55 protein-coding genes (2 of these 55 running past the window's edge) are annotated in these 55,832 nt (G+C 69.7%); 41 read left to right on the top strand and 14 right to left on the bottom strand.

Features of this window, described 5'->3' with window-relative positions:
* Nucleotides 1-225, top strand: the 3' portion of a protein-coding gene (locus BLV63_RS18065; protein ID WP_066216040.1) for a hypothetical protein. Its footprint begins 324 nt before the window's first position; 225 of the gene's 549 nt are visible here — the last part of the coding sequence; the start codon falls outside the window, past its left edge; it ends in the stop codon at nt 223-225.
* Between the two features lie 79 nt (nt 226-304).
* On the opposite strand, the gene BLV63_RS04285 is transcribed toward BLV63_RS18065, so the two are convergent.
* Nucleotides 305-493, bottom strand: a complete 189-nt coding sequence (locus BLV63_RS04285; RefSeq protein ID WP_066216042.1) for a KOW motif-containing protein — start codon at nt 491-493, stop codon at nt 305-307.
* Nucleotides 494-550: 57 nt separating this feature from the next.
* Between BLV63_RS04285 and BLV63_RS04280 the strand changes: the two genes are divergently transcribed.
* A complete protein-coding gene (locus tag BLV63_RS04280) occupies nt 551-1,198 on the top strand; it encodes a P-loop NTPase family protein (RefSeq protein WP_074784009.1) in 648 nt (215 codons plus the stop codon).
* A 67-nt stretch (nt 1,199-1,265) separates the two neighbouring features.
* On the top strand, nt 1,266-1,748 hold the full coding sequence (locus BLV63_RS04275) for a GNAT family N-acetyltransferase (RefSeq protein ID WP_066216043.1): 483 nt from the start codon (nt 1,266-1,268) through the stop codon (nt 1,746-1,748).
* A 43-nt stretch (nt 1,749-1,791) separates the two neighbouring features.
* On the opposite strand, the gene BLV63_RS04270 is transcribed toward BLV63_RS04275, so the two are convergent.
* From BLV63_RS04270 to BLV63_RS04260, 3 genes are read right to left on the bottom strand one after another with little or no spacing between them, the layout of a single operon-like run.
* Nucleotides 1,792-2,400 (bottom strand): DnaJ family domain-containing protein, encoded by a 609-nt coding sequence (locus BLV63_RS04270; protein WP_066216044.1) that lies wholly within the window; start codon nt 2,398-2,400, stop codon nt 1,792-1,794.
* A gap of 4 nt (nt 2,401-2,404) precedes the next feature.
* Entirely contained in the window at nt 2,405-2,797 is a 393-nt protein-coding gene (locus BLV63_RS04265) for an OsmC family protein (RefSeq protein WP_066216047.1), read from the bottom strand.
* Between the two features lie 28 nt (nt 2,798-2,825).
* The gene (locus BLV63_RS04260) at nt 2,826-4,262 is read right to left on the bottom strand and encodes an APC family permease (RefSeq protein ID WP_074784005.1); all 1,437 of its coding nucleotides are present in this window, start codon (nt 4,260-4,262) and stop codon (nt 2,826-2,828) included.
* A gap of 172 nt (nt 4,263-4,434) precedes the next feature.
* Between BLV63_RS04260 and BLV63_RS04255 the strand changes: the two genes are divergently transcribed.
* Nucleotides 4,435-4,866, top strand: a complete 432-nt coding sequence (locus tag BLV63_RS04255; protein ID WP_066216049.1) for a MepB family protein — start codon at nt 4,435-4,437, stop codon at nt 4,864-4,866.
* A 54-nt stretch (nt 4,867-4,920) separates the two neighbouring features.
* Here the strand turns inward: BLV63_RS04255 and BLV63_RS04250 are convergent, their stop codons facing one another.
* Nucleotides 4,921-5,322: a hypothetical protein gene (locus BLV63_RS04250; RefSeq protein ID WP_066216051.1), complete on the bottom strand. Its 402-nt coding sequence runs from the start codon at nt 5,320-5,322 to the stop codon at nt 4,921-4,923.
* A gap of 364 nt (nt 5,323-5,686) precedes the next feature.
* Between BLV63_RS04250 and BLV63_RS04245 the strand changes: the two genes are divergently transcribed.
* From BLV63_RS04245 to BLV63_RS04235, 3 genes are all read left to right on the top strand, one after another.
* On the top strand, nt 5,687-6,940 hold the full coding sequence (locus BLV63_RS04245; RefSeq protein WP_139244643.1) for a hypothetical protein: 1,254 nt from the start codon (nt 5,687-5,689) through the stop codon (nt 6,938-6,940).
* A gap of 89 nt (nt 6,941-7,029) precedes the next feature.
* The gene (locus tag BLV63_RS18615) at nt 7,030-11,079 is read left to right on the top strand and encodes a hypothetical protein (RefSeq protein ID WP_074784002.1); all 4,050 of its coding nucleotides are present in this window, start codon (nt 7,030-7,032) and stop codon (nt 11,077-11,079) included.
* 301 nt (nt 11,080-11,380) lie between these two features.
* On the top strand, nt 11,381-12,100 hold the full coding sequence (locus BLV63_RS04235) for an AAA family ATPase (protein ID WP_066216421.1): 720 nt from the start codon (nt 11,381-11,383) through the stop codon (nt 12,098-12,100).
* Between the two features lie 105 nt (nt 12,101-12,205).
* Here BLV63_RS04235 and BLV63_RS04230 read toward each other — a convergent pair whose 3' ends face one another.
* Complete coding sequence (locus BLV63_RS04230) at nt 12,206-12,691, bottom strand: SRPBCC family protein (protein ID WP_066216418.1); 486 nt, start codon at nt 12,689-12,691, stop codon at nt 12,206-12,208.
* Between the two features lie 18 nt (nt 12,692-12,709).
* Nucleotides 12,710-13,081: an ArsR/SmtB family transcription factor gene (locus BLV63_RS04225; RefSeq protein ID WP_066216415.1), complete on the bottom strand. Its 372-nt coding sequence runs from the start codon at nt 13,079-13,081 to the stop codon at nt 12,710-12,712.
* 230 nt (nt 13,082-13,311) lie between these two features.
* Between BLV63_RS04225 and ggt the strand changes: the two genes are divergently transcribed.
* The gene (ggt, locus tag BLV63_RS04220; protein ID WP_066216412.1) at nt 13,312-15,141 is read left to right on the top strand and encodes a gamma-glutamyltransferase; all 1,830 of its coding nucleotides are present in this window, start codon (nt 13,312-13,314) and stop codon (nt 15,139-15,141) included.
* A gap of 120 nt (nt 15,142-15,261) precedes the next feature.
* Here ggt and BLV63_RS04215 read toward each other — a convergent pair whose 3' ends face one another.
* Nucleotides 15,262-16,179 (bottom strand): hypothetical protein, encoded by a 918-nt coding sequence (locus tag BLV63_RS04215; protein WP_066216408.1) that lies wholly within the window; start codon nt 16,177-16,179, stop codon nt 15,262-15,264.
* Nucleotides 16,180-16,332: 153 nt separating this feature from the next.
* Here BLV63_RS04215 and BLV63_RS04210 point away from each other — a divergent pair, with 153 nt between their 5' ends.
* The 12 genes from BLV63_RS04210 (at nt 16,333) to BLV63_RS04155 (ending at nt 28,713) form a co-directional block, all read left to right on the top strand.
* Nucleotides 16,333-16,728, top strand: coding sequence for a VOC family protein (locus tag BLV63_RS04210; RefSeq protein WP_066216405.1), 396 nt, complete (start codon nt 16,333-16,335; stop codon nt 16,726-16,728).
* Nucleotides 16,718-17,176, top strand: a complete 459-nt coding sequence (locus tag BLV63_RS04205; protein WP_302846644.1) for a GNAT family N-acetyltransferase — start codon at nt 16,718-16,720, stop codon at nt 17,174-17,176. The genes BLV63_RS04210 and BLV63_RS04205 overlap by 11 nt, the downstream gene beginning before the upstream one ends.
* A 324-nt stretch (nt 17,177-17,500) precedes the next feature.
* Nucleotides 17,501-18,283, top strand: coding sequence for a hydroxypyruvate isomerase family protein (locus BLV63_RS04200; protein WP_066216402.1), 783 nt, complete (start codon nt 17,501-17,503; stop codon nt 18,281-18,283).
* A 71-nt stretch (nt 18,284-18,354) separates the two neighbouring features.
* Nucleotides 18,355-19,233, top strand: a complete 879-nt coding sequence (locus BLV63_RS04195; RefSeq protein ID WP_066216400.1) for a 2-hydroxy-3-oxopropionate reductase — start codon at nt 18,355-18,357, stop codon at nt 19,231-19,233.
* A 256-nt stretch (nt 19,234-19,489) separates the two neighbouring features.
* Complete coding sequence (gcl, locus tag BLV63_RS04190) at nt 19,490-21,268, top strand: glyoxylate carboligase (protein WP_066216398.1); 1,779 nt, start codon at nt 19,490-19,492, stop codon at nt 21,266-21,268.
* Nucleotides 21,269-21,410: 142 nt separating this feature from the next.
* Nucleotides 21,411-22,547 (top strand): glycerate kinase, encoded by a 1,137-nt coding sequence (locus BLV63_RS04185; RefSeq protein WP_066216396.1) that lies wholly within the window; start codon nt 21,411-21,413, stop codon nt 22,545-22,547.
* A gap of 12 nt (nt 22,548-22,559) precedes the next feature.
* Complete coding sequence (allB, locus tag BLV63_RS04180) at nt 22,560-23,918, top strand: allantoinase AllB (RefSeq protein WP_066216393.1); 1,359 nt, start codon at nt 22,560-22,562, stop codon at nt 23,916-23,918.
* A gap of 9 nt (nt 23,919-23,927) precedes the next feature.
* On the top strand, nt 23,928-24,608 hold the full coding sequence (locus BLV63_RS04175; protein WP_082724278.1) for a winged helix-turn-helix domain-containing protein: 681 nt from the start codon (nt 23,928-23,930) through the stop codon (nt 24,606-24,608).
* 230 nt (nt 24,609-24,838) lie between these two features.
* Nucleotides 24,839-25,318 (top strand): thioredoxin-dependent thiol peroxidase, encoded by a 480-nt coding sequence (gene bcp / locus BLV63_RS04170; protein ID WP_066216386.1) that lies wholly within the window; start codon nt 24,839-24,841, stop codon nt 25,316-25,318.
* Between the two features lie 183 nt (nt 25,319-25,501).
* Nucleotides 25,502-26,695: a GAF domain-containing protein gene (locus BLV63_RS04165; RefSeq protein ID WP_254780455.1), complete on the top strand. Its 1,194-nt coding sequence runs from the start codon at nt 25,502-25,504 to the stop codon at nt 26,693-26,695.
* Nucleotides 26,696-26,818: 123 nt separating this feature from the next.
* Nucleotides 26,819-28,342 (top strand): acetaldehyde dehydrogenase ExaC, encoded by a 1,524-nt coding sequence (gene exaC, locus BLV63_RS04160; RefSeq protein WP_066216381.1) that lies wholly within the window; start codon nt 26,819-26,821, stop codon nt 28,340-28,342.
* Nucleotides 28,342-28,713 carry a DUF779 domain-containing protein gene (locus BLV63_RS04155; protein ID WP_066216377.1) on the top strand — a complete coding sequence of 124 codons (372 nt, stop codon included), beginning with the start codon at nt 28,342-28,344 and terminating at the stop codon, nt 28,711-28,713. The genes exaC and BLV63_RS04155 overlap by 1 nt, the downstream gene beginning before the upstream one ends.
* 123 nt (nt 28,714-28,836) lie before the next feature.
* On the opposite strand, the gene BLV63_RS04150 is transcribed toward BLV63_RS04155, so the two are convergent.
* The 4 genes from BLV63_RS04150 to BLV63_RS04135 form a co-directional block, all read right to left on the bottom strand.
* On the bottom strand, nt 28,837-29,637 hold the full coding sequence (locus BLV63_RS04150; RefSeq protein ID WP_066216375.1) for an ABC transporter permease: 801 nt from the start codon (nt 29,635-29,637) through the stop codon (nt 28,837-28,839).
* Nucleotides 29,638-29,648: 11 nt separating this feature from the next.
* On the bottom strand, nt 29,649-30,584 hold the full coding sequence (locus BLV63_RS04145) for an ABC transporter permease (protein ID WP_082724277.1): 936 nt from the start codon (nt 30,582-30,584) through the stop codon (nt 29,649-29,651).
* Nucleotides 30,585-30,586: 2 nt separating this feature from the next.
* On the bottom strand, nt 30,587-31,774 hold the full coding sequence (locus tag BLV63_RS04140; protein ID WP_243874653.1) for an ABC transporter substrate-binding protein: 1,188 nt from the start codon (nt 31,772-31,774) through the stop codon (nt 30,587-30,589).
* Nucleotides 31,775-31,903: 129 nt separating this feature from the next.
* A complete protein-coding gene (locus BLV63_RS04135; RefSeq protein WP_254780453.1) occupies nt 31,904-32,992 on the bottom strand; it encodes an ABC transporter ATP-binding protein in 1,089 nt (362 codons plus the stop codon).
* A 227-nt stretch (nt 32,993-33,219) separates the two neighbouring features.
* Between BLV63_RS04135 and BLV63_RS04130 the strand changes: the two genes are divergently transcribed.
* The 7 genes from BLV63_RS04130 (at nt 33,220) to purM (ending at nt 39,327) form a co-directional block, all read left to right on the top strand.
* On the top strand, nt 33,220-34,002 hold the full coding sequence (locus BLV63_RS04130; RefSeq protein WP_066216368.1) for a FadR/GntR family transcriptional regulator: 783 nt from the start codon (nt 33,220-33,222) through the stop codon (nt 34,000-34,002).
* A complete protein-coding gene (locus tag BLV63_RS04125) occupies nt 33,989-34,708 on the top strand; it encodes a cache domain-containing protein (protein WP_066216365.1) in 720 nt (239 codons plus the stop codon). Before BLV63_RS04130 ends, BLV63_RS04125 begins: the two co-directional genes overlap by 14 nt.
* 288 nt (nt 34,709-34,996) lie before the next feature.
* Nucleotides 34,997-35,494, top strand: a complete 498-nt coding sequence (gene uraD, locus BLV63_RS04120; RefSeq protein ID WP_066216363.1) for a 2-oxo-4-hydroxy-4-carboxy-5-ureidoimidazoline decarboxylase — start codon at nt 34,997-34,999, stop codon at nt 35,492-35,494.
* Nucleotides 35,491-35,832, top strand: a complete 342-nt coding sequence (uraH, locus tag BLV63_RS04115; protein ID WP_066216358.1) for a hydroxyisourate hydrolase — start codon at nt 35,491-35,493, stop codon at nt 35,830-35,832. Before uraD ends, uraH begins: the two co-directional genes overlap by 4 nt.
* Nucleotides 35,833-36,001: 169 nt before the next feature.
* Nucleotides 36,002-36,370, top strand: coding sequence for an ABC transporter permease family protein (locus BLV63_RS04110; protein WP_066216353.1), 369 nt, complete (start codon nt 36,002-36,004; stop codon nt 36,368-36,370).
* Between the two features lie 164 nt (nt 36,371-36,534).
* Complete coding sequence (gene purF / locus BLV63_RS04105; protein ID WP_066216350.1) at nt 36,535-38,169, top strand: amidophosphoribosyltransferase; 1,635 nt, start codon at nt 36,535-36,537, stop codon at nt 38,167-38,169.
* Nucleotides 38,170-38,193: 24 nt separating this feature from the next.
* Nucleotides 38,194-39,327, top strand: coding sequence for a phosphoribosylformylglycinamidine cyclo-ligase (gene purM / locus BLV63_RS04100; protein WP_066216348.1), 1,134 nt, complete (start codon nt 38,194-38,196; stop codon nt 39,325-39,327).
* A 98-nt stretch (nt 39,328-39,425) separates the two neighbouring features.
* On the opposite strand, the gene BLV63_RS04095 is transcribed toward purM, so the two are convergent.
* Nucleotides 39,426-40,751, bottom strand: a complete 1,326-nt coding sequence (locus tag BLV63_RS04095) for an MFS transporter (RefSeq protein WP_066216345.1) — start codon at nt 40,749-40,751, stop codon at nt 39,426-39,428.
* A gap of 234 nt (nt 40,752-40,985) precedes the next feature.
* Between BLV63_RS04095 and BLV63_RS04090 the strand changes: the two genes are divergently transcribed.
* From BLV63_RS04090 to BLV63_RS04075, 4 genes are all read left to right on the top strand, one after another.
* A complete protein-coding gene (locus BLV63_RS04090; RefSeq protein ID WP_066216342.1) occupies nt 40,986-41,756 on the top strand; it encodes an IclR family transcriptional regulator in 771 nt (256 codons plus the stop codon).
* A gap of 160 nt (nt 41,757-41,916) precedes the next feature.
* Nucleotides 41,917-42,813, top strand: coding sequence for a shikimate dehydrogenase (locus BLV63_RS04085; protein ID WP_066216340.1), 897 nt, complete (start codon nt 41,917-41,919; stop codon nt 42,811-42,813).
* A complete protein-coding gene (locus BLV63_RS04080; RefSeq protein WP_066216337.1) occupies nt 42,813-44,699 on the top strand; it encodes a bifunctional sugar phosphate isomerase/epimerase/4-hydroxyphenylpyruvate dioxygenase family protein in 1,887 nt (628 codons plus the stop codon). The genes BLV63_RS04085 and BLV63_RS04080 overlap by 1 nt, the downstream gene beginning before the upstream one ends.
* 30 nt (nt 44,700-44,729) lie before the next feature.
* A complete protein-coding gene (locus tag BLV63_RS04075) occupies nt 44,730-45,479 on the top strand; it encodes an IclR family transcriptional regulator (protein ID WP_066216334.1) in 750 nt (249 codons plus the stop codon).
* Here BLV63_RS04075 and BLV63_RS04070 read toward each other — a convergent pair.
* Nucleotides 45,476-46,666 (bottom strand): MFS transporter, encoded by a 1,191-nt coding sequence (locus tag BLV63_RS04070; RefSeq protein ID WP_066216459.1) that lies wholly within the window; start codon nt 46,664-46,666, stop codon nt 45,476-45,478. The two genes, BLV63_RS04075 and BLV63_RS04070, sit on opposite strands and share 4 nt — an antisense overlap.
* A gap of 273 nt (nt 46,667-46,939) precedes the next feature.
* Between BLV63_RS04070 and BLV63_RS04065 the strand changes: the two genes are divergently transcribed.
* The 10 genes from BLV63_RS04065 to BLV63_RS04020 form a co-directional block, all read left to right on the top strand.
* Entirely contained in the window at nt 46,940-48,130 is a 1,191-nt protein-coding gene (locus tag BLV63_RS04065; RefSeq protein ID WP_066216331.1) for a 4-hydroxybenzoate 3-monooxygenase, read from the top strand.
* Nucleotides 48,131-48,304: 174 nt separating this feature from the next.
* The gene (pcaH, locus tag BLV63_RS04060; RefSeq protein WP_066216328.1) at nt 48,305-49,132 is read left to right on the top strand and encodes a protocatechuate 3,4-dioxygenase subunit beta; all 828 of its coding nucleotides are present in this window, start codon (nt 48,305-48,307) and stop codon (nt 49,130-49,132) included.
* Between the two features lie 6 nt (nt 49,133-49,138).
* Nucleotides 49,139-49,738, top strand: a complete 600-nt coding sequence (gene pcaG, locus BLV63_RS04055; RefSeq protein ID WP_066216325.1) for a protocatechuate 3,4-dioxygenase subunit alpha — start codon at nt 49,139-49,141, stop codon at nt 49,736-49,738.
* On the top strand, nt 49,735-51,159 hold the full coding sequence (locus BLV63_RS04050; protein WP_066216323.1) for a lyase family protein: 1,425 nt from the start codon (nt 49,735-49,737) through the stop codon (nt 51,157-51,159). Before pcaG ends, BLV63_RS04050 begins: the two co-directional genes overlap by 4 nt.
* Nucleotides 51,160-51,163: 4 nt before the next feature.
* Nucleotides 51,164-51,973: an alpha/beta fold hydrolase gene (locus BLV63_RS04045; RefSeq protein ID WP_066216456.1), complete on the top strand. Its 810-nt coding sequence runs from the start codon at nt 51,164-51,166 to the stop codon at nt 51,971-51,973.
* Entirely contained in the window at nt 51,970-52,407 is a 438-nt protein-coding gene (gene pcaC, locus BLV63_RS04040) for a 4-carboxymuconolactone decarboxylase (RefSeq protein WP_066216320.1), read from the top strand. Before BLV63_RS04045 ends, pcaC begins: the two co-directional genes overlap by 4 nt.
* Nucleotides 52,404-53,630, top strand: a complete 1,227-nt coding sequence (locus BLV63_RS04035; protein ID WP_066216317.1) for a thiolase family protein — start codon at nt 52,404-52,406, stop codon at nt 53,628-53,630. The genes pcaC and BLV63_RS04035 overlap by 4 nt, the downstream gene beginning before the upstream one ends.
* Nucleotides 53,630-54,292 (top strand): 3-oxoacid CoA-transferase subunit A, encoded by a 663-nt coding sequence (locus tag BLV63_RS04030; protein WP_066216314.1) that lies wholly within the window; start codon nt 53,630-53,632, stop codon nt 54,290-54,292. Before BLV63_RS04035 ends, BLV63_RS04030 begins: the two co-directional genes overlap by 1 nt.
* On the top strand, nt 54,289-54,960 hold the full coding sequence (locus tag BLV63_RS04025; RefSeq protein ID WP_066216311.1) for a 3-oxoacid CoA-transferase subunit B: 672 nt from the start codon (nt 54,289-54,291) through the stop codon (nt 54,958-54,960). Before BLV63_RS04030 ends, BLV63_RS04025 begins: the two co-directional genes overlap by 4 nt.
* 71 nt (nt 54,961-55,031) lie before the next feature.
* Nucleotides 55,032-55,832: the 5' portion of an IclR family transcriptional regulator domain-containing protein gene (locus BLV63_RS04020; protein ID WP_066216452.1), read on the top strand. 3 nt of this gene lie beyond the right edge of the window; only the first 801 of its 804 coding nucleotides appear in the window; it begins with the start codon at nt 55,032-55,034; its stop codon lies beyond the right edge, outside the window.

Here is a 55,832-nt window from a genome sequence, read left to right as displayed (position 1 = left end):
TTCCGCACCACCCTGAACGTGCCCGGGAATCTACCGCCCGGCGACTACACCGTCGCCGCCACCCCGTACGGCATCGACACCTGCTTCGACACTCCGCGCCACGCGGGATCGACCCAGGGCCACGACGGTATGGCTGACGCCGCGTTCTACGGCGACGCAAGCGTCGGCGCTCCCCTCGCCAGCTGCGCCTTGCCGCAGCGACCTCTGGCCGTCGTCGCGCGCTGAACGCAGACAGGTCCGCCTGAGCAGGACGGACTCACCGCCCCGTCGCCCACGGGCGGGAACACGGGAAGCCGGGCCGCGGTCAGCCGGTGATCCGGACGTTTTTCGCGAGGGTCTTGAACCGGACGCCGTCGGATTGAAGAACGGTGAGGGTGACCGCGCCGGTCTTGCTCGTATTGACGTCCTGCACGATCCCGGACTTGCCGGCATGGGTGCCCGCGATGACGTCACAGTGCTGACCGTTCTGCGCGGACGCGGGTTCCTGGCTCATGCGGCCATGATACCGACCCGATCGGACCCGCACGGCGGTCGTGAGTAGGCTGGGGCCATGAGCCGAGCATCCGTGGATTCCCCCCTGCCCCGAAGGATCCTGATCTACGGCGTGGCCGGGACCGGGAAGTCGACGGCGGCGGCCCGGCTGAGCCGGATCGCGGGGATCCCGTGGCACTCGGTCGACGATGAGATCGGCTGGCTCCCCGCGTCCGAGGCGCCGTGGACCAACCGCACCGATGAGGACATGAAGGCCATCGCGGAGGACATCGTCGCACGCGATGAGTGGATCCTGGACAGCGCGTACCGCCAGTTCCGGGACGCTGCACTGGCCCGGGTCGAGCTGGTGATCGGGCTGGACTATTCCCGGGTGTTCTCGTTCGGCCGTCTGGTGCGGCGGACGTTCCTGCGGGTCAAGGACCGCACGCCGGCATGCAGCGGGAACACCGAGACCCTGGGGAGGGTGCTCTCCACCGATTCCATCCTCCTGTGGCATTTCCGAAGCTTCCCGGGCAAGCGGGAACGGATCCGGGCCTGGGCCGACGACCCCTCCGCCCCGCCCGTCCTGGTGTTCCGCAAGGCCGCCGAGCTGGACCGCTGGCTGAAGGCCCAGGCGGCGCTCGCCTCCCCTCGTCCCGAGACACACGACGGCGACCGGACGGTGGCGTCCGACAGCGCCCAGGCCCCGTCCCACGACGGCAGATAAAACACCTCCGACACCGTCAGGAAACACGCCGGAAATCGTCGCCTGCGATGGTGAAGGGGTGGAAATCATGATCGAACGTGTCCGGCTCACCACCCCCGCGCTGGAAGACTTCCTGACCACCCATCAGGCCGAGCTGTCGCAGACCGCCCCCGCGGAGAGCTGCCATGCCCTGGATGTCGACGCGCTCCTGCACCCTTCCGTCCGCCTGTTCGCCGCATACCTCGGGCGGGAACTGATCAGCACGGGCGCCCTCAAGATGATCGACGGCGCCCACGAGGAGCTCAAGTCCATGCGGACCCACCCGGACTACCGGGGCCGCGGTGTGGCTCGCCGCATGCTGGACTTCCTCCTCGAGGATGCCTGGCGCCGGGGCGTCACCCGGATCTCGCTGGAGACCGGGAGCATGGCCTTCTTCGAACCCGCCCGAGCCCTGTATCGGCAGGCGGGTTTCCGGGAATGCCGTCCCTTCGCGGACTACGCCGAGGATCCGAACAGCGTCTTCATGAGCCGCGAACTCGCCGGTCAGGCGGTCCTCGCGGTTCCTGCCTGACCAGAGCCACGCCGGCGGTGTGATCGCCGGGCGGTTCAGCGGGCTACGTTTCGCCGCGCCAGAGCCGGCGCCACCAGCCGTGGCCGCGTTCCGGCGTCGTCGGCTCTTCGGCAGGCACGACGACGGCGGCGCGGCGCGAGCGCCAGCGTTCCACTTCCTCTTCGACGTCCCGGGTCGGCGTCACGACCGGCGGCCCGCCCTGCAGTTGCCGGCGGGCGTTGATGACGCGCCGGTTGAATTCCTCGAGCGCTTCCCGGACCTGACGTTCGCCGGGCAGCCCGTCGAGGGTGGAGTCGAGGTCCCGGTCCACGGTTCTCAGGAGGATCGCCTCCGGCGCCAGACCGCTCAGGTTCTCGCGCTGGATGAGGCCCTTGAGCCACCAATCGGGATCGTAGCCGCGGTCCAGGCCGGGGATCGGTTTGCCCGCGTACTGCAGGTTCTCGAACTTGCCCTGGGCCATCGCTTCGCGGACCAGGTAGTCGGCGCGCGCCGCAGTGTTCACCCGTGAGCGCTTCTCCCTCAGGGCTTCCTGTTCGGCCTCGTGAGCGCGTTCCTCCTCGGTCAGCGGTGCGCCGTCCGCGCCGGCGCGCAGCACCGCGGCCCGTTCCAGACGGGCCTCGAGCGAATTCCTGCGGGAACCACCGGTGGCCATGCTTCTACGGTACTTCCTGCAGCAGCTCGACCGTCACCTCGGGTTCGGAGGCCAGGGTGGCGTGGATGGTGCAGTGCTTGCTGGCGCGCAGCAGGGCCTGCCGCTGGGAATCGGTCAGCCCCTCCGGAAGGCCGAGCCGGACCGCGATCGAGCCCATGCGCCGCGGCTTGTTCGCCATGTCCCCGTCCACCTGGACGGTCAGCGGAGCGGAGAGTTCGATGCCATTGCGCTGCGCGTAGTCGGACACGACGGAGAGGATGCAGGATCCGAGGGAGCCGAGGAGGAGCTCGGTCGGCATGAACGTCCCGATCCCCACCTCCACCGAGTTCTCGCCGGACCGGACGGTGAAGTTCTGCGCCGCGGTCTGCTGGGCGGTGATGCTGTAGTGATCTGCCATGGGAGCCTCCTGAGATGGGATCGGATGTCTAGTCGTGTGCCTGGTCGTGTGCCTTGTCGTGGGCCCGACCGGCGGCCGGCGCTGGAGTGTCCGGACCGTCCGTCAACGGGGTGTCCGTTCCCCGCCGCCGCAGGTGCTGGATCACGGCCACCGCGATGCCGAGGACCAGCCAGACGGCGCCCACCGTCAGGGCGCTGATGTTCGCGAAGGCGATCACCAGCAGGAAGAACACGATCCCGACCACCGGCACCACCAGGTGCACCAGCCGGTTCCGGCTCTTGCGTTTGACCAGGAAATACCCGATCACGGAGGCATGAAGCAGGATGAAGGCGCTCATGGCCCCGATGGAGACCGTGGACGACAGCAGGTCCAGCCCGTCGGGCTCGGCGGCCGCCCACACCGCCAGGATCAGAGTGACCGCGGTGACGAGCACCGTGGCCAGCGCCGGGGCCGAGCCGCTCCGGGTCACCGTGCCGAACACGGCAGGGAAGCGGCGTTCGCGCGACATCGTCATGACCACCCGGCTTCCTGCGGCCAGGCCCATCATGCCGGCGAAGCTCGCGCCCAGCGCCTTGGCGATGCCCAGGAGGGTCGCGAGCCACGGCGCCACCTGCGAACGGATCGTGTCGTAGAAGGCGGTGCCCTGGGCTTCAGGATCGGCGGCCAGCTGAGCCGGGGACGGGACCGTGATGAGCTCCACGATGTAGCTCTGGAAGAGGAAGAGGACGCCCGCGATCACGAGGCACGCCAGCATGGCCTTGCCGACCATGCGGCTGGTGCCCTTGGCCTCCTCGGCGAAAGTGGCGATCGCGTCGAACCCCAGGAAAGCCATGGCCGCGATCGAGACCGCGCCCAGGACGGCCGCCAGGGAGAATCCGTCCACTCCGGCGATCGGTGACAGCGGGGCCTGGTGGATCCCGGATCCGGCGATGGCGGCCAGCGCTGCGACGAGGACGATCGCCAGCACGGCCACCTCGGCGATCACCACGGCCATCGCCGCGCGGGCGAGGCTCTTGCCGCCGGCGAGGTTCAGACCGGTGGTGAGGACGACCGCGAGGGCCGTGAAGACCCACGCGGGGATGGCGGGGAGGAACGAGTGCATGGCCAGCCCGGTGAAGAGGAAGGCCACGCTGGGGATGAGGAGGTAATCCAGCAGGACCATCCACCCGGCCACGAACCCCGCCCCTCGGCCGATGCCCGTCGTGGCATAGGAGTACACCGACCCGGCGGCCGGGACCACCCGCGACATCTGAGAGTAGGAGATGGCCGTCAGCGCCATGATCAGCGTGGCCACCACGTAGACGGTGACCACCGCACCACCGCTCTTCGCGTAGATGGGGCCGAAGATGCCCACCGGCGCGGCCGGACCGATGAAGACCAGGCCATTGCCGATCAGCTGCTTGAGACCGAGCGAGCGGCGCAGGCCTCCCTCCGGCACTGCGGTGGCTGTGTGCGTTTCTGACATCTGTACGCTCCTGAAGACCTGCCCGAAGGCTCGTGGTGGAACGCCCTCCTCCCCAGGACGGACCGTCTTTCAATTCTGCGCGCCCTCCCGAGGCCCGCATAGGGGTAAGGGCCGTATGTGGACAAGGTATTCCCGGATGAGAAGCCCCGCCGTCGTGCGGTAGCGTGGCCGGATGCTGTTCAGTGCGTTGGAGGATTATGCCGCCCACCTCGGTGAATCGTTCGAGGTGACTCCCGAGGAGCAGAACAGCGACTACGGATCCGGGCTCGCCCGCCTCCAGGGTGGCTCGTGGCATGTCAGGACCGCACGGATCACGCCCACCAAGCCGGGCGCGTTCCTGGCCTTCTGGCGCCGCGACGACGACGGCGCCACGGTCCCGTTCGGCCGCGAGGACGTGGGCGCAGGGTTGCTCGTGTTCCTGGAGGAGGAAGGACGCCGCGGCGTCTTCCGGTTCACGGACGCACACCTCGAGGATCTCGGCATCACCGCCGGGGCCCGTCCGGGCAAACGCGGTTTCCGGGTGTACCCGTCGTGGTGCGAAGGACTCAACCCGCAGGCCGCGAAGTCCCAGCGCGCACAGGCGTCCGCATTCCAGGAGTACTGACGTTCACGAACGGATGAGCTCCGGGAGCACTGAGTCCCGGCTCGCCGCATGCGGTCACTTCCCGGCCTTCCGCCGCATCATGCCGGGAAGAAACAGGACGTCCGTGAGCAGAGCCGTCGCACACAGCGTCAGGAACGGGATGGCCGTCATGTTGAGGAAGAAGACGGAGCTTCCGATCAGCCCATCCGGGACAGCCTCGTAGACCGGCTTCACGTTGGCGAGCAGCAGGACCCCGAGCGCCACGATGGCCGCGCGGATCACCACCCGGACCCACGCTCGTCCCACGCTCTGGATCCTCGGGGTGATCCAGAGTCCGAGGAGGGCCCCGGCGATGATCGCCAGAAGGAAAGGAGGGAAGTCCGTCGCCTTCTCCACCGCCAGCCAGGGCGTCGCCATGAAATAGCACAGCAGTGCCATCAACGGGAGGACGTGGTGCTTGAAGGCCCGGGAAATCACGGCTCAACGCTAGCAAGAAGGCAGGTCGCGCAACTCCTCGCAGATGCGACGGAAAAGTCTTGTCCGCGCACGACGGACAGACCTTGGGGCGCAAGATCCACAACCCAGCTCCATCGTCGCGGACCGCCTGCCGGATTCATGAACCCATTGCTTCACAAATCCACCAGACTCGGGATACGCCGGATCAATCGAAACCGAGCTCTCACCTCGAAGAACTCTCACCATGCGGAATTCTGCAAAGTTCATCCTCCATGATCTGAAATTGTCTTGACATTCTTGTCATGCATTTGTGTAAATGGCAGTAGTCGAGTGGCGTGGAAACCATCCCTGAGTTCCACACCTGGTGTGACCGAGGGGAGGGAACATGCCGTCCAGGAAAGGCTCGCAGTCGCGGGCTCTCCGCCTGTTGCGCTATGCGGCTCTGGCTGCAGGCACCGGCGCCGGATGGCTCCTCCTGTCCGCGGCGCCCGCCTCCGCCGCCGCCGATGACGGACCCTCCCAGGGCCTTCTCGGCTCCGTGACCAGCTCGGTCAGCTCGACGGTGGGCGGCCTCTCCCACGATCTCGTCACGGCGACGCGACCTTTCGCTCATGCAGCCCCCGCCCGGCAGGCGCCCCCCGCGTACACCGCCCCGGCTCCGCAGACTCCTCGGACCTCACCCGCGCCGGCAGCCCTTCCGGCCACCCTCGGCTCGACCGTCTCCGGACTGAGCGGCACCGTCACCCGGACTCTCAACACCACCACGGGCAGCGTCGCCTCCACCACCTCGACCGTCACGTCGACCGTCCGGTCCGTGACCGCCGTCGTGCCTCAGGTGCAGAAGGCCGCAGCCGACACCATCGCTTCCACCACCAAGACGGTGACCTCCGAGGTCACATCCGTCACCGGTGTGGTGAACCGGACCGTGACGTCCACCGTCGCGGCACTCGCGCCCACCGTCGGCGCCGTGACCGGCGTCGTCGACAAGACCGTGGCCTCCGCCGGTGACGCCGTGAGCGGGACCGTCAAGGAGCTCCCGGTCGCACAGATCACCGCACCGATCGCGTCGGTGACCACCGGCGTCGACCGGGCCGTGAAGCACACCACCGGACAGGTCGGTGGCATCATCGGTTCGGTGACCGGACCTGGCGGACTCGTCCCCTCGCTTCCCGGAGCTGTTCTCCCGGTTCCCGGCGTCACCCCCACGGTTCCCGTGACGACCCCGGCGGTGCCTGGGACCCCGGCTCTGCCGGCCCCCGCCCGCACCGTCCCGGCCGCCGGCCAGGCGGCTGCGACGGTCGGCTCCGTGGCGACCACGACGGCAGCGGTCGGCACCCTCCGGTGGACCCCGGCGGATGCGGTCCTGGCCGACGTCGCGCAGGCCGCGCGAAGCGTCCAGACCGCTGCGGCGCCCGCCAAGGCGGAAGGCCCGAAGCACCCCTCACCCGCTCCTGAACCGCTCAATGTCACCAGCGGCCTGAGCTCCTCTACTTTGTCGCAGGCGGGCGGCGGCGCCGTCGCCGCACTGCCTGCGGACGGTTTCGTTCTTCTCCCCCACCAGGCCGGCGATGCCGGTGCCCGCACCGCGGGCACCCCGCCCGCCTCCGCGGCTTTCAGCCCCGGCTCCACTCCTGACTGATCACGGGAAGCGTCTGCGCCAGACCGGCAGACACCTCATCCGAGCGCTTCGCGGCGCTTCCCGCATCATCATCATTCAGGAGAAATACAGTGAACAGGCATGCACGCCGGGTACTTCTCGGCACCTTCTTCGCCTGCGGCTTGTACGGCATAGGCCAGACCGCAGCAACAGCAGCCCCCTCCAACGACACCACCCCTCCGGCGGCCGATCCTCAGGTGGCCACCGCCAAACCGTCCCTCTTCGGAGCGGTCTCCGGCCTCACCCGCCAGGTGACCGGCACCGCCACGGCGACCGTCAACCAGACTGTCGGAGCCCTCACCGGCGCGACGTCGACGGCGGCCAAGGCACCTGCCCCGGCGCCCGCGACCGATGTGGTCCGGAAGGTCGCCGCGAAGGCGATCCCGGTCGCGCCGGCTGCCAGCGTCCCGGCGCCGCACGTCCAGGCGCCTGAGGCGATCACCCCACAGAACGTCGTGAAGCGGGTGGCCCCGGCCAGCCGTCCGATCGCTCAGGTCATCACCCCGGCGCCGGGCAACGGCCGCCACGTGGCGGAGCCGACGACGGCGAACGGTCAGGCGAACGCCTCGGCCGGGAACGCCACCGCCGGAGCACAGACATCGACCCGGGTCCACGCCCCGAGCGCTCACACGCCGACCACCCACGTGCCGTCCACGCACGCGCCGTCGACGCACGTGCCGAGCGGCACCGGTCAGGGGTCCGGGAGCACGGCTCCTTGCGGCTGCCCTGACGGCACGCACTCCACCACCGGGAAGCTGCTCGGCGGGGTCGTCGACCCCGTGGCGACTCCCGTGGAGAACGTGCTTGGCGGGCTCATCGGCAAGGTCCCCGGACATGGAAACGGCAAGCCGCCGGTGGACGTGCCGGGTCTCCCGGTTCCGCCGCTCGACGGCTCCGGTGAACTGCCGGGCCTGCCGGGTCTGCCGATTCCGGGCGGGACCGGTCCGCTTCCGGGTGGTCCGGGTTTTCCCGGTATCCCTGGTCTTCCGGGACTTCCTGGCCTGCCTGGTGGTAGCCCCGGAACCCCGGGTACTCCGGGCACTGGTGGGGTCATCCCCGGCGGGAACAACGGCACCCCCAAGGGTGTGGAGATCCCCGTCCCCGGCATCGGATCCGTCCGCGCCGGAACCACCCCCAACGGCGGAGTCAGCGTCGGCAAGAACCTCAACGTCGCCGGCGTCAAAGACCTCTGGGACCTCACCGTAGGACCCAACGGAGCCTCCACCACCGACCGCATCGGCACCGACACCACCAACGTCTTCGTCGACGCAGCCGCCCCCCTCAAAGACGGCAAACCCCACCTGAACATCGAACTCCCCGGACTCACCGGCGGAACCCCCGGAACCCCGGGAACCCCCGGCACCCCGGGAACCCCCGGCGGAACCATCCCCGGCCTGCCAAGCATCCCGGGTCTTCCGGGTCTTCCTGGCCTGCCTGGTGGTAACCCCGGAACCCCGGGCACTCCCGGCACTGGTGGGGTCATTCCCGGCGGGAACAACGGCACCCCCAAGGGTGTCGAGATCCCCGTCCCCGGCATCGGATCCGTCCGCGCCGGAACCACCCCCAACGGCGGAGTCAGCGTCGGCAAGAACCTCAACGTCGCCGGCGTCAAAGACCTCTGGGACCTCACCGTAGGACCCAACGGAGCCTCCACCACCGACCGCATCGGCACCGACACCACCAACGTCTTCGTCGACGCAGCCGCCCCCCTCAAGAACGGCAAACCCCACCTGAACATCGAACTCCCCGGACTCACCGGCGGAACCCCCGGAACCCCGGGAACCCCCGGAACCCCGGGAACCCCCGGCACCCCGGGAACCCCCGGCGGAACCATCCCCGGCCTGCCCGGCCTTCCGGGCCTCCCGGGCGGCAACCCGGGCACCCCGGGAACCCCCGGCGGAACCATCCCCGGCCTGCCCGGCCTTCCGGGCCTCCCGGGCGGCAACCCGGGTACCCCGGGAACGAACCCGGGCGGTCTGCTGGGGAGCCTGCCGAACGTCATCGGCGGACTCATCCCCGGCGGCACCGGCACGATCCCGGGTCTGCCTGGCCTGCCGGGTGGTAACCCCGGAACCCCCGGAACCCCGGGAACCCCCGGTACTGGTGGGGTGATCCCGGGCGGGAACAACGGCACCCCCAAGGGTGTGGAGATCCCCGTCCCCGGCATCGGATCCGTCCGCGCCGGAACCACCCCCAACGGCGGAGTCAGCGTCGGCAAGAACCTCAACGTCGCCGGCGTCAAAGACCTCTGGGACCTCACCGTAGGACCCAACGGAGCCTCCACCACCGACCGCATCGGCACCGACACCACCAACGTCTTCGTCGACGCAGCCGCCCCCCTCAAAGACGGCAAACCCCACCTGAACATCGAACTCCCCGGACTCACCGGCGGAACCCCCGGAACCCCGGGAACCCCCGGCACCCCGGGAACCCCCGGCGGAACCATCCCCGGCCTGCCAAGCATCCCGGGTCTTCCGGGTCTTCCTGGCCTGCCTGGTGGTAACCCCGGAACCCCGGGCACTCCCGGCACTGGTGGGGTCATCCCCGGCGGGAACAACGGCACCCCCAAGGGTGTCGAGATCCCCGTCCCCGGCATCGGATCCGTCCGCGCCGGAACCACCCCCAACGGCGGAGTCAGCGTCGGCAAGAACCTCAACGTCGCCGGCGTCAAAGACCTCTGGGACCTCACCGTAGGACCCAACGGAGCCTCCACCACCGACCGCATCGGCACCGACACCACCAACGTCTTCGTCGACGCAGCCGCCCCCCTCAAGAACGGCAAACCCCACCTGAACATCGAACTCCCCGGACTCACCGGCGGAACCCCCGGAACCCCGGGAACCCCCGGCACCCCGGGAACCCCCGGCACCCCGGGAACCCCCGGCGGAACCATCCCCGGCCTGCCTGGTCTCCCGGGCCTGCCCGGTGGAGTCATCCCCGGTCTTCCGGGTGGCAACCCCGGCACTCCGGGAACCCCCGGCGGGAACCCGGGTGACATCCTCGGCAGCCTGCCCGATCTGATCGGCGGGCTCATCCCCGGCGGCACCGGAACCATCCCGAGCCTGCCGTCCGTCCCCGGAGTTCCCGGAACCGACCCGGCAGACCTCCCCGGCGGTCTGTTCCACCAGATCCCCAATGTGGTGACGGTCATTCCTGAAGCACTCCTGGACGGCGTGCTCGGAAACAATGGAGGTAACTCACCCAGCGGGCTGCTCGACAACGTCACGGAAGTTCTTGACGGCGTGACAGCGGGCCTCCCGGGCGGTAACGGCACCGGCACCCTCCCGGGCCTGCCCGGTGGTAACGGCACCGGCACCCTCCCGGGCCTGCCCGGTGGTAACGGCACCGGCACCATCCCCGGCCTGCCCACCCTCCCGGGCCTCCCGGGCGGTAACGGCACCGGCACCCTGCCCGGCCTGCCCACCCTCCCGGGCCTCCCGGGCCTCCCGGGCGGTAACGGCACCGGCACCACCCCCGGCCTGCCCACCCTCCCGGGCCTCCCGGGCCTCCCGGGCCTCCCGGGCGGTAACGGCACCGGCACCACCCCCGGCCTGCCCACCCTCCCGGGCCTCCCGGGCGGTAACGGCACCGGCACCATCCCCGGCCTGCCCACCCTCCCGGGCCTCCCGGGCGGTAACGGCACCGGCACCCTCCCGGGCCTCCCGGGCGGTAACGGCACCGGCACCACCCCCGGCCTGCCCACCCTCCCGGGCCTCCCGGGCGGTAACGGCACCGGCACCACCCCCGGCCTGCCCACCGTCCCGGGCCTCCCGGGTGGCAACGGCGGAACCGGCACCACGCCCGGTGGCTCGAACCCCGGCACCCCCGGGTCGGGCACGGGTACCGGCACCGGGTCGAACTCCGGCAGCGGAACCGTTCCGGTCTCCGTTCCCGGCGTCTTCGTCCCCGGCTCCACTCCGGGTGGCGGAGCGGGTTCCTGGGTCGACCCGGCATCAGCCGGCTTCGATCCCTACTCTCTGGCGGGAGCGCCGGCCAACGTGACCGGTGACTCCTCCCAGGAACTGGCCCGCACGGGCGCCATCCCCGCAGAGGCCACCCTGGTGGTGGGCCTGCTGATGATGGTCGGAGGATTCCTCCTCATGCCGAGGCGTCGCGGCTGACCTCGGAGCATCCGGTTCCTGAACCGGACCGGCCTGGCGGGCGGTGACCACCGTCCACCAGGCCGGTCTCCCCCGGTCCTCCCGGACCGGACGACGCACGGAAAACCCCCTCATCCCCTCACACTCCCCAACTCCGCACCCCTGAGGCACCCGCAACCGTCCGGGAACGGCCCCCACCGTTCCCGGACGGTTGTCCCTGTCCCGAAGGCGGCCTTCCGTCGTCGTCGAGCATCAAGCAATGGCCCACGCGAGCTAAATAAGCTCGACGCATCCTGTCAGACCCCTCGGCTAGCCTGCTGTCATGCAATGGGCCGAGTATCCGATCCGGCGCGTGGAGCCGGATGACCGCAGACCTGCTCCCCGCGACGAATGGCCTGCCACCTTGCCGCCGGTCGCGCAGCTGCTCGACGAAGGGCTGGACCTCGGCCCGGCCACGGTGTTCGTCGGGGACAACGGCACCGGAAAGTCCACCTTGGTGGAGGCCATCGCCCTCGCCTTCGGATTCTCTCCGGAAGGCGGTTCGACCGGCGCGATGCACTCGACGCGCGTGTCCGAGTCACCCCTCCACGAGCACCTCCGCCTCGTCCGCAATGCCGGTGCCTCCCGGCGCGGATACTTCCTGCGGGCGGAAGCAATGCACGGCTTCTTCACGTACCTCGAACGGAATCCCGGGACAGGGCCGGAGGCCGTCTTCCACGAGCTGTCCCACGGCGAGTCCTTCCTGGAACTGGCGGTGGAACGCTTCCGGGGCGCAGGGCTCTGGATCCTCGACGAACCCGAATCCGCCCTCTCTCTTTCAGGCTGCCTGGCACTCATGGGCATCCTCAAAGACCTGCTCGACCGCGGCGATTCCCAGGTGATCCTCTCGACCCACTCCCCGCTCCTCGCCGCCCTCCCAGGAGCCACCATCTATGAGGTCGGCGCCTGGGGCCTCCGCGCCGAACCCTGGGACGACCTCGACCTCGTCAAGAACTGGCGCAACTTCCTGAACGAACCCGAGCGCTACCTCCGCCACCTCTGATCACCCACCGCTCCACAGGGCAGAAAAACGACGACGGCGCGGCCGCCGCCCTGCCCGGGCACCTGGCCGCACACCGCCGTCGTCGCGCGTGCGTCTGCGGGAGCTTTACTCCGCGAGGATTGCGTCAATCTGTCCCAGCGCCTCCTTCATGCCTTCCTCCATGCCCATCTCCACGAGCTCCTGGAGCTGTTCGACGGTGTCGTTGTGGGATTCGATGGTCATCCGGGTGCGCCCGCCGAGATCCTCAAGCGTGATCCGCATGGTGCCGGAGGGCGTGTTCGGGTCCGGGTCGCCGTTCGTGTCGGCGAAGCCGTCCTCGATCTCCAGACCGGTGGGACGGGAGATCGAGAGGAACTTCCACCAACCGTGGGCCTTCTCCCCCTCCGGGCCGGTCATGTGATACCTGGCCTGGCCGCCGGGAGCGAACTCGAATGCGGTGAACGTGGCGGGCCAGGTCGGCGGGCCCCACCAGCGCTCGAGCTGACGCGGGTTCTCCCAGAGCTGCCAGACGCGGTCCACGCCGGCGTCGAACTCATTGACGATGGTGAGGGTCAGGGCCTCGTAATCCTTGACCGAACTGATGACTGTCATGTCGTTGCCTTCCTGTGCCTACCGGGTGTCCTGCGAGGTGGAGTCATGCGGTGTTTCGGCGAGGATCCGGTCCATCCGGAGGGAGCGTTCGCGCCAGATCTCCTCATAGCGGTCCAGCACCCTGCGGGCCAGGGCCAGCCGTTCGTGATCGGCACTCACCATCTGCTCCCTCCCCCGCTTGTCCTTGCGGACCAGACCGGCACGTTCCAGGACGGCGACGTGCTTCTGAACCGCGGCGAAACTCATGGCATAGAGGGCGGCGAGCCCGGACACGGAGCGTTCCGCCAGGGACACCTGCGTGAGAATGTCGCGTCGGGTGGCGTCGGCGAGCGCCTGGAAGAGTCGATCGAGCTCTTCCGGCTCGGGGGTTCGGAGCTGTTCTACAACCATTTGGTTGTACGTTATCGCTCGGGGACAGCCGCGTCAAGGGTTCTGCGCCCTTCTTCGCGACCTGCGCCTCAATGGGGGCGCAGAAGGCGATTCCGGGCGCAGAACCGGCCGCGCCCACCAGCCACCCCCACCCGCCCCGCGTCACGAACGACCCACCCATTGCTCCGCCCCCACCCCGGCAGTAGCGTGACAGAACCGTCAAGTTGCATGACTCGATCAGGAGGATTCACGTGAACCGGTTACCCAGAAGAGCTGCGGCGGGCCTCTCCGCCCTGGCCCTGGCCCTCACCGCCGGCGCGGCGTCGCTGCCCGCAGCCCACGCCGACCCCCGGCACACCGAGAAGACGCCGACGGCCACGGGTTACGGCGGGGCCGTCAGCACCGTCGACCCCGAGGCCTCCGCCGCCGCCATCGAGGTGCTCCGCAAGGGCGGCACCGCGGCGGACGCCGCCGTCGCGGCCGCGGCGACACTCGGCGTGACCGAGCCCTACAGCGCCGGGATCGGAGGCGGCGGCTACTTCGTCTACTACGACGCGAAGTCCCGCACCGTCAGCTCCATCGACGGCCGCGAAACCGCGCCGGCCGGCATCACGCACGACGCGTTCATCAACCCCGCCACCGGCCAGCCGTACCCCTTCACTCCGGAACTCGTCACGAGCGGCGTCGCCGTCGGCGTGCCCGGGACGCCGGCCACCTGGGCCCGGGCCCTCCAGCGCTGGGGCAAGCTCAGCCTGGGCGAGGCCCTGAAGCCCGCCATCCGGGTGGCCGATCGCGGTTTCGTCGTCGACGACACGTTCCGCCAGCAGACCCTCGACAACAAAGCCCGCTTCGCCGCTTTCACCTCCACCAGCAAGCTGTACCTCCCGGGCGGGGACGCTCCGGCGGTGGGCACGGTGTTCCGCAACCACGATCTCGCCGCCACGTACCGGCTGCTCTCCAAGGGCGGCGTCGACGCCTTCTACCGGGGCCCGCTGGCCCGCGAAATCGCGCAGACCGTGCAGGCTCCCCCGAAGACGCCGGACACCACGCTCCCGGTGCCGGTCGGGTCCATGACCGCGGCCGATCTGGCGAAGTACAAGGTCGCGGACCAGGGCACCACCCATGTCACGTACCGAGGCCTGGACGTCTACGGCATGGCGCCGTCCAGCAGCGGCGGCACCACGGTGGGCGAGGCGCTGAACATCCTGAAGACCTCCGAACTGTCCGGGATGAGCCCCACCCAGGCACTGCACCACTACATCGAGGCGAGCTCCCTGGCTTTCGCGGACCGCGGGAAGTACGTGGGCGATCCGGCCTTCGTTGACGTCCCGACGGCGGCCCTGACCGACCCGCTGTTCGGCAAGGAGCGTGCCTGCCTGATCGATCCGGCGAAGGCCCTGCCGAAGCCGCTCGCGCCGGGCGACGTCACGAACTACGACGGCGTGTGCCCGGCCTCCACGGCGAAGCCGGCCGAGGAGCGCGACACTGAGAACATCTCCACCACGAACCTGACGGTGTCCGACCGCTGGGGCAACGTCGCGGAGTACACCCTGACGATCGAGCAGACCGGCGGATCGGGCATGGTCGTGCCCGGTCGCGGCTTCCTCCTGAACAACGAGCTCACCGACTTCTCGACCGTCTGGAACGCCGCCGACCCCAACCGGATCGAACCCGGCAAGCGCCCGCGGTCCTCGATGTCGCCGACCATCATCCTGCGCGACGGCAAGCCCTTCCTCGCCCTGGGTTCACCCGGCGGCTCGACCATCATCACCACCGTGCTGCAGACCATCCTCAACCGGGTGGACCTGGGGATGAGCGTCTCGGACGCGATCGCGGCACCGCGGGTGTCCCCGCGCAACGGGGCCACGGTCGTGGCCGAGCCGGCGTTCATCGAGAAGTACGGCGCCGGGCTGAGCGCGCTCGGCCACAAACTGGTCGCCTCCGGAGACTCCTTCACCTCGGCCTCCGAGATCGGGGCGGCCACGGCGATCGAGTTCCGGCCCGACGGCAGCACCGTCGCGGCGGCCGAGCCGGTCCGGCGCGGCGGGGGTTCGGCGATGGTCGTGTCCGGCAGGCGCTGAGCCGGCCACACACCAAGGGCCGACGACGGCGGAACCAGGGTTCCGCCGTCGTCGGCCCTTTCCGTGTCAGCTCAGGCTTCTCCGTCAGCTCAGGCTCTCTATCGGCTCAGCGTGCCGGGCTCACCAGGCGAAGACGCGCGTGGTGGACGGCAGGACCGGCATGGAGCTGGCACGGCCGCTGATGTCGGCGTCGTTCGCGTTCAGGCCGGTGGGGTCGTAGTAGGAGGCGACGTGGCCGCCGGTCACACCGATCATCACCTGACCCACGTCGCAGCTGCGCGCGGAGATCGTGGTGAAACCCTGCCAGCCCGACCCCGCGGGGCGGATCGTGCGCGAGCTCCACTGAGTGGGCGTGGCGCCCGGGATGAGGTACTGGCGCAGCTCCCCGGTGGAGAGGGTCGCCATCAGGACGGCGGTCGGCTTCCCGTTGACCGTGATGGACGGCGCGGCGCCGATCGCGGTGATCGACCCGCCCCCGCTGAAGACCTTGACGGCCCCTCCGATGGTCATGCCGAAGAAGTCGACCGGGTAGCGGTAGAGGTCGCCCGCCGCGGTGAGGCGGTAGAGGTAATCCTGGCCGGGCGTGTTCGCGACGGCGGCCGGGAGGTAGGCCGTGGTCAGGGATTTCTGGAACCAGCCGTTGCCCAGGGTGGTCACTGCGCCGTCGACGAACCGCTTCCACGTGCCGTCCGCCTGCTTCTCGGAGCGGGAGCGGTAGAACTTGGTGGTGCCGTCCGCGGCCGTGCCGAAGTAGCTCTCCTGGAAGGTCGTCGCGTCCCCGGACGCCCCGGTCTGACGGAGATAGGTCGCGTCGAAGGGAACCGGCGCGGAGGCGTTCTGCTCCCAGCTCAGCTTCGAATTGCTGAGACTGACGACGCCGACGCTCCGGTCCGCGTTCACCGTCTGCATGCCGGTGTAGCAGTCAGCCGGGGTCGGCGTGGGCGTGGGGTACTGCGTGGCGGCCTGGGCCGGGGTCGCGGTGGTCAGGGCCAGGGCCGCCACGGCCAGGCCACCCAGGAGTTTGCCGGTGAGTTTCATGGGGGGATCCTTCAGGAGGTCAGGCGAGGACGCCGGTTATTCCAAGTGATGTACAAACACTCGAAGTGTAACCCTCGCGGGCCCTCGCGCGGGAGGGTTACGGGGCAAGAGAAAGGTCTGGGCAAGCGCGCGGAACCCTGCTTGACTGGGCCTATGGCGCATCCACTGGTGTACATCCACTTCCCCGGCACGGCGCGGCAGGCGCTCGAGTTCTACCAGGGCATCTTCGGCGGCGAGCTGAGTCTGAACACGTTCGCCCAGTTCGGGCGCGACGACGGGCCGGCCGACGCCGTCGCCCACGGCATGCTGGCGGGCACCGTGGAGCTGGCCGGGGCGGATGCCGCAGGCGACGACCAGCCGTTCCAGGCCGAAGGGCTGATGCTGTCGCTGCTGGGCACGGCGCCCGGCGAGACGCTCCGCACCTGGTTCGACCAGCTCGCCGACGGTGGCGACGTCGTGGATCCGCTGCAGGTCAGGCCCTGGGGCGCGACCGACGGGCAGGTCGTGGACCGGTTCGGGGTGCGGTGGCTGGTGGGGTTTGAGGACTGAGGCGACGCGGGCGGCTGCCACGGACGCGCAGTCGATCCGCATCGAGCGCGAGGCCGATCCGCCCCTGGCCGACCTCCTCGCACTGTACGACTCCGTCGGATGGACGGCCTACACGGAGCATCCCGAGACGTTGTCGGCCGCGATCCGCGGCTCATCCTTCGTCGCGGCCGCATGGGCCGGCACCCGCCTCGTCGGACTCGCGCGAGCCCTCTCCGACGACGCCACGATCATGTACCTCCAGGACATCCTGGTCGCTCCGTCCCATCACCGGAGAGGCGCGGGCAAGGCCCTGGCCGAAGCCGTGCTCGACCGGTTCCGGCATGTCCGCCAGAAGGTGCTGCTCACGGACGACGACCTGTCCCAGAAGAGCTTCTACGAGGCGCTCGGATTCACCCAGGTCGGAACGGACGGCGCCGAACGGCTCCGGAGTTTCGTGATCCTGGGCTAGTCACCCACCGCACGCCCCTCCCTTTTCGGTGCCTTTCGGTGCCCGGATTTCGTCCGGGTGCGGTAATTGCCACGCCCGGACGAAATCCGGGCACCGAAACCCCTGGCGCGCCCTCCGCCCCACCCCCAACACGTCAGATTTTTGTATCCCATCCACTCAGACGTGACCCACCCCACTTGACGCCCACCCTCAGCTCTTCGTAAACTTTCACTAAGCAAAACTTTCCTTCCACAATGTGGAATCTAGCCGGAAGCGGTGAGACGACACGGACGGAGGGACTCCGAAGACCACCAGCAGGGCAAAGACGCCCGGGAAGGACACGACATGACCTACTCCGTGAACTGCTCAATCCTCTTGACCGAGCTCCCCCTCCTGGAGCGCCCGGCCGCCGCCAAGGCCGCCGGCTTCGACGCCGTCGAGTTCTGGTGGCCCTTCGCCGAGGCCGTCCCCGCCGATACGGACGTGGACCAGTTCGTCAATGCCATCAACGACGCCGGCGTCCAGCTGGCCGGCCTCAACTTCTTCGCGGGCGACATGCCCGGCGGCGACCGCGGCCTGGTCTCTTGGAAGGGCCGCTGCGGCGAGTTCAAGGACAACATCGACGTCGTCGTCGGCATCGGTGAGCGCCTCGGCACCAAGGCGTTCAACGCCCTCTACGGCAACCGCCTCGACGGCTTCACCCCGGAGGAGCAGGACGAGCTCGGCCTGAAGAACCTGGTCGCAGCGGCCGAGGGTGTCTCGAAGATCGGCGGCACCGTCCTCCTGGAGCCCGTCTCCGGCACCCCCGCGTACCCGCTCAAGACGGCCGCCGACACCTTCGCGGTCATCGCCAAGACCCAGGAAGCCGGCGTGGACAACGTCAAGTTCCTGGCGGACTTCTACCACCTGTCCGTCAACGGCGACGACGTGGCCGCCGTGATCGAGAGTCACACCAAGGACTTCGGCCACATTCAGATCGCCGACAACCCCGGCCGCGGCGCCCCCGGCACCGGCGAACTCCCGCTCGGCGAGTGGGTCAGCCGCAGCCGCGAACTCGGCTACACCGGCTACATCGCCCTGGAGTACAAGCAGCCCCAGGATTCGGCCTTCTCCTGGCTGGTCCGCTGAGCGTCTGCCGCCCCGGACGCCCCAGCACCACCACAGATTTTTAGCTCACCTCAGCTAGCAAAGGATTTCCAATGACCAACGTCACCGTGATCGGCCTCGGCATCATGGGTCTGCCCATGGCCAAGAACCTCGTCAAGGCCGGCTTCACCGTCACCGGCTTCAACCGCTCCCAGGACAAGATCGACGCGCTCGTCGAGGCAGGCGGCAACGGCGCCGGCAGCATCGCCGAATCCGTCAAGGACGCCGACGTCATCATCACGATGGTCCCGGACTCCCCGGACGTCGAAGGCGTGGTCTCCGGCCCCGAAGGCGTCTTCGCCAACGCGAAGTCCGGCGCCCTCTGGATCGACGCCTCCTCCATCCGCCCGGATGTGGCCGCACGCCTCTCCGCCGACGCCCGTGAAGCCGGTCTCCGCCCGCTGGACGGCCCCGTCTCCGGTGGCGAGCAGGGTGCCATCGACGGCGTGCTGTCCATCATGGTCGGCGGCGAGGCCGCCGACTTCGAGGACGCGCAGCCGGTCCTCAACGCCGTCGGCAAGACGATCGTCCACGTCGGCCCCTCCGGCTCAGGTCAGACCGTCAAGGCCGCCAACCAGCTGATCGTGGCCGTCAACATCCAGGCCCTGGCCGAGGCGGTCACCTTCCTCGAAGCGTACGGCGTGGACACCGACGCCGCCCTCAAGGTCCTCGGCGGCGGCCTCGCCGGCTCCAAGGTCCTCGACCAGAAGGGTCAGAAGATGCTCGACCGCAACTTCGACCCCGGCTTCCGCCTGGCCCTCCACAACAAGGACCTCGGCATCGTCACCTCCGCAGCCCGCGAAGCAGGAGTGGTGGTCCCGCTCGGCTCCGCCGTCGCTCAGCTGGTCTCCGCCCTCGTCGCCCGCGGCGACGGCGGCCTGGACCACTCCGGCCTCTTCAAGCTCACCACCGAGCTGTCCGGCAAGAACTGACCACTCCACCGACGTTGCGTGCTCAGCAGATGCGGCTTCCGGCCCGGAACACCCGCGACAACTGAGGGCCCACGGCGGCGAGGGTCCCGAGACGAGCGAAGCGAGTCTTGGGAGCCGCCGGGGACACACAACACCCCAGACCGTACGACGGCGCGTGCGCACCACCCGCTCACGCATCACCTCCCGCAACAAGGCCGCGAGAGCAGCCCACGCGCCGTCGTCGCACCCCCTTTCAGACTTTTTCAAGGAGCAAACCATGGCAAAGATGCGCACCGTTGACGCTGCCGTAGCCATCCTGGTGAAGGAGGGCGCCATCGAGGCGTTCGGCCTGCCCGGCGCGGCGATCAACCCCTTCTACTCCGCGATGCGCGCCAACGGCGGCATCCGCCACACGCTGGCCCGCCACGTGGAAGGCGCCAGCCACATGGCTGACGGCTACTCCCGTGCCGCCGACGGCAACATCGGCATCTGCATCGGCACCTCCGGCCCTGCCGGCACCGACATGATCACCGGCCTCTACGCCTCCTGGGCGGACTCCATCCCCATGCTCTGCATCACCGGCCAGGCGCCCGTGGCGAAGCTGCACAAGGAGGACTTCCAGGCCGTGGACATCGAGTCCATCGCCAAGCCCGTCACCAAGATGGCCATGACCATCCTGGAGCCCGGCCAGGTCCCCGGCGCCTTCCAGAAGGCGTTCCAGCTCATGCGCTCGGGCCGCCCGGGCCCGGTCCTCCTGGACCTGCCGTTCGACGTGCAGATGGCCGAGATCGAGTTCGACATCGACGCCTACGAGCCGCTCCCCGTGGAGAAGCCCCGCGCCAACGCCGTGCAGCTGGGCAAGGCCCTGGACATGCTGCTCGCCTCCGAGCGTCCGCTGATCGTGGCCGGCGGCGGCATCATCAACGCCGGCGCCTCGGAGAAGCTCGTGGAGCTGGCCGAGATCCTGAACGTCCCCGTGATCCCGACCCTCATGGGCTGGGGCGTCATCCCGGACGACCACAAGCTGATGGCCGGCATGGTGGGTCTGCAGACCTCGCACCGCTACGGCAACGCGACCTTCCTGGAGTCCGATTTCGTGATCGGCATCGGCAACCGCTGGGCCAACCGCCACACGGGTGGCCTGGACCTCTACACCCAGGGCCGCAAGTTCGTGCACATCGACATCGAGCCCACCCAGATCGGCCGCGTGTTCGCGCCGGACCTGGGCATCGCCTCGGACGCCGGCGCCGCCCTGGAAGGCCTCGTGGAACTCGCGAAGGAGCGCCAGGCCGCCGGCCAGCTGCCCGACTACACCGCCTGGGCGGACGCCGCGCAGGAGAAGAAGGGCAAGCTGCAGCGCAAGACCCACTTCGACAACGTGCCGATCAAGCCGCAGCGTGTGTACGAGGAGATGAACCGCGCCTTCGGCAAGGACACCACCTACGTCACCACCATCGGCCTCTCCCAGATCGCCGGCGCCCAAATGCTGCACGTCTTCGGCGCACGCCGCTGGATCAACGCCGGTCAGGCGGGCCCCCTCGGCTGGACCGCCCCCGCCGCCCTCGGCGTGGTGCGCGGCAAGCCCGGCGAGACCGTGGTGGCCCTCTCGGGTGACTACGACTTCCAGTTCATGATCGAGGAACTGGCGGTGGGCGCGCAGTTCAACCTCCCGTACATCCACGTGGTGGTGAACAACTCCTACCTCGGCCTGATCCGCCAGTCCCAGCGCGGCTTCAAGATGGAGCAGAACGTCTCCCTGGCGTTCGAGAACATCAACTCCCCGGAGACCGCCGGCTACGGCGTGGACCACGTCAAGGTGGCCGAGGGCCTGGGCTGCAAGGCCATCCGCGTCCAGAACCCGGATGACCTGGGAGCCGCGTTCGAGAAGGCCCGCGCCCTCACGGAGGAGTTCCAGGTCCCGGTGGTGGTGGAAGTGATCCTCGAGAAGATCACCAACATCTCCATGGGCACCGAGCTGGATAATGTGACCGAGTTCGAAGAGCTCGCGGAGAAGGGCGAGGACGCCCCCACCGCGGTGGTCTCCCTGCTCGACTGACACCTCCTCGCCCGGCCGGGATCGCTCGGCCGGACGAGGACACCAGGCTTCACGCCGCACCCCGGGTGGCCCGCCGTCGCTGTCGTCAGCGCGGCAGGCCACCCGGATCTGAAACACCCACCGCACTGACGAAGGAGTCCACATGCGGATCGTGATCGCACCGGATAAGTTCAAAGGCTCGCTCTCGGCCCCCGAGGTCGTGGCGCACCTGGAAACCGGTCTGCGCGCCGTGGACGGCTCCCTCGACATCGTGGGCATCCCCGTGGCCGACGGCGGCGAGGGCACCCTCGACGCGGCGATCGGCTCCGGCTTCTCCCGCCGGACGGTCCGCGTCGCCGGACCCACCGGACAGCCCCTCAACGCCGACTTCGCCCTCCGAGATGATGAGGCGGTCATCGAAATGGCCCTCGCCTCCGGCCTCGCCGTCCTCCCGGGCGGCGTGAAGGACGGCCGCGGCGCCACGAGCCTGGGCACCGGCCAGCTCATCCGCGCCGCACTCGACGCGGGCGCCCGGACGATCGTGCTCGGCGTGGGCGGCAGTGCCAACACCGACGGCGGCGCGGGCGTCATCAAGGGCCTGGGCGGCCGCTTCCTGGACGCCTCCGGCGCCGAGCTGCCCGACGGCGGCGCCGCGCTGGCCGCCCTGGACCACATCGATCTGTCCGGGCTAGACGTCCGCCTGGAACGGACCCGCTTCATCCTCGCCAGCGACGTGGACAACCCCCTCCTCGGATCCCAGGGCGCCCCGGCAGTGTTCGGCCCGCAGAAGGGCCTGAGCCCGGAGGACGTCACCGAGCTGGACGCCACTCTGGCGCACTTCGTGGAGGTCCTAGGCCGCGAGATCGGCCTGCAGGCGTCCACCGCCGCGGCGGCACCCGGCGCCGGGGCCGCGGGCGGGGTGGGCTATGCCGCTCTCGCCGTGCTGAACGCCGAGCGGCGGCGGGGGGTCGACGTCGTCCTCGACTTCACCGGCCTGTCCGAGAAGCTCGACGGCGCCACCCTGGTCATCACAGGCGAAGGCAGCCTGGATGAGCAGAGCCTGGGCGGCAAGACCCCGATGGGCGTCGCCGACGCGGCACGCGCGGCCGGGGTCCCCGTCGTGGCCGTCTGCGGACGCACCACCCTCACCGACGCACAGATTTCCACATCCGGGATCCAGGCCGTGTACTCGCTGACCAGCATCGAGGAAGATGTTGAGAAGTGCATCACTCAGGCCGGACCGCTGGTGGAGAAGCTTGGCGGCATCATCGCCAACAGCCTGATCAAGCAGAGCAACTAGAACAGGATCAGCATGTCTGAAGAACAGAACACCCCCGCAGAGTTCGACCTCGTCATCCGTGGTCAGCGAGTCCTCACGAGCGCGGGCATCGCGCCGCGCGAGGTCGGCGTCAAGGACGGCCGCGTCGTGGCCATGGAGCCCCTCGGCAACAACCTGGTGGGCGCGGAGACCGTCGAGCTGGCCGATGACGAGACCCTCATCCCCGGCCTGGTGGACACGCACGTGCACGTCAACGAGCCCGGCCGCACCGAGTGGGAGGGCTTCGCCTCCGCCACCCGTGCCGCTGCCGCGGGCGGCGTCACCACCATCATCGACATGCCGCTGAACTCCGTTCCGCCCACCACCAGCGTGGAGAACCTCGAGCTCAAGCGGTCCGTGGCCCGTGACCAGGCGTTCGTGGACGTCGGGTTCTGGGGCGGGGCCATCCCGGGCAACACCGAGAACCTCCGCCCGCTGCACGACGCCGGCGTCTTCGGTTTCAAGTGCTTCCTCCTGCACTCCGGCGTGGACGAGTTCCCGCACCTGGAGGCGGACGAGATGGAGACGGACCTCGCCGAGCTTCGCAAGTTCGACTCCCTCATGCTGGTCCACGCCGAGGACTCCCACGCGATCGACCGCGCCCCGCACGCCGAGGGTGACGTCTACGCGAAGTTCCTGGCCTCCCGCCCCCGCGGCGCGGAGAACAAGGCCATCGCGGAGGTCATCGAGCGCACCCGCTGGACGGGCGCCCGCTCGCACATCCTGCACCTCTCCTCCTCGGACGCGCTGCCCATGATCGCCACGGCCAAGCGGGACGGCGTGAACGTCACCGTGGAGACCTGTCCGCACTACCTGACCCTGAACGCCGAGGAGATCCCCAACGGCGCCACGGCGTACAAGTGCTGCCCGCCGATCCGCGAGGCGTCCAACCGCGAACTGCTGTGGAAGGGCCTCGAAGAAGGCACCATCGACTGCATCGTCTCGGACCACTCCCCCAGCACCCTGGACCTCAAGGACCTGGAGAACGGCGACTTCGCCGTCGCGTGGGGCGGCGTCTCCTCGCTGCAGCTCGGCCTCTCGCTCATCTGGACCGAGGCGCGTCACCGCGGCATCCCGCTCGAGAAGGTCATCTCCTGGATGTCCACCCGCCCGGCCGAGATCGCCCGGGTGCCCAACAAGGGACTCATCGCGGTCGGCTACGACGCCGACTTCTCCATCTTCGCCGCGGACGACGCCTTCGTGGTGGACGTCCAGCGCCTGAAGCACAAGAACCCGATCACCCCTTACGACGGCCGGGCCCTGTCCGGCGTCGTGCGCAAGACCTTCCTCCGCGGCCAGGTGGCCGACGGCACCCAGCCGATCGGCAAGCTGATCCGCCGCGGGGGCATCTAGGCGGCAGGCATGAGCGCCCAGCCAGTACACCACCGCTCCGACGCCGGACATCCCGTGCCGGCGGGCGGTCCCCGCACGGGGGCCGCCCGCCGGGCGGCGGCGCCGGACACCGCGCAGGGTGCGCGTCCCCGCATGGCCGCACACGGAGCCGCACTCTTCTTCCAGACCCCGGAGGAGCTCACCGACGAGCAGTTCGCGCGTCTCGAAGAGCTCATCCTGACCCGTCTGCACCACCTCAACGCGGACGCCGAGGCGATGCTCTGGAACGTCCCGGACGCCGAGCTCGAAGACGCCCGGGAGACCGCCCTGGCCGAGGACGCCGCGGCACTGGCGGCCGCCGACGCCGGGTCCTCGGGGGACGACGGGCTCGTCCACGAAGTCGACGTCGACCTCGCCGCCGATCAGGTGCGGGTGGACGGGGTGCCGGTCTCCTTCAGCGGGGTCGAGTACCGCCTGCTCCGCTACCTGGTGCAGCACTGCTCCCGCTCCGTGCCCCGGCAGGAACTCGCGGATTTCCTGATCTCCCTCGACGCGACGGCAGCGCCCCGGTCGATCGACGTCTACGTGAGCCGGATCCGCCGCAAGCTGGGTCCCGTGCGTCACGTAGTGGAAACCGTGCGCGGAGGCGGATACCGTTTCCAGGCAGGCAGGCACTCCCGGGTGCGCGGCCCCGCCGAGTACAGCATCTGAAGGACAGCGCCTGACCCCACCCCTCACACGGGACCGGAATAGGTGTGGGCCCGGAAGCGCTGTAGTCCTCAGAGACGAGGAGGGGTGGGTCGTCCCGGCCCGGGATTCCGTGGCACCGCGCCCCTGCCCCTGCCCACTGCGACCGACCACCTCCGCCAGGCCACTGTGCGGCAGAGACCACTGACCAGAGACCACTGTTCAGAGACCACCGACGAGAACGAGGATCCACCATGACTGCACCGAGCACCGTCAAGCTCCTTCCGGGCACCGAAGCCCCTGATTTCGCCTTGACCGACGCCCGTGGCGAGACCCACAGCCTCTCGGACTACCGCGGCAAGAACGTGGTGGTGTACTTCTACCCGAAGGCCGCCACCCCCGGCTGCACCACCGAGGCCTGCGACTTCCGCGACTCCCTGGCCAGCTTCAAGGGCCACGGCTACGAGGTCCTGGGCGTCTCCCCCGACAGCCAGGAGGCCATCTCCTCCTTCGCCGACGACTTCAGCCTGACCTTCCCGCTCCTCGCGGACGAGGATCACAAGGTCGCCCTGGCCTACGGCGCGTGGGGCGAGAAGCTGCTCGACGGCGAGGTCGTCGAGGGCATCGTCCGCTCCACCGTCGTGGTGGATCCGGAGGGCAAGGTCAAGCTGGCCAAGTACCAGGTGGCCGCCGAGGGCCACGTCTCCGAGTTGAAGACCGAGCTGGGTCTCTGAGCCCGCTGCTCTGAGGGCCCTGCACCGCGAGTTCCTCTCCGCGAGCCGCCCGGCGGCCGCCGTCCCTCCGGGGGTACGGCGGTCGCCGGGCGGCTCGTGCCGTTTCCGGGATGCAACGTCCTCGCACTGCAACGTCCCCACACTGCAACGTCCTCGCTATGTGACGGGTGTCATACTGGGCGGGTGGAAAGCGGAATGCGCGCCGAGGTCGCGGACTCCTGGCACCGGTCCGCGGCGGCCGGCGTCCTGGCGGAGGAACCGGCGGCCCCGATCACTCTGGACCACGCGGATCTGCAGGACGTCCGCGCGGCCCATCCGCTCGCCCAGGTGTTCCCCCTCCTCGACGACGTCCTCGGCCAGGCCGCCCGGGACTGCGACGCCGTCATGGCCGTGTCGGACGAGGCCGGCCAGCTGCTCTGGGTGTGCGGTTCACCGTCGGCCCTGCGCAAGGCGGAGGGCATCGGCTTCGTCGAAGGCAGCAACTGGGATGAACGGCTGGCCGGGACCAACGCTCCGGGACTCGCGCTGCGCCTCGACGGGCCGTCGATGATCACCCGCTCCGAGCACTTCCGGCAATCCGTCCGGAGCTGGAGCTGCGCGGCCGCGCCCATCCACGACCCGGCCACCTCCCGGCTCCTGGGGGTGCTCGACGTCACGGGCGGGGACGCGATCGTCGTGCCGCAGACGATGGCCCTGGTCAAAGCCGCGGTGCGCCTCGCCGAGTCCGAACTCGCACGTGAGGTGCGGGCCGCCGTCGCGCCGGGGCCTGTGGCGCGCCCCCAGCTGCGGCTGGAGCTCCTGGGCCGCAGCGAAGCGCTGCTCCTGCTCGACGACGCCCGCGGCCACCGCGCGCGCCTCCGCCTCTCGCCGCGGCACAGCGAGCTGCTGGCGCTCCTGGCGAGCGCGCCCCAAGGCCTCTCCGGTGACGAGCTGGCCGTGCTCCTCTATGAGCACGACGGCGGCTCGTCCACCCTGCGCGCGGAGGTGAACCGCCTGCGCAACCTCCTGAGCGAGGAGTTCCTGGGCTCGCGGCCGTACCGGCTGCTGGCGGAGGTGAGCGGAGACTGGCTGGCGGTCGAGGCGAAACTGGCCGCGGGCGACGTCGGCGGGGCGCTCCGTCTCTTCCACGGCCCGATGCTGCCTCGGTCCACGGCGCCCGGCGTCGTGCGGCTGCGCGAAGGCCTGAGCCATCAGCTCCGGGCCGCTCTCCTGCACTCGCGGCAGCCGGACCTCATCTCCGCCTGGACCCGCTCGGCGTGGGGTTCTGACGACTACGAGCTCTGGACCCGGCAGCGGGACCTCCTCTCCCCCGGTGCACCGCTGCGGGCCCTGGCGGAAGGCCAGCTGGCACGGCTCGAGCGCGAGCTGGGGCTCTGAGCCCGAGGATCCTGGACACCGAGCAGCGGCGGCCGCCCAAGCAACATCGCTGCAACGTCGCCGGTTCTAGCGTGTGAAGTGCGTCACCGTCGACGCGCAACATGTACAGGCAAGGGAGCACTCATGACCGTCTACGCAGCACCAGGCCAGGCCGATTCGCTGGTCACCGTCCAGCCGCGCTACGAACATTTCATCGGAGGCGAGTGGGTCGCCCCGGTCAAGGGCCAGTACTTCGAGAACATCTCCCCGGTCAACGGCAAGCCGTTCACCGAGATCGCCCGCGGCACGGGCGAGGACATCGAGGCGGCCCTCGACGCCGCGCACGCCGCCAAGGACGCCTGGGGCAAGACCTCGGCAGCGGAACGGGCCAACATCCTCAACAAGATCGCTGACCGGATCGAGCAGAACCTGACCATGCTCGCCGTCGCCGAGACCTGGGAGAACGGCAAGCCCGTCCGCGAGACGCTCGCCGCGGACCTGCCGCTCGCCGTCGACCACTTCCGCTATTTCGCCGGCGCCATCCGGGCGCAGGAGGGCGGCATCAGCGAACTCGACGAGAGCACCGTCGCGTATCACTTCCACGAGCCGCTCGGCGTGGTCGGGCAGATCATCCCGTGGAACTTCCCCATCCTCATGGCCACCTGGAAGCTCGCGCCGGCACTGGCAGCGGGCAACTGCGTGGTGCTCAAGCCCGCAGAGCAGACGCCGTGGTCCATCCTCAAGGTGGTGGAGCTCATCGCCGATCTCCTGCCGGCGGGCGTCCTGAACGTGGTGAACGGCTTCGGCGTGGAGGCCGGAAAACCGCTCGCCTCCTCCAGCCGGATCGCCAAGATCGCTTTCACCGGCGAGACCACCACGGGCCGGCTGATTATGCAGTACGCCAGCCAGAACATCATCCCGGTGACCCTGGAACTCGGCGGCAAGAGCCCGAACATCTTCTTCGAGTCCGTGGCCGCCGAGGACGACGCCTTCTACAGCAAATCCCTCGAAGGCTTCGCGATGTTCGCCCTGAACCAGGGCGAGGTCTGCACCTGCCCCAGCCGCGCCCTCGTGCAGGAGTCCATCTACGAGCGCTTCGTCTCCGACGCCGTGATCCGCACCGAGAAGATCGTGCAGGGCAACCCTCTGGACGACGCGACCATGATCGGCGCCCAGGCCTCCCGGGACCAGCTGGAGAAGATCCTCAGCTACCTGGAGATCGGCAAGCAGGAAGGGGCGAAGGTCCTCACGGGCGGCGAGCGCAACATCCTGGACGGCGATCTGGCGGAGGGGTATTACGTCCAGCCGACCATCTTCGAGGGGAACAACTCCATGCGGATCTTCCAGGAGGAGATCTTCGGACCCGTCGTGTCGCTGACGTCCTTCTCCGACGAGGCCGACGCCCTGGGCATCGCCAATGACACCCTCTACGGCCTGGGCGCCGGGGTCTGGTCGCGGGACAACGCCCAGCTCTACCGCGCGGGCCGGTCCATCGAGGCTGGTCGCGTGTGGACCAACTGCTACCACGCCTACCCCGCGGGGGCGGCGTTCGGCGGCTACAAGCAGTCCGGCATCGGCCGGGAGAACCACAAGATGATGCTGGATCACTACCAGCAGACGAAGAACCTGCTGGTCTCCTACGCACCCGATCCGCTCGGTTTCTTCTGATGGCCCGGGTGGCGGTCACCGCGGAGGCGGCGGAGCTGATCCGCCGCCTCACGGCGGACCACGGGCCGCTCATGTTCCACCAATCCGGCGGGTGCTGTGACGGGTCCGCGCCCATGTGTTATCCCGACGGCGAGTTCCTCCTGGGAGATTCCGACGTGCGCCTGGGCGCCCTCGCGGTGGGTCTGGAACGGGAGGTGCCCGTGTGGATGTCCGCCGCGCAGTTCGAGTACTGGAAGCACACGCACCTGACCATCGACGTCGTGCCGGGCCGCGGCGCGGGCTTCTCCCTGGAGGCTCCGCTCGGTGTGCGCTTCCTGACCCGATCCCGGATCCTCACGGACGAGGAGTACGCCGAGGACGAGGGCCTCTGACCACCCCTCTCCTTCGGAACCCGCCCGCGAAAGCACAGATGGTGCCCCTAAAACCTCGGTTTAGGGGCACCATCTGTGCTTTCGCGTGCGGAGGGCTTTCGCGGGACGGGAGACTGACGTGCCCTATTTCCCCGCCACCGTGTCGGACGACAGCTTCTGCGCGAGCCAGATCGGGACGATCGACACCACGATCAGGACCACGGCCACCACGTTGACCACGGGCGCCTGGTTGGGACGGAACAGGTTCTGCAGGATCCAGATCGGGAGCGTGGTCTCGCCCGCCCCGATCGTGAACGTGGTCACGATGATCTCGTCGAAGCTGAGCGCGAAGGCCAGCAGACCACCGGCCAGGAGCGCCGAGCGGAGCTGCGGGAACGTCACCTGCCAGAACGTGGTGAACACCCCGGCGCCCAGATCCGCGGAGGCCTCCTCGAGCCCGGGGTTGACCCGCCTCAGCCGGGCGATGACGTTGTTGAACACCGTCACGATGCAGAAGGTCGCGTGGGCCACCACCACCGTGAACATGCTGAGCGGCACCCCGAGGATGGTGGTGAACATGTTGTTCAGCGCGATACCCGTGACGATGCCGGGCAGTGCGATCGGCAGGATCACCAGCAGGTTCACCACATCACGTCCGAAGAAGCGGTACCGCTGCAGCGCCAGGGCGAGCAGCGTGCCCAGGACGAGCGCGATCAGCGTCGCCACGGCGCCCACCCAGAGGGAGGAGACCAGAGCCGAGCGCACGCCGTCGTTCTCGAAAGCCCGCGTCCACCACTCCAGCGTGAAACCCTGAGGCGGCCAGCCGAAGGTGCGGTCGGCATTGAACGAGTTGACCACCACCAGGAGCAGCGGCGCGTAGATGAACAGCAGGACCAGCCCCGTGATCAGGCCGAGGATCCCTTTGGCACTCCGTGAAAGTCTCATGGGACGCCTCCTTACAGCTCGTCCAGGGCGCCGGTCCGGCGCACCACCAGCAGGTAGATCATGATGATCGCGATCGGGATCAGGGAGACCGCCGACGCGAAGGGCAGATTGTTCGCCGCGCCCACATTGCTGTAGACCACGGTGCCGAGCATCTGGGTCTTGCCGCCCACGATCTGCGCCGTGATGTAGTCGCCCAGCGTCAGCGAGAACGTGAAGATGGTCCCCGCGATGATCGACGGCACCAGCAACGGCATGACCACCAGGCGCACCGTCGTCCAGGGCTTGGCGCCCAGGTCACCGGAGGCCTCGAGCAGATTGCCGGGCACCTTCTCGAAACCGGCGTGGATCGGCAGGATCATGTACGGCAGCCAGATGTAGGAGAGCGTGAGGATCACGGCCGTCTCCGAATACCCGGGAGAGCTCACCCCGAGCGGGGCGCCCAGCCATTCGAGCAGGCCGCCCTCCGCCAGGACGTTCCGCCAGGCGTACGCCTTGACGAGGTAGCTCGCCCAGAGCGGCATGAGGACCGCGGCCAGCAGGAGTTTCTGCCAGCGGGCGGAGGCCACCTTAGCGATGAAGAAGGCCAGCGGGATGGCGACGACGGCGTCGATCACCGTCACGAGCACGGCGATCCACAGCGTGCGCAGGGCGATGCCCTGGTACACCGGGTCGAAGAGCGCCTGCTTGATGTTGTCCAGGGTCCAGACCTGGGACACCTTGCCGGTGAACGTGTCCACGCTCCACAGTGCGGTGATGAGCAGGGTCGCGAGGGCCGCGATGTAGACGAGGACCAGCCAGCCGGCCGGCGCCGTGAGCAGACCCGCCAGGCGGGCACGGGGTGAGCGGTACAGGAACCCGGAGAGCGGGCTCACTTTGGCCCGGGGGACGCCGCCGGAGGCGCCTCCCCGTCCCGGATCGACGCCGGGCCGGCTGAGCTGGAGTGACATGATCAGCCCTTGATTTCCGTCCAGGCCTTGGTCCAGGCCGAGTAATCCGTGCACTTGGCATCGGTGCGGCCGTCCAGGCACTTCTCCACGGGCGTGGTCCAGTACCAGATCTTGGACGCGTAGTCGGCGTCCTTGACGTGGTAGCTGTCGCAGAACTTCTTGTCCGTGGTCAGCTCACAGGCCTTCGGGTTCGCCGGGGCCTCGCCGAAGTACTCGGCCACGGCGGCCTGGGCCTTGGGGCTGGCGATGTAGTCGAGCCACTTGTAGGAGCAGTTCGGGTTCTTGGTCTTGGACCCGATCATCCAGGTGTCGGACCAGCCGGTGGCGCCTTCCTCGGGCAGCACGGTGGCGACCTTGGTCCCGTTTCCGGTGGCGATGTTCGCTCCCACCTGCCAGGTGGTGCCGATGACGGTCGAACCGGAGGCGAAGGACTGGACCTCCTTGGTGACGTCGTTCCAGTACTCGCCGACGTTCTTCTTCTGGTCCTTGAGCAGGTTCTTCGCGGCGTCCAACTGCTTCTCATCCAGCGCGTACGGGTTCTTGATGCCCAGATCCGGCTGGTGCTTCATGAGGTACATGGCGGCGTCCGCGATGTAGATCGGCGAGTCGTAGGCGGTGACCTTGCCCGCGTGCTGCGAGCCGTCCTCGAACACGGACTTCCAGGAGGTGGGTGCGGGGCTCACCTTGTCCGTGCGGTACATCAGGACGTTGGCGCCCCAGCCGTGCGGCACGCCGTAGTTCTTGCCGTCCACGGTGTTCCAGGCCTTGTCCTTGAGGAACGGCGAGATGTCGCCATAGTTCTTCAGCAGACCGGTGTTGACCTGCTGGACGTCGCCGCCGGCCACCAGGCGCAGCGAGGCGTCACCGGAGGCGGAGATGACGTCGTACTGGCCGGTCCGCATGAGGGTGACGGCCTCGTCCGACGTGCCGAACGGCTTGAAGCTGACCTTGCAGCCGGTCTCCTTCTCGAAGGGCGTCACCCAGTCGACCTTGGGGTCGTTGGAGCCGTCCTCGACGTAGCCGGGCCAGCCGAGGATGGACACCTGCCCTTCGCCCTGTCCGATCTCCTTCATGGCCGGGGTCTGGGCGGCACTGCCGCCGCCTCCGCTGGAGGTGCCACAGGCGGTGAGGGCGAGCGCGGCGACGGCTGCGATGCCCGCCACCTTGAGGCGCATGCTGTTCTGAGCCACTGTTCTGTCCTTTCGGTGCTTACTGCTGAGTGAATCGTGAGGTGCTGGGGGAACGACGACGGCGCACGGCCGGCCGGGTGCCGGCGTTCGCGCCGGGCCGGGTTCCGGGAGCCCGGGCCAGGCCGGGCGTCAGGCCGCCTCGGGCAGCCAGACGGCGTCCCGTTCGGCCCAGGAGACGGTGACCCGCCGGCCTTCGAGGGCGTCCGTGTCCGGCACGTCCTCGTGAAGGAGCGCGACGACCGTCGGACCCGCGTCCAGGGCGATGTGGACTTGGGTGGCGTGTCCGATGTAGACGGCCGAGGTGACCTGGCCGCTCAGGGTGCGAGGGCCGGCGTCGTGTGCCGCGGCCTCCCAGTCGAGGCGCAGCCGTTCGGGGCGGAGCACGAAACTGGCGCCGGGGCCGGCCTCGGTGCCGCCGATCCCGGAGGGGAGGATGTTCGAGGTGCCGACGAAGTTGGCCACGAAGCCGCTGAGGGGACGCTGGTAGATCTCGTGGGCGGAGCCGATCTGGGCGATCCTGCCGTTGCTGAACACCCCGATCCGGTCGCTCATGGTCAGGGCCTCCTCCTGGTCGTGGGTGACGAAGATGAAGGTGATGCCGAGGGAGCGCTGAAGTTCCTTGAGTTCGATCTGCATCTGCTGCCGGAGCTTGAGGTCCAGGGCGCCGAGCGGTTCGTCGAGGAGGAGGACCTTGGGCTCCACCACGAGGGCCCGGGCGAGGGCGACGCGCTGCCGCTGGCCGCCCGAGAGCTGCGCGGGGCGGCGGTCCAGGAATTTGCCGAGCTGGACCCGGTCCAGGGCTTCCGCCGCGCGTTCCCGTCGCTCGGCCTTCGCCATCCCCCGGACCCGGAGTCCGTAGGCGACGTTGTCGATCAGGGACATGTGGGGGAAGAGCGCATAGTCCTGGAAGACGGTGCTGACATCCCGTTCGAAGGGCGCCTTGGTGCTGACGTCCACGCCGTCGAGTTCGATGGTCCCCGAGGTGGGGAGTTCGAAGCCTGCGATCATGCGCAGCACGGTGGTCTTGCCGGAGCCGGACGGTCCCAGCATGGAGAAGAACTCGCCCTGGCGGATGTCCAGGTCCACGCCGTCCACGGCGTTCACTTCGCCGAAGGTCTTGACGAGGTTCTTCAGCCGGATGGCCGGAACCGCGTCCCGCGTCTCGGGGGCGTCCACCGCCGTGGAGGATGCCGTGGGGCGCATCGCCTGTTCGCTCATCGCAGTGCCTTTTCTGTGGTCAGGGGCCCTTTCACGGCCCGGAATCCGGAGTGCGCGGCCACCGTGACGTGGCTCACATGCAACTTCTGGGCTAAAGACTATTACTTAAGAGGATTTATGTATAGACCCTGATTCCGAGCCCGGCTAGCATGGCGTGTAAGCCGGGATCCCGGCCTGCTCCAGCCGCACCGACGCCGCGGGGAGCCACGCCAGGAGGGGGTTCACGGATGTCGCTCTCACCCCTCGGCGCGTCCCGCAGCCTCGCCGCGCTGTTCACCCCCATCAAGTCCGGGGGCCTGGTGGACGAGGTCTGCTCCCGGATCGAACTGGCCATCGAGACCGGCCTGCTCACGGCCGGGCAGCGCCTGCCCAATGAAGTGGAACTCGCCTCCGCCCTGGGCGTCTCGGCCGTCACCACCCGCGAAGCCCTGTCCCAGCTGCGGGGCCAGGGGCTCATCCGCACGGTCCGCGGGCGCAGCGGCGGCAGCTTCATCGCCGACGACGCCCTGCCATCCCCGCAGAAGGCCCGCCAGCGCCTCGCCTCTCTCACCCGGCTTCAGATCAGCGACCTGAACCTGCATTACCAGGCCATCGCGTCGGCCTGCGCCGGCCTGGCGGCCCGGCGTGCCACCGCGGACGACGTCGACACCCTCGAGGAACTCGCCTTCCTGCCCGGCAAGGACACCGAGGATCCCCTCGCCTGGCGCATGGCGCACTCCGAATTCGTCCTGGAGATCGCCGCCGCCGCGCGATCCGCGCGCCTGGCCCGCGAGCTGCTCCGCATCCAGGCGGAGCTCGGCACCTTGACGCTGCTGCCCTTCGGGGAACAAGCTTTTCGCGTGGAGGCCACCCGGCTCCATCACGCCATCGCCACCGCCATCGGACAGCACGATCCCCCCACCGCAGAGTCCCTGGTGCGCGAACTCATCCAGAACATCAGTTCATGGCTGCTCAACGAACTCTCCTCGGAGCAGCTCAGCCGCAAGGAGGCGGCTCATGACACACACTGACCCCATCACCCTTCCCCAGCCCGCCGAGGACGCCCCCGAGTCCATCCGGCACCTGAACACCCTGCTCGACACCCTGGACAGCCGCCTGGTGACCTGGGCGGAGCAGACCACCGCCTGGCTCGCGGCCACGCCCCGGATCACGAGCACCGCCGTGGACAAGGTCATCCGGCCCGCCGTCGAAGCGCTGCTCCACCAGCCGGGTTCCCCGTTCGCGGGGGCCGGTTTCGTTGCCAACCTCGGCCTCCTGGCGCCCGACCGCAGCTACATCGCCTGGTGGCAGGGCGACGACATGGAGCGCGTCGACGCCCTGGCGAACTTCAGCCCTCAGCCCGTCAGCCGATACATGCGGGCCGAGTGGTTCCGCGTCCCCGTCTCGACCGGCCTGCCGCACGTCACCGGCCCGTACATCGACCTGCTGTGCACGGACGAATACGTCTGCACCTTCACCCACCCGGTGTTCCGCGACGGTCTCGTGGCGGGCATCGTCGGCCTGGACATCACGGCACAGAATCTCGAGGTGATGGCCCTCGCGTCCCTGCGGACCCTGGGGCCCGAGGCGGCCCTGGTGAGCGACGCCGGCCGCGCGATCGTGGCCGTGAGCCCCTCGGTGGACCCGGGCGACGCCGTGCACGCGGCTCCGGGCTCGGTCTCCTACCGCCTGGGTCGCCACTTCACGGCCCACACCGCGGTCATGCCCGTCGGCTGAGCGCCGCGAGCGCCGCGAGCGCGTGGCATCGGGCTGCCGCGTCGCCGGGTGCGCGACGACGGCGGGTCGCCGCTCGCCCGGCGCCCGCCGATCATCGCCTTCGTGACACGTCGGCGCGCCTGTGACGCTTGACACCCACCCCTCTCGAGCCGTTCAATAATTACGCATATTGAAAATCAACTTTCGCAATGCGAAATTGCGAGGAGCTTTCGGCGGGATGGGTTCACGCGGCGTCAAGGCCCCGCACCTCCCCTCCCGGGACGCCTCCACGCAGAGGACAGAGGACACATGACGCTCGACGAATTCAACGCCCTGTCGCGGGAGGACGCCATCGCCGTCGTCCGCCCGTGCCTGGACATCCAGCGCTGGATCGAGGCCGTGGTGGACGCGCGCCCCTACGCCTCGGCCGGGGACCTGAGCGAGACGGCCGGGTCCGTCGCGGACCCGTTCACCGCGGAGGAACTCGAAGCCGCGCTCGCACACCACCCGCGGATCGGGGAACGGGCCCAGGGGGACAGCAAGGAGGCCTCGCTGTCGCGCAACGAGCAGTCCGCCGTCGACCCCAGCGACCGCGAGGTCCAGGAGGCCCTGGCCGCCGGCAACGCCGCCTACGACCAGAAGTTCGGCCGGGTCTTCCTGATCCGCGCCGCGGGCCGCAGCGCTCAGGAGATCCTGGCCGCGCTGAACGAACGCCTGGGCAACACCCCGGAAGAAGAAGACATCATCGTGGCCGAGCAACTGCGCCAGATCGCCGTGCTCCGCCTGGAAGGAGCCGTGCAGGCATGAGCGTTTCCCAGATCACCACCCACATCCTGGACACCGGCTCCGGCCGCCCCGCCGCCGACGTCCCTGTGATCCTGTTCGCGAATGCCGACGGCGCCTGGAACGAGATCGCGCGCGGCGTCACCGACGCCGACGGCCGGATCAAGAACCTCGGCCCGGAATCCGTCCCCGGCGGCACCTACAAGCTCAACTTCGCCACCGGCGCCTACTACGAGGGCCAGGGCCAGTCCACGTTCTTCCCGGAGGTCGAGCTCACGTTCGCCGTGGCGGACACGGGCGAGCACTACCACGTGCCGCTCCTCCTGAGCCCGTTCGCGTTCTCCACCTACCGGGGCTCCTGACCCTCGCCTCTTCTCCTTCCCCGAACCGCCAGTAGAGGCCCGTATCGCCACCGCATACGGGCCTTTACTGGCGGTTCGCGTACGTGCGGAGCAGGGTGGCGAGCGATCCTGCGGGCCTGCACGGGCAACTCGCAGGGAACGTCCAGTGATCCGGGATACCCTTGAAGGCATGCAGCAGGACCCCACCCGCTCCGGCGACACGACGTTCGAACAGCGCCAGATCACCGTGCGTACCGCCCCGAAGTACGTGCCGTTCCTGGTACTCGGCGGTCTGATCGGCCTGGCCGTCGCCGCGATCTCCGCCTTCGGGTTCCCCAACCCGCAGTCGGCTTCCAACCCGGCCCGGTCCTACGACCCCAGCACGGTCTTCGGGTTCCTGGCCGTCCTGTTCGCCGGGATCGGCGTCGTCCTCGGCGCCATCGTGGCACTGATCCTGGACCGTGTGGGCCGCAAGCGCAGCCGCATCGCGACCGTTCAGGCCCTCACCCCGGAAGAGGACCGAGCGGCCGAGCAGGCCGAACGGGACGCCGACGCCTGACGGCGCCCCCTCACCTTCCCTACGGCCGCCGCACCGCGGCTGAGCAGGCTCTTCACCGCTTTCCGCGACCCTCTCGACCGCGCCCGGCGCACGACGGCGGAGGGCCGCCGTCGCGCTTCCCGTCACAGGGCGGCGCGTCCCTCCGGACATGCGATAATTGAGCAGTGGCACGCGGCGACGGAAAACTCACACACGATCTTCTTCCCGGCGAAAAAGGCCCCCAGGACGCCTGTGGCGTCTTCGGCGTCTGGGCACCGGGCGAAGAAGTGGCAAAACTGACCTACTACGGCCTTTACGCTCTGCAGCACCGCGGACAGGAATCCGCCGGCATTGCAACCAGCGATGGGCAACGCATCAACGTCTACAAGGACATGGGACTCGTGTCCCAGGTGTTCGACGAGACCACCCTCAACACCCTCACGGGTCACCTGGCCGTGGGGCACTGCCGGTACTCCACCACGGGTGCGAGTCACTGGGCCAACGCCCAGCCGACCCTGGGGGCGACCGCCAACGGCACCGTGGCCCTGGCGCACAACGGCAACCTGACCAACACCGCCGAACTCCGCCAGATGATCATGGACCGCACCGGCGGCCAGCTCAGCGGCGAGATGAAGCAGGGCAACACCTCGGACACGGCGCTCGTGACCGCTCTCCTGGAGGGCGACACCGGCAAGACCCTGGAGCAGACGGCTCTGGAGCTGCTGCCCAAGATCAAGGGCGGCTTCTGCTTCGTCTTCATGGATGAAGGCACCCTCTACGCCGCCCGCGACACCTACGGCATCCGCCCGCTGGTGCTCGGCCGCCTGGAGCGCGGCTGGGTGGTGGCCTCCGAGCAGTCCGCTCTCGCCACGGTCGGCGCGAGCTTCATCCGCGAGATCGAACCGGGCGAGTTCCTGGCCATCGACGAGAACGGCGTCCGCACCCAGCGCTTCGCCGAGGCCACCCCGGCCGGCTGCGTCTTCGAGTACGTCTACCTGGCCCGTCCGGACGCTTCGATCGCCGGCCGCTCCGTCTACGAATCCCGCGTGGAGATGGGCCGTCAGCTGGCCCGCGAGAACACCCACGAGGCGGACATCGTCATCCCCGTGCCGGAATCCGGCACCCCCGCCGCCGTCGGTTACGCCGAGGAGTCCGGCATCCCGTTCGCGCACGGCTTCGTGAAGAACTCCTATGTGGGACGCACCTTCATCCAGCCCTCGCAGACGCTGCGCCAGCTGGGCATCCGCCTCAAGCTCAACGCCCTCGAGTCCGTGATCCGCGGCAAGCGCGTGGTCGTGGTGGACGATTCGATCGTGCGCGGCAACACCCAGCGCGCCATCGTGCGCATGCTGCGGGAGGCCGGGGCCAAGGAGGTCCACGTCAAGATCTCCTCGCCGCCCGTGCAGTGGCCGTGCTTCTACGGCATCGACTTCGCATCCCGCGCGGAACTGATCGCCTCCGGCGCCTCCATCGAGGAGATCTCCAAGGCGATCGGCGCGGACTCGCTGGCGTACATCTCCGAGGACGGCATGATCGCCGCGACCCACCAGCCGCGCGAACGCCTCTGCACCGCCTGCTTCACGGGCAAGTACCCGATCGCCCTTCCGGATCCGGAGCTGCTCGGCAAGAACCTGCTGGAGCGCGAGGACGAGGCTCCGGCCGACACCCAGGCGGTCCCCGCCCCCACGGCCGAGCCATCCGAGGAGCCGCAGGTCGCTCCCACGGGCGAGGTCGTCGCGGGCGCCACCGGATGCGATCCGGGCCCCGACTCCGAGTTCGAGAACTTCCTGACCGACGCAGACAAGCGCCCCGCTTCCTAAGCCGCGCCCACCAGAAAGGCAGCCATGAGCTCCTCCCCCGCCGAGAACGGCATCACCTACGCCTCCGCCGGCGTCGATGTGGAAGCCGGCGACCGCGCCGTCGAACTGATGAAGGACGCCGTCAAGGCCACCCACAACTCCTCCGTGCTGGGCGGCGTGGGCGGCTTCGCCGGCCTCTTCGACGTCTCCCGCCTGCTGACGTACCGCAAGCCGCTGCTCGCGACGTCCACGGACGGCGTCGGCACCAAGGTCGCGATCGCCCAGGCCATGGACATCCACGACACCATCGGCTTCGACCTGGTGGGCATGGTCGTGGACGACATCGTCGTGGTGGGCGCCGAGCCGCTGTACATGACCGACTACATCGCCTGCGGCAAGGTGGTCCCGGAGCGCATCGCGGACATCGTCCGTGGCATCGCCGCGGCCTGCTCCGTGGCGGGCACCGCGCTGGTGGGCGGCGAGACGGCCGAGCACCCCGGTCTGCTGGGTGAGCATGAGTACGACGTCGCGGGCGCGGCCACCGGTGTGGTCGAAGCTGACGCGCTGCTCGGCCCGGAGCGGGTCAAGGCGGGCGACGTCGTGATCGGCATGGCTTCCTCCGGCCTGCACTCCAACGGCTATTCCCTGGTCCGCCGCGTCATCAACCACGCCGGCTGGGAACTGGACCGTCAGGTGTCCGAGCTCGGCCGCACGCTCGGCGAGGAGCTCCTGGAGCCCACCCGCGTGTACGCCGCCGACTGCCTCGACCTGACCCGCACCTTCCCGGTGAACTCCGGCAAGGGCATCAACGGGTTCAGCCACGTCACGGGTGGCGGCCTGGCCGCCAACCTGGCCCGTGTGCTGCCGCAGGGCCTGCTGGCCACGGTCGACCGCAACACCTGGGAGCTGCCCGCGATCTTCAAGCTCGTCTCCGAGCTGGGCAACGTGCCGCTCGCCGATCTGGAGCGCACCCTGAACCTGGGTGTGGGCATGATCGCGATCGCGTCCCCCGAAGCCGCGGATGCCGCCGTCGCGCGTCTGAACGAGCGGGGACTGCCCTCCTGGGTCATGGGCACGGTCGCCGAGGACACCGGCGCCTTCACCGGCACGGTCGACTACGTCCAGGGTGCCAAGGGCGTCGACGGCGGCGCGGTCCGCCTGGTGGGCCAGTACGCCTGACCCTCCCACCCCCTTCATCGACTGCTCCATACGATGTCGAAATCCCCCATTTCCGGGGAAAAACGACATCGTATGGAGCAGTCGATCGTTAAGGGGTGCTACTTCAGGCCGAGCTGGGCGGTGGGGACCTTGGCCGTCTCGCGGGCTGTCAGCGCCGACACCGCGGCGATCACGCAGATGACCGCGGCGAAGATCGACGTCTGGACCCAGCCGCCGGGGCCGGTGCCGCCGATCGCCGAGACGATCGTGGGAGCGAAGCCGGCCATGAGGAATCCGAGCTGGGTTCCCACGGCCAGACCCGAGAAGCGGACCTGGGTGCTGAACATCTCGCCGTAGAAGGACGGCCAGACCGCGTTCGCCGCCGCATAGCCGCAGGAGAAGTACACGATGGCGGCCACGAACATCAGCGGGACCGAACCGGACTGCAGGCTCAGGAAGAACAGCGGCGTCATGACCGCGCTGGACAGGGCGCCGTAGACGAACAGCGGCTTGCGGCCGAAGCGGTCTGCCAGCGTGCCGAAGAACGGCTGGGTGCCGAGGGCCACCACGTTCGCCACCACCACGAGCCACAGCGTCACGGTGCTGTCCACATGGGCGACCTGCTTGCCGTAGCTGATGGCGAGGGTGCCGAAGACGGTGCTGATCGCGGCGATGAAGGCGCAGCAGATCACGCGGACCACGTCTCGCCAGTGATACTTCATCAGCTCGACGAAGGGCAGCCGCGCTTTCTTGGCCTCGGCGAAGGTGGTGGGCTCGTGCAGGCTGCGGCGGATGAAGAACGCGACCACGACGACGGCGGCGCTCAGCCAGAACGGGATGCGCCAGCCGATGCCGTACTTCAGGTCGTCCGGCAGGGCGACGACGGGGATGAAGGCCAGGGCGGCGAGGATCTGCCCGCCCTGCGTCCCGGTGAGGGTCCACGAGGTGAAGAAGGCCCGGCGGTCGTCGGGGGCGTGCTCCAGCGTCATCGAGGAAGCGCCCGCCTGTTCACCTGCCGCGGAAAGGCCCTGGCAGAGACGCGCGAGCACCAGGAGGGCGGGTGCCCACCAGCCCACGGTCTTGAAGTCCGGGAGGCAGCCGATGACGAAGGTCGAGGCGCCCATCAGGACCAGGGTGAACATGAGCACCCTCTGTCGTCCGAGTCGGTCGCCGAAGTGGCCCAGGAAGACCGCGCCCACGGGCCGGGCGATGTAGGCGAAGCCGAACGTCGCGAAGGACATGATGGTGGCGTTCGCATCGGCGCTGGGGAAGAACACCTTGGGGAAGATCAGCGCCGCGGCGGAACCGAAGATGAAGAAGTCGTAATACTCCACCGCGCTGCCGAGGAAGCTGGCCAGGGCGGCCTTCCGGGGAGTGCCGGAGTGGCCCGCGGCCGCTCCGGAGGGGACGGCGCCCGGCGCTGCGGGCGGAAGGGTCTGGTTCATGGGATTCCTTCGGTGTGACGGCGATGTCGCATCAGGGTGGAGTCGCTGGGGTGAATGCGGGCGGCCGGCCCGGATCACGGTTTCGGCTGGCGAGAGAATTCCCGCTCGGCAACAGCTTCCGGATCATGAGAGCTGTTGGTGCGATACAGAAGATTCTGGCTGTGAGCGCCGTCACTGTCAAGAATTTTTCTCACGATCTAGATATAGCTCTCACAATGTGGCAATCTTCTCTTCATGAGCGAGAAGGAAACCGGCAAGACGGACATGATCGGCAAGGCATTGAGCCTGCTCGTGCTGCTGGGCGATGAACCGCGTGGCGCGAGCGCCGCGGAACTGGCGCGCCGATCCGATCTGCCGTTCAGCACCGCCTACCGACTGCTGGGCTCCCTGACGCGGGACGGTTTCGTGGATTACGAACCGGAGGGACGCCGGTATCACCTGGGCCTCCGGGTCTTCCAGCTGGGGCAGCGCGTCTCGAATCACCACGGCTTCGCGGGAACGGCGCGGCCGGTCCTGCAACGGGTCACCGAAGGCACGGGCGAGGCGACGATCCTCTCCGTCCGGGATCAGCACCGCTACCTGACCGTGAACAAGGTGGACGGCCCCCAGATGTTCCGCGTCACGAGCGATCCCGGACACCTCGGCCAGCTGCACACGACGGCGGTGGGCAAGGTCCTCGTGGCGTTCGCGCCGGACGAGGAGCGGGAGGCGCTCCTGGCCGAGCTGGAGCTGACGCCCCTCACCGAACACTCGATCACGGACCGCGAGGCGTTCCGCGCCGAGATCGCCCGCGTCCGGCATCAGGGCTTCGCCCTCATGGACGAGGAGAACGAGATCGGCATGCGGGCCATCGCGGTGCCGGTGCTCGCCGGCCACGGCGGCGTGCTCGCGGCCCTGGCCACGGCGGCGCCGGTGTTCCGGATGAGCGTGGAACAGCTGCAGGGCGCCGTCCCCCTCCTGCGGGACGCGGCCGGCGAGCTGGCCGCGCGCCTGCCGTCGCGATGAGCGCAGCGATGAACCCCGTCACGGGCCGCACACCCGCTCGCAGCGCCCGCTCGCGACATCCGTTCGGCATGCGAACACTTGTGCTTGATGTGAACATCGTGTGTACCCTGGGTCATACCGTCCGGCATTGAACCCCCAGGCCGACAAAGGAGCGAAGAGCATGAGCACTCGAGCAGGATCATTCCTGGTGGGCCTGGTGGGCGAGGGCGTCCTGCCGTCCCTCACCCCGCCGATGCATGAGCGGGAGGGCGACCGGCAGGGCCTCCGGTACCTGTACCGACCCCTCGATCTGCTCGAGACCGGCCTCCCCGCCGGCTCGATCGGCGAGCTGCTGCGGTGGGCCGCCGATCTCGGCTTCAACGGTCTGAACATCACGCACCCCTGCAAGCAGCTCGTGATGGCGCATCTCGACGAGGTGTCCGAGGACGCCCGGCGGCTCGCCGCGGTGAACACGGTCGTGATCGAGGACGGACGGTTCATCGGCCACAACACCGATTTCTCCGGCTTCGCCCGCGCCCTCGCCGACGGCCTGCCGGGAGCCTCGCTCGAGCGGGTGGTGCAGCTGGGTGCGGGAGGCGCCGGGTCCGCCGTCGCCTATGCGCTCCTGACCGCCGGCGTCGGGGTGCTGGATCTGGTGGACACGGACCCGGTCCGGTGCGCCGAGCGCGCCGAGAGCCTGCGGGCGCTGTTCCCCGGCGCGGTCGTCACCGCGCACACCCCGGACGAGCTGCCGGCGCTCCTGCCGCTCGCCGACGGTCTGGTGCACTGCACGCCGATCGGCATGGCCGCGCACCCCGGCCTGCCGTTGGATCCGGCGCTGCTGGAACCCCGGCACTGGGTGGCGGACATCGTCTACCGTCCACTCGAGACCGAACTCGTGCGACGGGCCCGGGCCATCGGCTGCCGCGTCCTGGACGGGGGCCGCATGGCGGTGGGGCAGGCCGCCGACGCCTTCCGGCTCTTCACCGGCCACGACGCCGACGCCGGCCGCATGCGCGAACACTTCCTGGAGCTGATCGCGGCGGAGGACGCCACCGCTACGGAAGGGGGCCGCTGATGCGCACGGGAGTCGCCACCGTCTGCCTGTCCGGCACGCTGCGCGAGAAGATGCAGGCCTGCGCCATCGCCGGCTTCGACGGGATCGAGATCTTCGAGCCCGACCTGATCACCTCCCCGCTCAGTCCCGAGGACGTCCGCTCCCTGGCCGCCGACCTCGGCCTCGGCCTCGATCTCTACCAGCCTTTCCGTGACTTCGACAGCGTCCCCGAGGACCTCCTGCGGGAGAACCTCCGCCGCGCCGATGCCAAGTTCCGCCTCATGTCCCGCCTCGGCATGGACACGATCCTCGTGTGCAGCAACGTCGCCACCGCACAGATCGACGACGACGGCCTGCGCGCCGAGCAGCTCGCCCGCCTCGCGGAACTCGCCGGTGAGCACGGCGTGAAGGTGGCCTACGAGGCGCTGGCGTGGGGCAAGTACGTCAACGACTACGAACACGCCCACCGGCTCGTCGAGATGGTGGACCACCCGAACCTCGGCACCTGCCTGGACTCCTTCCACATCCTCTCCCGGGACTGGGACACCGCGCCCATCGAGGCCTTCGACCCGGAGAAGATCTTCTTCGTCCAGGTGGCCGACGCCCCGCGCCTCTCCATGGACGTCCTGTCCTGGAGCCGCCACCACCGGGTGTTCCCGGGCGAGGGGCAGTTCGACCTGGCGAAGTTCATGGGCCACGTGATCCGGGCGGGCTACTCCGGTCCCGTCTCCCTCGAGGTCTTCAACGACGTCTTCCGGCAGGCCGATGTGGACCGCACCGCGGTGGACGCCATGCGGTCGCTCATCTGGCTGGAGGAGCAGAGCGCACGCTGGCTCACCGAGCAGGACGGGGGCACGGAGGCTGCGCACCGCCGTCGTCACCCGATGGAACTGGCCACCCTGCCCCGGGTGCCGGAGCCCGCCGGCTTCGACTTCGCCGAGGTGAAGGCCGAGGACACCGCCGGACTGGAGACGCTGCTCGGGCAGCTCGGCTTCAGCTTCGCGGGACGGCACCGCACCAAGGACGTCCAGCTCTGGACCCTGGGCCAGGCGCGCGTCATCATCAACGAGCAGGCGCCCTCCCAGGCCGAACCCGCGATCGCCGCGCTCGGTTTCGACGTCGAGTCACCGCTGCTCGCCTCCGCGCGAGCCCAGCAGCTGAAGGCGCCCGCGGTCGCCCGCACGGTCCAGGCCGACGAGGAGGTCTTCCAGGGGGTCTCAGCCCCGGATTCGACGGAGATCTTCCTGTGCCAGAGCCGCCCGGGAGGAGTCGCCGTGTGGACTCACGAATTCGGAGACGGCGACGGCCCCGGGAAGGTGGGCGGCGCCGCGACGATCGACCACGTGAACCTGGCCCAGCCGTGGCAGCACTTCGACGAGGCCGTCCTCTTCTACACGAGCGCCCTGGCGCTGGAGCCCGCGCCGTTCGCCGAGGTGCCCAGCCCCACCGGCCTGGTCCGTTCGCAGGTCATGCAGACCTCGGACCGTGCCGTGCGCCTGGTGCTCAATCTCGCCCCCGTGGTCCAGCAGGGCCTCGATTCCGGCGGGGATCCGGGCCGCAAGACCTACCAGGAGCACATCGCCTTCGCCGTCGACGACCTCGTGGCCACGGCGCGTGCGGCGAAGGACCGGGGGCTGGAGTTCCTGCCCATCCCCGCCAACTATTACGAGGACCTGGACGCCCGGTTCCAGCTCGATCCGGAGTTCCTGGCCACGCTGCGGGACCTCGATCTCCTCTACGACCGCGACGGCGACGGCGAGTTCCTGCACTTCTACACCGCCACGGTGGGCAGCGTCTTCTTCGAGATGGTGGAGCGCCGCGGCGGCTACGACGGTTACGGCGCCGCGAACGCCCCGGTCCGCCACGCCGTCCAGTACGACGCCCGTCAGGACCGGCCGTCCGCCTGAGCGGCACGGCCTGGCACGAGGAGGTGTCTCATGGCGAACTCCGCATCGGGTGACTCCGCGGTGGACCGCGTGGTGCGGCTGCTGGCCGCCTTCCCGGAGGGCACCCCCAGACTCCCTCTCTCCGACCTCGCGGCCCGGGCGGGGCTGCCGCTGTCCTCAGCGCATCGCCTCGTCCGCCAGATGAGCGATCACGGACTCCTCGACGTCGAGGAGGGCGGTGCGGTGAAGCCGGGGCTGCGCCTCTGGGAACTCGTCAGCCGGAACGCGCCCACTCTGGAACTGCGCACCGTGGCCCTGCCCTTCATGGAGGACATCCAGCAGGTGCTCCGGCAGAACGTGAATCTCGCGGTGCTGGACGGGCCGGACGCCCTGTTCGTGGAGCGGCTCTCCCGGCCGGGCTCGGTGGTGAACCGGGCGACGGTCGCGGGCCGGCTCCCCGTGCACCTCTCCTCGGCGGGTTTGGCGCTCATGGCGTTCCAGCCGCGGGAGGTCCAGGCGGAGTACGTGGCGCGGCAGACCCTCGCGGGCGCCGTGCCGGAGGACGAACTCCGGCTGCGGCTCGCGGAGACCGCCCGCAACGGGTATGCCCAGCTCGTGGGGATCCTCGACCCGGACACGTCGGGCATCGCCGCGCCCGTGCTGGACCCGCGGGGGCACGCCGTGGCCGCGCTCGGCGTCGTCGTCCCGGTGACGGAGGTGCGCCTCCGGGAGATCGTGGCGGCGCTCCAGGCCGCGGCGCAGGGTGTGCGGCGCGGCCTGGAGACGCTCCGGCGCGCTTAGTCCGCCGGGCGCGACGTCGGGATGAACAGCAGCGCGGCCAGCGCCGCCACCGCGGCGAGGGCGAACACGTAGAAGCCCCACGGATAAGCGATGCCTCCGGCGACGAGCGCTCCCGTGACGGCCGGCCCCAGGATGGCGCCCACGCGGCCGACGCCCGCGGAGAAACCGAGTGCGGTGCCCGTGAGTTCGCGCGGGAAGAGCTGGCTCACCCACGCGTACACCAGGACCTGCGCGCTGAACACGAACACGCCGGTGACGAAGACGGCCAGGTCGAGCAGGAGCTCGTTCTGGAGCTTCAGGCTCAGCAGGGCGAGCAGCACCGCGGCCAGGCCGAACCAGAGCAGGGTGATCCGTTTGGTGCCGTGCCGGTCGGCCAGCCAGCCTGCCAGCAGGAGCCCGGCCACGGCGCCGAGATTCAGGATGAACAGCAGGGCGAGGGACGAGCTCATGGAATACCCGGCACTCGCCATGAGGGTCGGGAGCCAGGTGTTCAGGCCGTACACGAGCAGCAGCCCCATGAAGGACGCGGCCGCGATGCCCGCCGCGATGAGCGGGTACGGCTTCCGCAGCAGGACCCGGAAGCCCGGCTTCGCGCCGGCGGCAGCGGGCTTCCCCGCCTGTTCCCCCGCCGCCGCCTGGTCCTCGACGGGAGCGCCCACGGCGAGCCGGTCCACCGTGGTGTCCGGCAGACGGAACCACAGGATCGGTGCGAGGACGAGCCCGGCGATGCCGCCGATCACGAACACGGCGCGCCAGTCGGGGATGAGGGCCAGCGCGAGCAGCGAGGTCACCACGGCGCCGGCGTGATAGCCGGTCATGGTCCGGGTGGTGGCGCGGGCGGAGGAGGACGCGGGCGCGAAGTCGTTCATGTAGGCCAGGGCCGCGGGCAGGCAGGCCCCGAGGCCGACGCCGGCGAGCAACCGGAAGGCGCTGAAGACCGCGACGTTGGGGGCCACGGTCACGGCGAGGGTGAAGATGGAGAACCACAGCACGCAGGCCACCAGGAGGCGCTTGCGGCCGAAGCGGTCGGAAAGCGGCGCGATGAAGAGCGCACCGAGCCCCACTCCCACGAGCGAGAGGGTGGCCGCCAGGGTGGCCCCGGCGGGATCGAAACCGAGGTCCTTGCTCTTGAGCAGAGTGGGGATCACGGCCCCGAGGACCACCAGGTCGAAGCCGTCCAGCACCATGGCCAGCCAGCAGAGGGCGGCCGGCCCGGAGGACCGGGGACGGCTGGTGACGGACGGGGAAGAGGACGTCGGGGAGGGGGACGACACTGTCACGAAAGGACCTCCTGAAGGGGATGGGTGTGAGAGGTGTATCACTTCGCCGACCCGGTCCGGAACACGGTTTTCCATTGAATGGAACAGGACTTGGCCCGGAAGGTGATCGGGAGCACACTCGTCAGAGTCGTTCCGGACCGATCCGATGAGGGGTCGGCCCCTGCCGAAAGAGAGGCGCCCATGAGCCAGACCGAGACCGTCCGCACCCAGGTGGCCATCGTGGGAGGCGGACCCGCGGGGCTCATGCTGTCCCATCTGCTGGCCACCTGCGGCATCGACTCCGTGGTGCTGGAATCCCGCAGCCGCCAGGCCATCCACGAGACGGTCCGCGCCGGCATCCTCGAACACGGCACCGTGAATCTGCTGGTGGACTCGGGCGTCTCCGACCGGGTGCTGCGCGAGGGCGACCGGCATGACGGCATCGAGCTCCGCTTCGACGGCGAGAGCCACCGGATCGACTTCCAGGAGCTCGGGGGGGAATCGGTCTGGCTGTACCCGCAGACCGAGGTGTTCGCGGACCTCGCCGCGCGACGGGAGGCCGACGGCGGCGACGTCCGGTACGGGGTGTCCGGCGTGGCGGTGCACGACGCCGCCTCCGATCCCAGGGTCACGTTCACGGACGCCGAAGGCCGGGACGTCGAACTGCGCGCGGATTTCGTGGTCGGCGCGGACGGGTCCCGCAGCCACTGCCGGGGACTGATCCCGGAGGACCGCCGTCGCCGGTACTTCAAGGAGTACCCCTTCGCCTGGTTCGGCATCCTCGCCGAGGCGCCCCGCAGCGCGGACGAGCTGATCTACGCGAACTCGCCGCAGGGGTTCGCACTCATCAGCCAGCGCACCGAGACCATGCAGCGCATGTACTTCCAGTGCGATCCCGGGGAGTCGGCCGCCGATTGGGATGACGAGCGCATCTGGGCCACGCTCCGCGAGCGCGTGAACGGCAACGGCTTCGAACTGGTCGAGGGCCCGGCGCTGGAGAAGGTCGTCCTCCCGTTCCGCAGCTTCGTCCAGGCGCCGCTGCGTCACGGAAAGCTCTTCCTGGCGGGCGACGCCGCCCACACCGTGCCGCCGACCGGCGCCAAGGGCCTCAATCTCGCCCTCCACGACGTCAGGATGCTCTTCGAAGCCCTCGACTCCTTCTACACGGGCGGCTCGGAGGACCTGCTCGACGGCTACAGCGAGCGCGCCCTCGGCCGGGTCTGGAAGGCGCAGCACTTTTCGTCCTGGATGACGTCGCTGCTGCACGCGGCCCCCGGTGAAAGCGATTTCGACCGGGCCCGGCGGCGGGGCGAGCTCGACTCGGTCGTCTCCTCAGCCCACGGCCGGGCGTACCTGGCCGAGTCGTACACGGGGTGGCCGGACCATGGGTGAGTGCCACCGTCGTCGCGCATCCGGCGCAACATTGTTCGCTAGACGAACACTAGTGCGTTATTCGAACGTCCCAGGTATGCTGGATCACACAGCATCCGGTTCGCCCCCGGTCCTCACCGGTGAACCCCTCCCCGACCGCTCTCAGACCCGACCACTTCCCGAAAGGAGCCGGCCATGACCTCAGGGCCCCGCACCGTGCACCCTGACCCCGACGCCGCAGCGGAGACGCAAGCCGATCTCAGTGCCGAGATCGCAGCGACCGCAGCCTCCTACCGCGAGGAGCTCCTCGGCGGCGCCGCCCCGGAGACCCAGCCGCGGCTCGACTTCGCGCCGTACCGCAGCTCGATCCTGCGCCACCCCACCAAGAGCCTCCACCACGCGGACCCGGAGACCATCGAACTGTTCTCCCCCGCGTTCGGGCATCAGGACGTCCACGCGCTGGAATCGGACCTGACCATCCAGCACAACGGCGAACCCCTGGGCGAGCGGATCATCGTCTCCGGCAAGGTCCTGGACGGCGACGGCCGCCCCGTGGCCGGACAGCTCGTGGAGATCTGGCAGGCCAACGCGGCCGGCCGCTACATCCACAAGCGGGATCAGCACCCAGCGCCGCTCGATCCGAATTTCACGGGCGTGGGCCGCTGCATCACGGGCGACGACGGCTCCTACCGCTTCGTCACCATCAAGCCCGGCGCCTATCCCTGGAAGAATCACCTCAACGCGTGGCGCCCGGCGCACATCCACTTCTCGCTCTTCGGTTCCGAGTTCACGCAGCGCATCGTCACCCAGATGTACTTCCCCGGCGACCAGCTCTTCCCGCTGGACCCCATCTACCAGTCGATCGTGGACCAGGACGCGCGGGACCGCCTCGTGGCCCGCTACGATCACGACCTCACCCGCCCCGAATGGGCCCTCGGCTACACCTGGGACATCGTCCTGACGGGCGCCCACCGGACCTGGACCGAGAACGAAGCCTTCGGCGACGCCGGAGACGAGGAGTAGACCGCCATGACCGACCAGACCCCGGGCACCCTCATCCCCACCCCCGGCCAGACCGTGGGGCCGTTCTTCGGCTACGCCCTGCCGTTCCCGAAGGACAACGAACTGCTGGCCCCCGGCACCCCCGGTTCCATCCACCTGCAGGGCACCGTGTACGACGGCGCCGGCCACCCCGTCCCCGACGCCATCCTCGAGATCTGGCAGCCGGACAGCGCGGGCCGGGTCTCGCGCCGCACCGGTTCGCTCGTGCGGGACGGCTACACCTTCACCGGCTGGGGCCGCGCCTCCACGGGGAACACCGGCCGCTTCACCTTCACCACCGTCAACCCGGGCCCCACCGAGGAAGGAGCCGCCGCGTTCATCGCCGTCGCGGTGTTCGCCCGCGGGCTCATGAACCGGCTGTTCACGCGGATCTACCTCCCGGAGCACCCGGAGTACCTCGCCACGGACCCCCTGCTCTCGTCCCTGCCGGAGGACCGCAGGGACACCCTGGTCGCGCGGCGCGACGCCGACGGCGGCCTCAGCTGGGACGTCCGGCTGCAGGGCAACGGCGAGACCGTCTTCCTGGACTTCGAGGGCACCTCCACCCCGACGGGGGCGTTCCGGTGACGGACTTCGGACTGCTCAGCGCCGTCACGGCGTCCCCCGAGGTCGAGGCCCTGACCGGCGACCACGCCGTGCTGACCGCACTGCTCGACGTGGAGAGCACCTGGTCCGCCGTGTTGGAGGACGCCGGACTCGTCCCGGCCGGGGCGGCGGACGCCGTCGCGGAGGCCGCCGATCCGGACCTGTACGACCCGGCGTCGCTCGCCCGGCAGGCACAGGGCGGGGGCAACCCCGTCATCCCGCTGGTCACCGCGCTCAAGGCCAGGGTCCGCGAGATCGACCCCGCCGCCGTGAAGGCCGTGCACGCCTCGCTGACCAGCCAGGACGTCCAGGACACCGCGCTCATGCTGCTGGCGGCCCGGGTGCGCGCGGAGCTGCTCCGCGAACTCTCTCGCACCACGACGGCGCTCGCCCGGCTCTCGGAGGAGCACGCGGACACGCTGTGCGTCGGGCGCAGCCTGGGCCAGCACGCGCTGCCCTACACCTTCGGCCTCAAGGCGGCCCAATGGCTCCAAGGCCTGAACTCCGCCGGCCGCCGGCTCGGCGAGGTCGCCCTTCCCGCCCAGTTCGGCGGGGCGGTCGGCACGCTCGCGTCCGCCACGCTGCTCACCGCGGGATCCTCCGTCTCCCCCTTCGCCCTGGCACAGGACCACGCCGCCCGTCTCGGGCTCGCCACGGCCCACGTGCCCTGGCACGGCGACCGCCAGCCGGTGACCGTCCTGGGCGACGCCCTCGCGGGGGTGCTCGACGCGGCCGGCAAGATCGCCGGAGACGTCCTGTTCCTCACCCGTCCCGAGGTCGCCGAGCTGGGCGAACCGACCGGGGCGGGCCGTGGCGTGTCCTCGGCCATGCCGCAGAAGCAGAACCCCGTGCTGTCCGTCCTCCTCCGCAGCGCCGCGCTCCAGGGACCCACTTTCGCCTCGCAGCTGCACCTCGCAGCAGGACTCTTCAACGACGAGCGGGCCGACGGCGCGTGGCACAGCGAGTGGCCTGCCCTCCGCTCGCTGCTGAGCCTCTCGCTGGGCGCGGTGCTCACCTTGCGCGAAATGATCGAAGGCCTGCGTGTCTTCCCCGACGCCATGCGCCGGAACCTCGATCTCACCGGGCCCCTGCTGTTGAGCGAAAGGGTCAAGGCCGCCGTCGCGCCGCTGCTCGGTGATGCCGGGCAGGAGGCGCTCCAGGCCGTCGTCGACGCCGCGCTCCGGGCATCCCCCGAGGAGCGGGCGGACGCTTACGCCCAAGGGCTCCGCGCCGCGGTTCCGGCCGAGGCCCTGAGCGACGACGCCCTCGTGGAGCTGCTCGACCCCGCCGGCTACCTCGGGGAGGCCGAGGAGATCCGCCGCAGGATCCTCGACTCTCTCCCGGACACCCCCGACTCTCAGGACGCTCTCGACACTCAGGACGAAGGAGCCACCCGTGACTGACACGATGGACACTGCCGCGCCCGCTCTCAAGGCGGTCCTGCTCTCGCCCCGCCGGGACCTCGGCGACCGGCCCCTCCTGGTGCTCGGGCCGTCCCTCGGCACCTCCACCGTGCTCTGGAATGAGACCGCGGCCCTGTTGGCGGACGAGTACGACGTGATCGGCTGGGACCTCCCCGGGCACGGCGTCTCCCCGGCCGCGCAACAACCGTTCCGCTTGGAGGACCTCGCCACATCGGTGCTGGCGCTCGTGGACTCCATCGCCCCCGGCACCCGCTTCCACTACGCGGGGGTCTCCCTCGGCGGCGCGGTGGGCCTCCAGCTCGCACTCGACCACGGCGACCGCCTGCTCGGCCTGTCCGTGCAGTGCAGCGGCCCCAAGCTCGCCACGGAGGAGAGCTGGCTCGACCGGGCCGGCACCGTCCGGACCCAGGGCACGGCCGTCATGATCCAGGGCTCCGCGCAGCGCTGGTTCGCGGCGGGCTTCATGGAACGCCGGCCGGAGCAGAGCAGCCGTCTGCTGCACGTCCTCCGGGATTCCGACCGGAACAGTTACGCCGCGTGCTGCGAGGCACTCGCCGCCTTCGACGTCCGGGACCGCCTGGGCGGGATCACCGTCCCCGTGCAGCTCGTCGCCGGAGTCGAAGATCAGGTGGCGCCGCCGTCGCTCGCCGAGGAGACCGCCGCGGCCATCTCCGCGGGAGGTGGCACGGCGACGGTCGAGGTGCTCGACGGCGTCTCGCACCTCGCGCCGACCGAGGCGCCCGAGACGGTCGCCGCCCTGCTCCGTTCCTTCCTCCAGGAGGTGTCCGCATGAGTGACCAGCCACAGGATGCGGCGCGGCAGGGGGCCGTCCAGCCGGACGCCACCGCGCGCGAGATCCACGACGCCGGCATGGCGGTCCGCCGGGAAGTCCTGGGGGACGCCCACGTGGACCGGGCCAACGCCGCCAAGACCGACTTCACCGAAGACTTCCAGGACATGATCACCCGCATCGCCTGGGGCGGGATCTGGACCCGGCCCGGCCTGTCCCGGCAGATGCGCTCGGCCGTGACCCTGACCGCCATGGTGGCGCACGGTCACTGGGAGGAGTTCGCGATGCACGTCCGCGCGGCGCTGCGGAACGGCCTGACCCGCGAGGAGATCAAGGAGATCCTCCTCCAGACCGCCATCTACTGCGGAGTCCCCTCCGCCAACACCGCTTTCAAGACCGCCCAGCAGGTCTTCGCAGAAATGGATCAGCCCTCATGAATCAGGCCTATGTGTACGACGCCGTGCGCACGCCCTTCGGCAAGTTCGGCTCCGGACTGGCGGGCGTGCGTCCCGATGACCTCGCCGCGCACGTCGTCCGCGAGTCGGTGCGGCGTGCCCCGGGCCTCGACGCCGCCCGGATCGATGAGATCGTCTTCGGCAACGCCAACGGCGCCGGCGAGGAGAACCGCAATGTGGCCCGCATGGCCGGTCTGCTCGCGGGACTGCCCGTCTCCGTGCCCGGGACCACCGTCAACCGCCTCTGCGGGTCCTCCCTGGACGCGGCGATCATCGCCTCCCGCCAGATCGAGACCGGCGACGCCGACCTCCTGCTGGTCGGCGGCGTCGAATCCATGAGCCGTGCGCCGTGGGTGCTGCCCAAGACCACCCGCCCGTACCCGGCCGGGGACATGACCCTCGCGTCGACCACGCTCGGCTGGCGCCTGGTGAACCCCGCGATGAACCCGGAGTGGACCGTGTCCCTCGGGGAAGCCACTGAACGGCTGCGGGAACGGCACGGCATCAGCCGCGACCGGCAGGACGAGTTCGCCGCGGAATCCCACCGGCTGGCCGCCGCGGCCTGGGACGAGGGCTTCTACGACGGCCTCGTCTCCCCCGTGCCCGGCACCGAGCTGCTCCGGGACGAGGGGATCCGCCCCGGCACCACCCCCGAGAAGCTCGCCGGCCTCAAGACCGCCTTCCGCCCGGACAACGGCGACCGCTCCGGCACGACGGCGGGCGGCACCGTCACGGCGGGCAACGCCTCACCCCTGTCGGACGGGGCCTCGGCGGCCTGGCTGGGCTCCGAACGGGCCGCCGGGCTGCTCGGGATGGATCCCGTGGCGCGCGTGGCCGGCCGCGGCGCGCACGGCAACGACCCGCAATTCTTCGGTTTCGCGCCCGTGGAGGCGGCGAACCAGGCCCTCGCCCGGGCCGGCGTCCGCTGGGAGGAGGTGGGCGCCGTCGAGCTCAATGAGGCCTTCGCCGCCCAGTCCCTGGCCTGCGTCGACGCGTGGGGCATCGATCCCGGCATCGTCAACCGGCACGGCGGAGCGATCGCGATGGGCCACCCGCTGGGCGCCTCCGGGACGCGGATCCTCGGCACACTGGCACGCTCGCTCCAGGCGAGCGGCGAGCGCTGGGGTGTCGCGGCGATCTGCATCGGCGTCGGGCAGGGCCTGGCCGTGGTGCTGGAGAACGTGAGCGCGGGGGTGAAGGGCTGATGCTGACCTTCCTCGACTCCGTGACGGAGGCGGTCGCGGGGATCCGTGACGGCTCCACCGTGATGATCGGCGGCTTCGGCAACGCGGGGCAGCCGTTCGAACTGATCGACGCGCTGCTGGACTCCGGCGCGACCGATCTGACCGTGGTCAACAACAACGCCGGGCAGGCGGACCAAGGCCTGGCGCTGCTCATCAAGGAGGGCCGGGTGCGGAAGATGATCTGCTCCTTCCCGCGGCAGTCCGACTCCTGGCACTTCGACGAGAAGTACCGGGCCGGCAAGATCGAGCTGGAGCTCGTCCCCCAGGGCAATCTGGCCGAGCGCATCCGTGCCGCCGGGGCCGGGATCGGCGGGTTCTTCACGCCCACCGGTTACGGGACCATGCTCGCCGAGGGCAAGGAGACCCGCTTCCTGGACGGCGTGTGGCAGGTGTTCGAGACCCCGATCCACGCCGACGTCGCGCTGATCAAGGCCCTCACGGCCGACGGCAAGGGCAATCTGGTGTACCGCAAGACCGCCCGCAACTTCGGACCCATCATGGCCGCCGCCGCACGGCACACCATCGCCCAGGTGTCCGAGATCGTGCCGGTCGGGGCCCTGGACCCGGAACACGTCGTGACCCCGGGCATCTACGTCAACAGCATCGTGAAGGTGGCCTCATGAGCACGCTTCCGTCCCTTCAGACCTCGCCCGAAACGCTGGGCCGGTCCGAGCTCGCCGCGCTCGTGGCCCGCGACATCCCCACGGGTTCCTTCGTGAACCTGGGGATCGGGCAGCCCACGCTGGTGTCCAACTTCCTCACCGAGGAGCAGAACGTCACCCTCCACACGGAGAACGGCATGCTCGGCATGGGGCCGGAGGCCGTGGGCGAGCAGATCGACGGCGATCTCATCAACGCCGGGAAGATCCCGGTCACCGAGCTCCCCGGGGCGTCCTACTTCCACCACGCCGACTCGTTCGCGATCATGCGCGGCGGCCATCTGGACATCTGTGTGCTGGGCGCCTTCCAGGTCTCGGCCACGGGCGATCTGGCGAACTGGCACACCGGCGCCCCGGACGCGATCCCCGCGGTCGGCGGCGCGATGGACCTGGCCACGGGCGCCAAGGACGTGTTTGTCATGATGAGCCTGCTCACCCGCGACGGCGCGTCCAAGCTCGTGGAGACGTGCAGCTACCCGCTCACGGGCGTCGGCTGCGTGACCCGGCTGTACACCGAACGCGCGGTGTTCCTGATCGGGTCCGACGGCGTCACGGTGCGGGAGACCTTCGGCTGCACCGTGGAGGAGCTCCGCTCCCTCGTACCGGTGCCGCTGCTCACGCCCGCCGGCTGACCCCGGAGGCGCCGGCTGACCCGGGAGGCCACGCGAGGCCACCGCGGAGCGGCCACATAGGATAGGTGATCATGAGAGAAGCAGGACCAGCTGCCCCGCAGGCCGGCGATCAGTACGTGCAATCGCTCGCCCGCGGCCTCGCGGTGATCAGGGCCTTCGACGCGAACAACCCGCACATGACCCTGAGCGAGGTCGCCGCACGGACGGGCCTGACCCGCGCCACCGCGCGCCGCTTCCTGCACACCCTGGTGGAGCTGGGCTACGTCCGCACGGACGGCAAGACCTTCGCCCTCACCGCTCTCGTGCTCCAGCTCGGCTACTCGTACCTGTCCGCCCTCACGCTCCCCCAGCTGGCACAGCCGCACCTGGAGGAGTTGTCCGTGCGGCTCGGGGAGTCGACGTCGGCCGCAGTGCTGGATGGGAACGACATCTTCTACGTCGCCCGCGTGGCCACCCGCCGCATCATGACCGTCGGCATCACGGTGGGGACCCGCTTCCCCGCGTACGCCACCTCCATGGGCCGCGTGCTGCTGGCCGGGCTCCCGGATCCGGAACTGCGCGCCTACCTGGACACGGTGACGCTCGAAGCGCTGACGCCGCGCACCGTGACGACGCGACAGGACCTGATCGCCGAACTCGAGAAGGTCCGGGCCCAGGGATGGTGCCTGCTGGATCAGGAACTGGAACTCGGCCTGATGTCCGTGGCGGCGCCCGTGCGCAACGCCGCCGGGAAGACCGTGGCGGCCGTGAACGTCTCGCTGCAGGCCCAGAACGTCGCCGGCCAGGACGACCCCGAGGCGTACCTCGCTTCGGTGACCCGCGAGATCGTGGGAACGGCGGCGCTCATCTCCCAGGAGATCTCCGCGCGGGCT

The organism is Arthrobacter woluwensis (genome assembly GCF_900105345.1).
GTDB lineage: Bacteria > Actinomycetota > Actinomycetes > Actinomycetales > Micrococcaceae > Arthrobacter_E > Arthrobacter_E woluwensis.
Note: the sequence above shows the minus strand (reverse complement) of the source record. Positions and strands in the feature narration are given on the sequence as shown.

Excerpts from the sequence above, each read along its gene's own strand:
- BLV63_RS04285 (WP_066216042.1), bottom strand. The coding sequence starts at position 493 with ATGAGCCAGGAACCCGCGTCCGCGCAGAACGGTCAGCACTGTGACGTC.
- BLV63_RS04280 (WP_074784009.1), top strand. The coding sequence starts at position 551 with ATGAGCCGAGCATCCGTGGATTCCCCCCTGCCCCGAAGGATCCTGATC.
- BLV63_RS04275 (WP_066216043.1), top strand. The coding sequence starts at position 1,266 with ATGATCGAACGTGTCCGGCTCACCACCCCCGCGCTGGAAGACTTCCTG.
- BLV63_RS04270 (WP_066216044.1), bottom strand. The coding sequence starts at position 2,400 with ATGGCCACCGGTGGTTCCCGCAGGAATTCGCTCGAGGCCCGTCTGGAA.
- BLV63_RS04265 (WP_066216047.1), bottom strand. The coding sequence starts at position 2,797 with ATGGCAGATCACTACAGCATCACCGCCCAGCAGACCGCGGCGCAGAAC.
- BLV63_RS04260 (WP_074784005.1), bottom strand. The coding sequence starts at position 4,262 with ATGTCAGAAACGCACACAGCCACCGCAGTGCCGGAGGGAGGCCTGCGC.
- BLV63_RS04255 (WP_066216049.1), top strand. The coding sequence starts at position 4,435 with ATGCTGTTCAGTGCGTTGGAGGATTATGCCGCCCACCTCGGTGAATCG.
- BLV63_RS04245 (WP_139244643.1), top strand. The coding sequence starts at position 5,687 with ATGCCGTCCAGGAAAGGCTCGCAGTCGCGGGCTCTCCGCCTGTTGCGC.
- BLV63_RS04235 (WP_066216421.1), top strand. The coding sequence starts at position 11,381 with ATGCAATGGGCCGAGTATCCGATCCGGCGCGTGGAGCCGGATGACCGC.
- BLV63_RS04230 (WP_066216418.1), bottom strand. The coding sequence starts at position 12,691 with ATGACAGTCATCAGTTCGGTCAAGGATTACGAGGCCCTGACCCTCACC.
- BLV63_RS04225 (WP_066216415.1), bottom strand. The coding sequence starts at position 13,081 with ATGGTTGTAGAACAGCTCCGAACCCCCGAGCCGGAAGAGCTCGATCGA.
- BLV63_RS04215 (WP_066216408.1), bottom strand. The coding sequence starts at position 16,179 with ATGAAACTCACCGGCAAACTCCTGGGTGGCCTGGCCGTGGCGGCCCTG.
- BLV63_RS04210 (WP_066216405.1), top strand. The coding sequence starts at position 16,333 with ATGGCGCATCCACTGGTGTACATCCACTTCCCCGGCACGGCGCGGCAG.
- BLV63_RS04200 (WP_066216402.1), top strand. The coding sequence starts at position 17,501 with ATGACCTACTCCGTGAACTGCTCAATCCTCTTGACCGAGCTCCCCCTC.
- BLV63_RS04195 (WP_066216400.1), top strand. The coding sequence starts at position 18,355 with ATGACCAACGTCACCGTGATCGGCCTCGGCATCATGGGTCTGCCCATG.
- gcl (WP_066216398.1), top strand. The coding sequence starts at position 19,490 with ATGGCAAAGATGCGCACCGTTGACGCTGCCGTAGCCATCCTGGTGAAG.
- BLV63_RS04185 (WP_066216396.1), top strand. The coding sequence starts at position 21,411 with ATGCGGATCGTGATCGCACCGGATAAGTTCAAAGGCTCGCTCTCGGCC.
- allB (WP_066216393.1), top strand. The coding sequence starts at position 22,560 with ATGTCTGAAGAACAGAACACCCCCGCAGAGTTCGACCTCGTCATCCGT.
- BLV63_RS04175 (WP_082724278.1), top strand. The coding sequence starts at position 23,928 with ATGAGCGCCCAGCCAGTACACCACCGCTCCGACGCCGGACATCCCGTG.
- bcp (WP_066216386.1), top strand. The coding sequence starts at position 24,839 with ATGACTGCACCGAGCACCGTCAAGCTCCTTCCGGGCACCGAAGCCCCT.
- exaC (WP_066216381.1), top strand. The coding sequence starts at position 26,819 with ATGACCGTCTACGCAGCACCAGGCCAGGCCGATTCGCTGGTCACCGTC.
- BLV63_RS04155 (WP_066216377.1), top strand. The coding sequence starts at position 28,342 with ATGGCCCGGGTGGCGGTCACCGCGGAGGCGGCGGAGCTGATCCGCCGC.
- BLV63_RS04150 (WP_066216375.1), bottom strand. The coding sequence starts at position 29,637 with ATGAGACTTTCACGGAGTGCCAAAGGGATCCTCGGCCTGATCACGGGG.
- BLV63_RS04145 (WP_082724277.1), bottom strand. The coding sequence starts at position 30,584 with ATGTCACTCCAGCTCAGCCGGCCCGGCGTCGATCCGGGACGGGGAGGC.
- BLV63_RS04135 (WP_254780453.1), bottom strand. The coding sequence starts at position 32,992 with ATGAGCGAACAGGCGATGCGCCCCACGGCATCCTCCACGGCGGTGGAC.
- BLV63_RS04130 (WP_066216368.1), top strand. The coding sequence starts at position 33,220 with ATGTCGCTCTCACCCCTCGGCGCGTCCCGCAGCCTCGCCGCGCTGTTC.
- BLV63_RS04125 (WP_066216365.1), top strand. The coding sequence starts at position 33,989 with ATGACACACACTGACCCCATCACCCTTCCCCAGCCCGCCGAGGACGCC.
- uraD (WP_066216363.1), top strand. The coding sequence starts at position 34,997 with ATGACGCTCGACGAATTCAACGCCCTGTCGCGGGAGGACGCCATCGCC.
- uraH (WP_066216358.1), top strand. The coding sequence starts at position 35,491 with ATGAGCGTTTCCCAGATCACCACCCACATCCTGGACACCGGCTCCGGC.
- BLV63_RS04110 (WP_066216353.1), top strand. The coding sequence starts at position 36,002 with ATGCAGCAGGACCCCACCCGCTCCGGCGACACGACGTTCGAACAGCGC.
- purM (WP_066216348.1), top strand. The coding sequence starts at position 38,194 with ATGAGCTCCTCCCCCGCCGAGAACGGCATCACCTACGCCTCCGCCGGC.
- BLV63_RS04095 (WP_066216345.1), bottom strand. The coding sequence starts at position 40,751 with ATGAACCAGACCCTTCCGCCCGCAGCGCCGGGCGCCGTCCCCTCCGGA.
- BLV63_RS04090 (WP_066216342.1), top strand. The coding sequence starts at position 40,986 with ATGAGCGAGAAGGAAACCGGCAAGACGGACATGATCGGCAAGGCATTG.
- BLV63_RS04085 (WP_066216340.1), top strand. The coding sequence starts at position 41,917 with ATGAGCACTCGAGCAGGATCATTCCTGGTGGGCCTGGTGGGCGAGGGC.
- BLV63_RS04080 (WP_066216337.1), top strand. The coding sequence starts at position 42,813 with ATGCGCACGGGAGTCGCCACCGTCTGCCTGTCCGGCACGCTGCGCGAG.
- BLV63_RS04075 (WP_066216334.1), top strand. The coding sequence starts at position 44,730 with ATGGCGAACTCCGCATCGGGTGACTCCGCGGTGGACCGCGTGGTGCGG.
- BLV63_RS04070 (WP_066216459.1), bottom strand. The coding sequence starts at position 46,666 with ATGGTGCTGGACGGCTTCGACCTGGTGGTCCTCGGGGCCGTGATCCCC.
- BLV63_RS04065 (WP_066216331.1), top strand. The coding sequence starts at position 46,940 with ATGAGCCAGACCGAGACCGTCCGCACCCAGGTGGCCATCGTGGGAGGC.
- pcaH (WP_066216328.1), top strand. The coding sequence starts at position 48,305 with ATGACCTCAGGGCCCCGCACCGTGCACCCTGACCCCGACGCCGCAGCG.
- pcaG (WP_066216325.1), top strand. The coding sequence starts at position 49,139 with ATGACCGACCAGACCCCGGGCACCCTCATCCCCACCCCCGGCCAGACC.
- BLV63_RS04045 (WP_066216456.1), top strand. The coding sequence starts at position 51,164 with ATGGACACTGCCGCGCCCGCTCTCAAGGCGGTCCTGCTCTCGCCCCGC.
- pcaC (WP_066216320.1), top strand. The coding sequence starts at position 51,970 with ATGAGTGACCAGCCACAGGATGCGGCGCGGCAGGGGGCCGTCCAGCCG.
- BLV63_RS04035 (WP_066216317.1), top strand. The coding sequence starts at position 52,404 with ATGAATCAGGCCTATGTGTACGACGCCGTGCGCACGCCCTTCGGCAAG.
- BLV63_RS04030 (WP_066216314.1), top strand. The coding sequence starts at position 53,630 with ATGCTGACCTTCCTCGACTCCGTGACGGAGGCGGTCGCGGGGATCCGT.
- BLV63_RS04025 (WP_066216311.1), top strand. The coding sequence starts at position 54,289 with ATGAGCACGCTTCCGTCCCTTCAGACCTCGCCCGAAACGCTGGGCCGG.